Here is a 56731-nt window from a genome sequence, read left to right as displayed (position 1 = left end):
CGATGGAGTCGGCCTGGCCATCGCCGTCGGTGTCGAGGATGGCGTCGGTGGTGCCGTCACCGTCGACATCGGTGAGTGCGGCGTCGACGGCTCCGTCGCCGTCGGTGTCGACGAGAACGGCGTCGGCGGGGATCTCGGTGCTCATGGTGGGTCCTTCCACGTGGATCGCTGAGGGTGGTGGAGCGCTGCTGTTGCAGTGCTTCCGGGCGGTTCGTGTACTTGGAGGCGGCACCCGGGGCGAATGTTCCCGAGATGCCAGGAGTCGTTCGATCGGCTGATCCGAGGACCGACTACCGTTTGTCGTACCACTCGACTTCGGAGGTTCACTGTGCAGCAGATCGGCGTCATCGGCGGAGGCACCATGGGTGCGGGCATCGCGGAGGTGTGTGCCAAGGCGGGCAGCGACGTCGTGATCGTTGAGGTCAAGCAGGAGTTCGCCGACGCCGCGCGATCGCGGGTGGAGAAGTCGTTGGCCAAGGCGGTCAGCCGGAACAAGCTCGCCCAGGACGACGCCGACGCCGCGCTCGGGCGTCTGCGGGTGACGACCGACTACGCCGACCTCGCCGATCGGGAGCTCGTGATCGAGGCGGCCCCCGAGATCGAAGAGCTCAAGCGCGAGATCTTCGCGAACCTCGATCAGGCAACCGGCGCGAACACCATCCTCGCCACGAACACGTCGTCTATCCCGATCATCAAGGTCGCGACGGCGACCAAGACGCCCGAGCGCGTCGTCGGCGTGCACTTCTTCAACCCGGTGCCGGTGATGCCGCTGGTCGAGATCATCTCCACGCTGACGACCGCGCCCGAGACGGCCGACGCCGTGAGCGCATACGTCACCGACACCCTCGGCAAGACCGCGGTCCGCGCGGGCGACCGGTCCGGTTTCATCGTCAACGCCCTGCTCATCCCATACCTGTGTCAGGCGATCCGGATGTTCGATTCGGGTTACGCCTCGGCCGAGGACATCGACCTCGCGATGAAGGGCGGCTGCGGATACCCGATGGGCCCGCTGACCCTGCTCGACACCATCGGCCTCGACGTCACGCTGTCCGCCGCGGAGTCGCTGTACGCGGAGTTCGCCGAACCCCACTATGCGCCGCCGGCCCTGCTGCGCCGCATGGTCGACGCCGGCCGCCTCGGACGGAAGACCGGTCGCGGTTTCTACACCTACTGATCCGGCAGAAGACAGACGCCGAACCCCGGCTCACCTTCGGGTGAGCCGGGGTTCGCTGCATCCGGGGCGGTGTCGCACCGGGCTGTCGACCGATGTGTCGACACGCGCTACGCTGGCCACGACACAATCAGACAACACTTGTTATCAGAATGGGCGGGGCCATGACGCAGGGCGATCAGCGCATGTCGCGGACGGAGATGGACAACATCGACAGCAGCTTCTTCGCGCGCTCGCTGCTGTCGATGGGGCAGACGATGAGCACGACGAACGTGATCATGCAGCTGGCGAACCCCGCGGTCGGATACGGCGTCGCACACAGCAAGGTCGAGAACGGGCGACTCGATCGTCATCCGGTCAAGCGCGCCCGGACCACCGCGTCGTACCTCGCGGTCGCGATGCTCGGCAACGCCGACGATCGGCGCCGGTACCGGCACGCCGTCAACCGGCAGCACGCACAGGTGCGGTCGGACGAGAACAGTCCGGTCGAGTACAACGCGATGAACACCGACCTGCAGCTGTGGGTCGCGGCGTGTCTGTACTACGGCTGGGAGGACATCTACGAACGGGTGCACGGCCCCCTCCACGGCGCGGATCGCGAGAAGTTCTACCAGCAGGGCAAGGTCTGCGGCACGACGCTGCAGATGCCCGCCGAGGCCTGGCCCGCCACGCGCGACGAGTTCACGGCCTACTGGGACGACCAGGTCTCGCGCATCGAGATCAGTGACGAGATCCGCGACTTCCTGCTCGACATCGCGAACTTCGGCTACGCGCCGACCCGCATCCAGGAGAAGTACGGCCCGGTCAAACTCCGCCGGACCATCGGCTATCTGCCCCAGCCGTTCCGCGACGCTCTCCGGGTCGAGTGGACCGACGAGGACCAGGAGTGGTTCGACGGCTACGTCGCCGGGCTGGTGGAGAAGGGGCGTCGCACGCCGCTGTGGCTGTCCCGATTGGGTTTTCGTCTTCTGCTCGCCGATGTTCGGCTTCGGGTCCGGATGGGACGGCCGCTCGTCTAGGGGAGAGCGGCGCCGCTGCGGCGAGCGGCCAGGAAGGCCAGTGCTCCGGCGACCAGACACGCGACGGCTCCGACCGCGAGACCGACACGCGCGTCGAAGGTCTCGATGATCGCGCCGACGATCGGACCCCCGATCGGCGTCGACCCCATGAACGCCACCGACCACAACGCCATCACCCGACCCCGCATCTGCGGTTCGGAGTTGAGTTGCAGCGTGGCATTGCCGGTCGACATGAACGTGACACTCAGCCAGCCGACTCCGACGAGCGCACAGATCGCAGTCGGCAGATTCGGTGCGAGGGCGGTCGCCCCGACCGCGACGCCGAAGCCGAACGCGGCCAACGTGAGTGGGCGCAGGCCGGTCGTTCCGCGGGCCGCGACCACCAGGCCGCCGACGACCGCACCCACACCCATCGCCGACGTCATGAAGCCCAGTGCCTCGGGCCCGCCGTCGAACACGAAGTCCGCGACGGCCGGCAGGGTGACCGGAAAGTTGTACGTCAACGTCCCGACGAGCGCCATCGTGGCCAGCGGAATCCAGAGTGCGGGGCTGCCGCGGACATATCGGAGACCCTCTCGCAGCTGGCCTTTCGCGCGTGGGATCGGGGTCTCCGTCGTGATCTTCGACGAGTCGAGCGCGAGGAGCGAGGCGACCACGGCGACGAAGCTGACCGCGTTGACGGCGAAGCACAAGCCGGATCCGACGAGGCCGAGGACCACGCCGGCGACGGCCGGACCCACCGCTCGGGCGGCGTTGACCATCACCGAGTTCAGGGTGACCGCGTTGCGTATCAGGTCCTTGCCCACGATCTGATGGATGAACGCCTGGCGTGCCGGCTGTTCGAAGGCGTGCCCGAGCCCGAGCATCACCGCCAATACGCCCACGTGCCAGACCTCCACCACCCCGGCGAGCGTGATGACGGCGAGTGCCGCTGCCAGCAGGCCCATCATCGACTGCAGGACGATCAGCAGTCGGCGCCGGTCGACGCGATCGGCGATCACCCCGGCGTACGGACCGATGAGCAGGACGGGCAACGCCTGGAGGGCGACGATGAGCCCCAGCACCGATGCCGACCCGCTCAGCGTCAGGACGAGCCACGCCTGCGCCGTCGCCTGCATCCACGAACCCGTCATCGAGACGGCCATCCCCGCGTAGAACAGCCGGTAATTGGGGATGCGCAACGACGCGAACATGCTCGTCCGGTCCGACTCGACGGGGGGATGACCGCCCGGCTCACGGTCCCGCGAATCGTCTTCGATCTCGGGAACGCGCTCGTCGGTCATCGACGACCATCGTAGGCGCGCGGCGTGAGCCGCCGGGGTGACGCACCTCCAGTAGGGTCGGCAAGATGACTCAGACGGTGATCGTGTCGGGTGGGACTGGCGGCCTCGGGTCGGCGGTCACCGGGAAGTTGCTCGACGACGGCAGGCGCGTGGTGGTTCCCTGGATCGCCGAGTCCGAGTTGTCGAGGCTGCCCGAATCGGACCGGCTGGTCGGTGTTCACGCCGATCTCTTCGACGAGGCGTCGGTGGCCGAGGTCGTGGCGGTCGCGGCCGGTGACGCGTCGGCGCCGGTGACCGCGGTGGTGAATCTGGTGGGCGGTTTCGCGATGGGGGACCGGGTCGACGCCACGCCGGTCGACGAGTTCGAGCGCCTCCTGCGGCTCAACCTGCGGCCGCTGTATCTGCTGTCCGCGGCGGCGATCCCGAAGCTCGTCGAGGCCGGTGGCGGGTCGATCGTCGGGGTGTCGGCGAAGGCGGCGTTCGCACCCTTCTCCGGTGCGGCGGGCTACATCACGTCGAAGGCGGCGGTGTGGGCGTTCATCAGTGCGCTCGCCGCCGAGTACAAGTCCGACGGCGTCCGGGCCAACGCGATCTTGCCGTCGGTGATCGACACCCCGGGCAACCGGGCGAGTCAGCCAGACTCGTCCCGCGCGGGTTGGGTGTCGCCGGAGTCGATCGCGGAAACGATCTCGTTCCTGGTATCCGATGCCTCCAGCGCGATCACCGGAGCGCAGATCCCGGTGCCCGGCGTCGGCTGAGCCCGGCACGATCGGAGATCAGGCGCACAGTCGACGGAATCAGACGCACAGTCGACGGGGCCTCGAAACCGCTGCAGCGCAACCGATCGGGGATCAGTCGCGCGAACGGCCCGGACGGGCGTGCACATAGGCCTCGACGACCGTGCGCATCACGGGTTTGCCCTCGCCGTTGCGCAGCTCCGCCGACGAGGTGACCAGTGCGCGGTCGCGGTCGTCGAATTCGATCGCGTCGATGACGGTCGACCCGGTGAGGGTGTCGCCGGGTCGGACCGGACGCAGGAACTCCACGTCGCCGAGTCGCTTCCCGGCGATCACCCGCCAATTGGTCAGCACGCCGGTGACATTGAGCTTCTGATAGATCGACATCGTGTGCAGCCCACTGGCGATGAGCCCTCGGTAGGGCCCGCGTTCGGCGACTTCCTTGTCCACGTGGAAGTCCTGCGGATCCCATGCGCGAGCGAAGTCGAGGAGTTCCTCTTCGCTGACGACATGCTCGCCGAACTCGAAGATCTGGCCCACGGACAGGTCATCGGCCCACAAGCGGTCCGATGCGTCGCTCACCTCAGGTCTGCCGCGATCTTCGGCCAGGTGGTCTCGAGGTCACGTTCCCAGTAGCCCCACGAGTGCGTGCCGCTCGGCCGGAAGGTGACCTCGTGCGGCACCTTGAGGGCCCGCATGCGCGAGACCATCTGCTTGGTGCACTCGTTGACCGCGGCCTCGATGATGCCGCCGATGACCATCTGGTTGGCCAGCGTCAGCGGATCGCCGGCGACCAGCGGCGCCTCGAGCCGGTCGAACTGACCGGGCATGCCGGTCCCGCTGGTCATGTAGACCTTGGTGCCGCGCAGCTTGTCCGCGTGGATGTACGGGTCGTTGTCCCGCCAGCCCGCCGAGTTGACCGGTCCCCACATGTTGTTCAGGTTGCCCTGCCCGCGGTCGGCGACGACCATCCGGATGTAGGCCTGTCCGACCGGATCGCTGGTGCGGGCGCATCCGCTGTAGGCGGCGGCCGACCGGTACAGCTTCGGTGCGGCGATCGCGAGATTGAGCACCGACGTGCCGGCCATCGAGATCCCGGCGATCGCGTTGACCCCGGTGGTGTCGAATTCCTTGTCCACCAGCGGTGGGAGTTCCTTGGTGAGGAACGTCGTCCACTTGTTGCGGCCGAGCACCGGATCGTCGTGCTGCCAGTCGGTGTAATACGAGAACGCGCCGCCGATCGGCGTGACGACGTTGACCTCTTTGTCGGCGAAGAACTTCGCGTACTGGGTCTTGGCCGCCCAGGTCGCCGAGTCCTCGCCGCCGCCGGCGCCGTTGAGCAGGTAGAGCGTGGGGCGCGACTTGGTCGTGTCCTTGGGGCGCAGCACGTTGACCGGGATGAGTTTGCGCATCGCCGCCGAGTACACGATGAGGGTCGACTGCTGGGCCGAGTCGTGGACCACGGTGTCGACGCGGGCGCGATCGGGGTCGGGTGTGGGTTCGGCCAGCGCGGCCGGAGCCCATCCGGCGGTCGCGACCGCAACGGCACATCCGGCGACGCACAGTCGTCGCAACCAGGAGGATCGCACCTCTAGCCCCTTCTGTTAACAAAATTCTCAGACGTAACAAAGGTAGCCGAGAACGTCGAGGGCACCCAACCCGAGAAGGCCCTCGTCACCCAGTTGTGACGTCACTTTCGAGGGGGGGAGGTGACTACTTGGCGCGATCTTTGAGCAGCAGTCGGACGGTCAGCTCGAGTCGGTTGGTGACGTCGGTGGCCGACGCCCGACGGGTGAGCCACTGCACGAGGTTCGACATCCACACGTCGGAGAGGACACGGGCGATCGCGAGATCTTCTTCGGTCGGCTCCCCGTTGTCGACGATGGCGCCCGCGAGGAGCCGGTCGATGATCCCGGCGACCTGGTCGACCTCGGCGGTGGCGGACGCATCGGCGAACATGAAGGCGCGCGTCATCGCCTCGGTCAGGAGCGGATCGCGCTGCATGGCGAAGGTGATCATGTCCAGGACATGCCGGAGGCGGTCGATGGCGGTGTCGCCGCGCAGCTGCGAGCGGTCGACCTTGGACTCGACGCGCTCGAACTCGCGGGCCAGCGCGGTGACCAGCAGGTGGACCTTCGACGGGAAATAGCGATACAGCGTGCCGACGGCCACATCGGCCTTGTCGGCGACGGTGCGCATCTGCACGGCGTCGTAGCCGCCCTTGGATGCCAGGGCGAGGGTGGCGTCCAGGATGCGGCGGCGACGTTCGCGCTGCGCGGTGGAGCCGGCTTCGGACGAGGCGGCAGGCGCCGCAGCCCCGTTGGGAGCGTCGACCGCGGCGTTGCCGGGTGCAGAACGGGCCATGTGCTCTCGAACATCCTCACGTGTCAAACGGTCTGGCGGGTGGATCGCGGGTGGGTACCCGATCCGAGTACACCCATGGCATATTAGAACAGGTTCTAATTATTCGTCACAACTCGACATACAGGGATTGCCAGTGACAATCGCCACGTCTTCCGAGCAGATCGCGGTGCGCGACAGCATCGCGTCCTGGGCGCGCTCCACCAGTGTGACCGACATCGTCCGTTCCGACATCGACAAGCCCCGCGACCAGTGGACGCAGTTGCTGTCCCAGATCGCCGACCTGGGCGTGTTCGCCGCAGCGGTCCCCGAGACCTCCGACGGCCTCGGGGCGAGCTTCCTCGACGTGGCCGCCATGCTCGAGCAGTGCGGGGTCGACCTCGTCCCCGGCCCGCTGGGTCCGACGGTGTCCGCGGCGATCGCGCTTGCGATCGCCCGCCGCGATGCGCACGAGGGTGGCGCCGACCGGGGGGCCGCGCTGTTACCGGAGGTGCTCGCCGGATCGGTGCCGGTGGTGACGCCTGCGACGAGTTACGCCGGGGTGGCCCGCGAACTGTCCGGCGGCGACCTCGACCTCGGACTCGTCGGCGGGTACGTCGAGGGTTGCGCCGTCCTGGTCGAGTTCGGGACCGCCGACCGCGAACGGTCGTGGTGGATCGTCCCGCCGGGTGTCGGCGTCGCCGATGTCGCGCCGCAGACCCCGTTCGACGGCACCGCATCGGTCAGCCGCGTCCGCGTGTCCGAGATCGAGGTCGACGACCTGATCGAACTCGGGGACCCGACGTTCGTCGCCGGCCTGCTGTCGGCCACCCTCGCCGCGTATCAGAGCGGCGTCACCCGATGGGCACTCGACACCGCCGTCGAGTACGCGAAGGTCCGCACCCAGTTCGGGGTCCCGATCGGATCGTTCCAGGCGATCAAGCACATCTGTGCGGAGATGTTGTGCCGCAGCGAACGGGTCACCGCGGTCGCATGGGACGTCGCCCGCGCAGTCGACGACGTGCTCGCGGCCGCGCCGGGGGACGAGCTCGTCTCCGCCCGCGAGCAACTCGAGATCAGCAGGCTGGCCGCCGACGTCGTCGTGGGCCGCGATCCGGTCGCCAACACCAAGGACTGCGTCCAGGTTCTCGGCGGGATCGGGTTCACCTTCGAGCACGACGCCCATCTCTATCTCCGTGCGGCGCTCGCCGCGCAGGCGACGCTGGCGAACGCATCGGCGCATGCCGCCGCACTCGCCGGGCTCGGACTGTCGGGGACGCGGCGACGTTTCCGTCTCGACCTGTCGCAGGTCGAGGACCGGCGCGAGGAGGTCCGGGCCACCGTCGCGGCGATCGCCGACGCGGCCCCGGACGAGCGCCGCAGACTCCTCGCCGAGACCGGTTATCTGACCCCGCATTGGCCGGCGCCGCACGGCCTGGGTGCGGACGCGGCGCTGCAGTTGCTGATCGACATCGAGCTCGAGTCGGCCGGCATCGAGCGGCCCGATCTGGTGATCGGCGCGTGGGCGATCCCGACGATCCTCGAGCACGGCACCGACGCGCAACGCGACCGCTTCGTCGCGCCGACCCTCGCCGGCGACATCGTGTGGTGTCAGTTGTTCTCCGAGCCCGAGGCGGGCTCGGACCTGGCCGCGTTGCGAACCCGAGCCGAGCGGGTCGACGGCGGCTGGCGACTGGACGGGCAGAAGATCTGGACCTCGCAGGCCCACAACGCCCAGTGGGCGATCTGTCTCGCGCGCACCGATCCCGACGCGCCCAAGAACAAGGGCATCACCTATTTCCTCGTCGACATGAGTTCGCCCGGAATCGACATCCGTCCGTTGCGCGAGCTCTCCGGACGGGCCAACTTCAACGAGGTCTTCCTCGATGGCGTCGTCGTGCCCGATGACTGCGTCGTCGGCGACGTGAACGGCGGCTGGCGGCTGGCCCGCACCACCCTCGCGAACGAGCGGGTGGCAATGGGTGGGACCGGTCTGGGCAAGGAGATGGAGGCGCTGCTGTCGCAGGTGCGGTCGATGGACCGGGAGCTGACCGACGAGGAGCTGTCGGCGCTCGGCACGCAGCTCGCCGACGCGCATGTCGGCCGGGTCCTCGATGCGCGGGCGGCGACGAGGCAACTGGCCGGGCTCGACCCCGGCGCGTTGTCGAGCGTGCGCAAACTGATCGGCGTCGAACATCGCCAATCGGTACCCGATCTCGCGCTGCGGCTCCTGGGGGCCGCCGGCCTGGCGGCGTCCGAGGCGTCCGACGCGGTCCTGCAGAACCGCTGCCTCTCGATCGCGGGCGGCACGACTCAGATCCTGCGCACGGCCGCGGCGGAACGCATTCTCGGTTTGCCGCGGTAGCCGCCTGCGGCGACAGTGCCGAAAGCGCAGATAAACGCCGATTCCGACACCCTTGCGCGCGGACTCTGATACAACTAGAACAGGTTCTAGTTCTTGACGGGTTCATGGTGAGGGAGGCACAGGGTGGACTTTGCCCTGGACGGCACGGCGATCGCGGTTCGCGACGTCGCCGAAGACGTGTTCGCGCGGCGACAGCCCGACTGGGAGTCGAGATTCGGTGGGCACGATCCCGAGACGACCGGAGCGACCCGCGGCGGGTTCGAGGCCGACGGCTGGCAGGCCCTCGTGGACGCCGGACTGCTCGCGCTGCCGCTGCCGGCCGCGCTCGACGGTGACGAGGTCGACGAGTCGGGTCTGCTCCCGCTGTTCCGCCGGATGGGACGCGCCGCGGCCGTGACCCCCGCTCTCGGCTCGCTGACCGCGGCGCTCGTGTTCGCGAAGGCGGACCCCCAGACGGGCGAGGGATCGGTGTGGTCGCGGTTCGGGAGCTCGCTCACCGGCGGCAGCTGGGTCTCGATCGCGATCGGCGAGCACGGCGACGCTCTGACCGCCACCCCACGGACGTCCGTCCGCGACGGACGACTGACCGGGACGAAGGTCGGTGTGCTGCACGCCGACGGTGCCTCGCTGTTCCTCGTCGCCGCCGATGCGGGCGTCGTCGCCGTGTCCCCCGACGCCGAGGGGGTCGCCATCGCGCGCACGCCGACCTCGAGCGGCTGGGGCGAGTACACGGTGACCTTCGACGACGTACCCGTCGACGATGCCGACATCGTGGTCCGCGACCTCGCGGTGCTCCGCGACCGGTATCGCCTGGCCCTGTGCGCCTACGCGGACGGCCTGGTCGCCGGCGCCACCCGCCTGACCGCCGACCACGTCTCGACGCGTGAACAGTTCGGCAAACCGATCGCCCTGTTCCAGGCGGTGGGTCAGCAACTGGCGGACATCTACGTCGTCGGCCGGTCGATGGAACTGGTGACCACCGCGGCGGCCTGGCGACTGTCCGAGGGGCTCGACGCCGCAACCGATCTCGCGATCGCCGCCTACTGGCTGGCCGAGGAGATCCCGCCGACCACGCGGACGATGACCCACCTGCACGGCGGCATCGGAGTCGACATCACCTATCCGCTGCACCGCTACTTCTCGCTCACCAAGGACCTGGCGCGCCTGGTGGGCGGAGCGCACGTGCGGCTCGACGAGCTCGCCGACATCACCGACGTCCCCGCCGACGACACCCGTATCGCAGAGGTGCCCGATGTTCATTGACCTGACCCCCGAACAGCGCGCGCTGCGCGCCGAACTGCGCGAGTACTTCGCCGATCTGGTCACCCCCGACGAGGCGGCGGTGATGCTCACCGAACGCCACGGACCGACCTACCGCAAGGTCATCAAGCGGATGGGCGACGACGGCTGGCTGGGCGTCGGCTGGCCGAAGGAGTTCGGCGGCAAAGGCTTCGGCGAGATCGAACAGCAGATCTTCACCAACGAGGCGGTGCGCGCCGACGTCCCGCTGCCGTCGGTGACGCTGCAGACCGTCGGACCGACTCTGCAGGTCCACGGCACCGACAAGCAGAAGCAGAAGTTCCTGCCCGCGATCCTGGCCGGTGACGTGCACTTCGCGATCGGCTACACCGAGCCCGAGGCAGGCACCGACTTGGCCTCGCTGACCACCACCGCGGTCCGCGACGGCGACCACTACGTGGTCAACGGGCAGAAGATCTTCACCACGGGTGGGCACGACGCCGACTACATCTGGCTCGCTGTTCGCACCGACAAGGACGCGCCGAAGCACAAGGGGATCTCGATCCTCATCGTCGACACGTCCGATCCGGGCTTCACCTGGACGCCGATCATCACCGCCGACGGTGCCCATCACGTCAATGCCACCTACTACCAGGATGTTCGGGTTCCGGTGTCGATGCGCGTCGGCGACGAGGGCGGCGGCTGGAAACTGATCACCACCCAGCTCAATCACGAACGCGTCATGCTGGGCCCGGCCGGCCGGATCGACGGACTCGCCGCGCGGGTGCGTGCCTGGGCGCAGCGGCCCGGTCCGGACGGGACGGTCATCGCGAAGCATCCGGACGTCCGCCGCGCGCTCGCCACCATCGACGCGTACGGCCGTATCAACGAGTTGCTCAACTGGCAGGTGGCCGCGACGGGAGAGGCCATCTCGATGGCCGACGCGGCGGCCACCAAGGTGTTCTCGACCGAACGCATCCAGACCGTCTGCCGGATGGTCGACGAGATCGTCGGACGCTACGGCGATTTCACCGATCCGGAGACCGCGGCGCTGGTGAACTGGCTCGACGTCCAGCAGAAGCGCCACGTGGTCATCACCTTCGGCGGTGGAGTCAACGAGGTCATGCGCGACATGATCGCGACCGCCGGTCTCGGACTACCGCGAGCCAAGCGATGAGCGCGCCCGAACTCGCCCGCGACGGCGTCACCGGCGACGAGGCGATCCGTGCCGCCGCGCAGGAGATCATCGACGCCGGCCCGAGCGCGCCGGTCACCGGTCGGGACCCGATCAACCAGCCCATGATCAACAACTGGGTCGAGGCGATGGGGGACACGAACCCCGTCTACACCGACGCCGACGCCGCCCGGGACGCCGGACATCCCGGCATCGTCGCGCCGCCCGCGATGGCGCAGGTGTGGACGATGCGCGGCCTCCACGGCGTGCGGACGGCGGATGACCCATTGGGCCGCGCGAGCGAACTCTTCGACGAGGCCGGCTTCACCTCGGTGGTGGCGACCAACTGCGACACCGTCTATCACCGCTACACCCGCCCGGGCGAAGAGGTCGCGCTGTCGGCCGAGCTCGTGGAGGTGGTGGGCCCGAAGAACACCGCCCTCGGTGAGGGCTGGTTCTTCACGACCAAGAACGTCTGGTCGGTCGGGGACGGCAGCGGGACGCGGGAGGTCGTCGCCGAGATGCGGTTCCGCATCCTCAAATTCCGGCCCGCGGCCAGGACCACGGCGACCGAGCAGGCGCCGGTTGCCGACGTACCTGCCGACCTGGACCCGGCGCGATTGCTGAAGCCCAGCGCATCCCGGGACACCGCCTTCTTCTGGGAGGGGGTGGCCGCGCATGAGCTGCGGATCCAGCGTGATGGCCACGGCGTGCTGCGTCACCCGCCCGTGCCTGCGACCTGGAAACCGCGGGAGGCCGACGGCACTGTGCCGCCAACCGATTTCGCGGTGGCTGCCGGGACCGGCACCGTCTACAGCTACGTCGTCCACCGCGCGCCGAAGGTCCCCGGACGGCAGCTGCCGTTCGTGGTCGCGCTCGTCGAACTCGACGAAGGGGTTCGCATGCTCGGCGAACTCCGGGGCGTCGAACCGGACGAGGTGTCGATCGGCATGCGCGTGCGGGCAACCTATCTGGACTTCCCGGCCGACGAGGAGACCGGGGCCGACCCGTGGACACTACACGCGTGGGAAGCGGTCACGACGACGGAAGGTGCTCCGGCATGACGAGCGTTGCAGCCTACCCCGCGGCGGTCGGAACGACGCTGCCGCCGTTGACGATCGAGGCGACGCCGACGTTCGTGGTGGCGACTGCGCTGGCCACGCGCGACTTCCAGGACGTGCACCACGATCGCGATCTCGCACAGGCCAAGGGGTCCAAGGACATCTTCGTCAACATCCTCACCGACACCGGACTGGTGGAACGGTTCATCACCGACTGGGCCGGTCCGTCCGCCCGGATCGGCTCGATCGCACTGAAACTCGGCGTCCCCTGGTATGCCTACGACACCGTCACCTTCACCGGCGAGGTCACCGCCGTCGACGACGGGGTGATCACGGTCGCCGTGACCGGCACCAATTCGCTGGGCAAGCACGTCATCTCGACGGTCACACTCACGATCGGCGCGGCCGAGCCCGCCGCCGTGGGTTCGGGGTCGGAGCATCGAGGCCCGGCCGGTCGAGGGGAGGAACTCTGATGGGGTCACTGTCCGGCCAGGCGGTGATCGCCGGAATCGGCGCCACCGAGTTCTCCAAGGATTCCGGTCGCAGCGAGCTGCGGCTCGCCGCGGAGGCGGTGTCGGCGGCGATCGCCGACGCCGGTCTCACACCCGCCGACGTCGACGGTCTCGTCACCTTCACGATGGACACCAACAGCGAGATCTCCGTCGCGCGAGCAGTGGGTATCGGAGACCTGACGTACTTCTCGCGGATCCACTACGGCGGTGGTGCCGCGTGTGCCACGGTCCAGCAGGCCGCGATGGCGGTGGCCACCGGCGTCGCCGACGTCGTGGTGGCCTACCGTGCCTTCAACGAGCGATCCGGTCTGCGCTTCGGACAGGTGAATTCGGCGGTGGCGAACCAGGAGAACTCCTCGGGTACCGAGAACGCCTTCACCTACCCGCACGGTCTGTCCACCCCGGCCGCCTTCGTCGCGATGATCGCGCAGCGCTACATGCACGACTTCGGGGCCACCAGCGAGGATTTCGGGCGTATCGCGGTCGTCGACCGCAAGCATGCGGCGGTCAACCCGGACGCGTTCTTCTACGACAAGCCGATCACCCTGGAGGATCACCAGAACTCGCGCTACATCGCCGAACCCCTGCATCTGCTCGACTGCTGCCAGGAGTCCGACGGTGGCGTCGCACTCGTCATCGTGTCCCCGGAACGGGCGAAAGACCTGCCGCACAAGCCCGCCGTGATCGCCGCCGCCGCCGCCGGTAGCGCGGCCGACCAGTACATCATGACCAGCTACTACCGCGATGAGCTCGCCGGTCTGCCGGAGATGGGGCTCGTCGGCCGCCAGCTCTGGTCGCAGTCGGGGCTGCGTCCCGACGACATGGACATGGCGATCCTCTACGACCACTTCACCCCGTACACGCTCCTCCAACTCGAAGAGCTGGGGTTCTGCGGACGCGGCGAGGCCAAGGACCTCGTCCGCGAACCGGGGGCTCTCGAGGTCGGTGGCCGGTTGCCGTTGAACACGCACGGCGGCCAGCTGGGCGAGGCCTACATCCACGGGATGAACGGGATCGCCGAAGGGGTCCGGCAGATCCGCGGGACCTCGGTCAACCAGGTCGAGAGCGCCGAGCAGGTCGTCGTCACGGCCGGGACCGGCGTTCCCACAAGCGGATTGGTGCTGACCGCATGACGCCGCGACACCCGTTGCTTTTCCACTCCACCAACCCACTCCGTATGACCAAGGAGCGCGCACGATGAAGTTCAACCTCGCCGATGTCTTCGAGACCGTCGCCGACTCGGTGCCCGAGCGGATCGCGCTCAGCTACCAGGGCAGGCAGATCAGCTACGCCGAACTCGACACCCTGTCGAACCAGGTGGCGCATCTGTTCGCCGGGTCGGGGATCGGTGCGTTCGACAACGTCGCCCTGTTCCTGAAGAACAGCATCGAACACGTGACGAGCCTGTTGGGTCTGCTCAAGGTGCGTGCGGTTCCGGTCAACGTGAACTACCGCTACACCAACGCCGAACTGCAGTACATCTTCGACAACTCCGACTCCCGCGCGATCATCGTCGAACTGCCCGAACACCAGCGCAGTGTCGCCGAACTCCTGGCCGAGATCCCCACCGTGCGCACGGTGTTCGTGATCGGCGAGATCGTCGAGGAGCTGGCGACGGCGGCCGCCGCGCTTCCCGACGGACGCACTGTGGAGATCGTGTCCTTCGCCGACGCCGAGTCCAAGCCGGACGGCCGCGACTTCGAGCCGCGCAACGGCGAGGAGCTGTACCTGCTCTACACCGGCGGCACCACCGGGTACCCGAAGGGTGTCATGTGGCAGCACGACGACTTCTTCCGCAAGCCGCTTTCCGGCGGCAATCCGTACGGGGAGGCCCGTAAAGACCTCGACGAGATCGGCACGGCGGTCAAGGATTTCCCGCCCATCGCCTTCCTGCTCGCGGCGCCGCTCATGCACGGCGCGGCGTCGTACTCGCTGTTCACCTTCTTCACCCTCGGCGGGCGACTGGTCATCCAGCGGGACTTCGATCCCGAGGCCATCGTCACCGAGATCGAGAAGGAGAAGGTGAACATCGTCCTCATCGTCGGCGACGCCATGGGCATGCCACTCGTCGAGGAACTCGAGAAGCGCAAGGACGCCGTCGACCTGTCGTCGATGTTCTCGATCACCTCCGGCGGCGCGATCTGGTCCCAGCACGTGCGCGACCGGATGCTCGCGGTGAAGCCGGATCTGGTGCTGCGCGACAACTTCGGCGCGTCGGAGTCCGGCAACGACGGCGAGATCATGATGGACGACAACGGCAACCTGAAGGTGCCGCCGACCGACCGGATGATGGTGGTCGACGAGCGGCACAACAAGATCGAGCCCGGCTCGGGGGAGGTCGGTTACATCGCGCGCATCGGCAACGTCCCGCTCGGCTACTACAAGGACGAGGAGAAGACCAAGAAGACGTTCCCGACCCTGGCCGATGGCACCCGGATCTCCATCCTGGGCGACATGGGCACCGTGGAGGCCGACGGGTCGATCGTGTTCCTCGGACGCGGTTCACAGTGCATCAACACCGGCGGCGAGAAGGTCTACGCCGAGGAGGTCGAGGCGGTTCTGCACGCGCATCCGGCGATCGCCGACGCTCTCGTCGTCCCGGTTCCCGACGAGAAGTACGGGCAGCGTGTCGCCGCCGTGGTGAAGGTCGCCGACGGCGCCGTCGAACCGTCGCTCGAGACGATCCAGGACCACTGCCGCGAGACCCTGGCCCGCTACAAGGTCCCGCGGACCGTCGTCTTCGTCGACGAGGTCAAGCGCACCCCGGCGGGCAAGGCCGATTACCGCTGGGCGAAGGCCGCCGCCGCGGCCCAGGAGACCGCCCCGGTCTGATCAACCCTCAAGTGCGAGACGCACTCCGAGCCCGATCAACGCGACTCCGCCGATCGCTTCGACGCGACGGCGGAGTCGTGCGTTCTGGAGCCAGCCCGCGATGCGGCCGGCGGCGCCCACCAGCACGGTGAAGTACGCCGCGGTCAGCGCGATGTAGATGGCCCCCAGCCCGAGGGTCGTCCATCCCGTCGAGGACCCGTCCGGCACGAAGCCGGGCAGCAGGCTGATGAACAGGATGCCGATCTTCGGGTTGAGGATGTTGGTGAGCAGTCCGGCGACGAAGCCGGAGAACAGCATTCCGAGTTCACGACCCGCGGCCGGTTTGTCACCGTGTGCCGCGGCGAGATCGGGGCCGGCCCGAAGCAATGCGCGGACCGAACTGATGCCCATCCACACGAGGTAGCAGGCTCCGACGATCTTGAGGATCTCGTAGCCGGTCTCGCTGGCCTGCAGCAAGGCCGACAGTCCCAGCACGGCGGCGGTGACCCAGACCATCAGGCCGCACAGGATCCCGGCGGCGGTACGCAGGGCTTCCCCGCGTCCGCCGCGTACCACCGCGCGCAGGACCACCAGGGTGTCCGGACCCGGCAGCAGCACGATCAGTGTCGCGGTGACAACGAAGGACAACAGCGCGGCGAGCATGGGGTCATGGTAAGAACCGGCGCGCGGATGGGTGCGCCGGGGAGTGGTGCCGACCAGATCACGGATGCGCGAGTACACCCGTCCGGGCAGAACGAGTGCGTTCCCCGAAATCCACCCTAATTCGATGTAGTCCGACTACATTGAAATTCGTTGATCGCGAGCTGACCCGTGATGGGGCATGTCGTGTCGGAGAAGTTCGGCGAAGGGTTGAGCAGATGAAAATGTCTCGGGTGGTGGCATCCGGCGGTGTGGCAGTGGTGATCGTGCCGGTCGCGTTTGCGGCCGGCGGTCCGGCTGCTGCCTCATCGACCCCGAGTGGTGAGGTCGCACCGTGGTCGCATCAGCTGAGCGAGCTCACGTCGTCTCTCGGCGTCGGTGAGCCGGTCGCGTATCGGGGCGGGCGCCTGCAGGTGGTCGAGACGTCGCAGTTGCTCGCTGCGGTCGTCGCGCAGGGCGGGAGTCCCGCCGCCGGCGTCGGGTCACGCAGGTTCGCGACCCGGGTGATGCAGGCGGCGGCGCAGCTGGGTCACCCGGCCGTCGTGCCTGTTTCGAGTCCGTCGGCCACGATGGCGGCCTTCACGCCGCCGTCGGTGACGTCGGTGCCCGCGGCCGTCGTCACCGGGGGCGCAGGTCCCGCGCGAATCCAGTTGTTGTTCACGGTGACCCGCGATCCCGTGACGGGACTGCAGGTGATCGGCCCGAACAGCGTTCTGTGGATCGGCGACGGCGCCGACGGAACCGCCGACAACCCGGACGGCGGCAACGGCGGCCTGCTGTGGGGCGACGGGGGTGACGCCTATGCCGGCGGACGAGGCGGTGACGCAGGGATGTTCGGCTCTGGTGGACACGGTGGAGACGGGGTGATCGGCGTCGCCGACGGTGCCGGCGGCGATGGCGGACGAGGGGGGTGGCTGTTCGGCAACGGCGGACGCGGCGGCGACGGCGCTGATGCCGACGGGATCGTCTACCTCGACGGCGGCTCCGGCGGAGCCGGCGGGCGTGCGGGCACCTTCGGCGACGGCGGTGACGGTGGCCAGGGCGGCGCCGGTGCCCACGGCGGCGACACCATCTCGACATCGCTGCACCTTCCTGAGCTCGACGGCATCACCTACATCGATATCGACGGGCAGGACAGCACCGTCCCCGGTGTCGAAGGCGGGCACGGCGGGTTTGCCTTCTACGGTCCGGGCGGTGTCGGGGGAGCAGGTGGCCCTGGCGCCAACGGCGGCAACGGGGGTACCGGCGGGATCCGGTTCGAGCCGCACCCTGAGACCGGAGAAATCCAAGTGATCGGCTTCCCCGGCGGCAGTGGCGGACGCGGTGGTGACGGGTTGCCCGGTGGCGACGGCGGAGCAGGTGGCGCAGGCGGTGCGGGCGGGGCAGGTGGACTGGTGTTCGGCAACGGCGGCACCGGTGGGGCCGGTGGCACCGGCGGCGACGGAGGTCGCGGCGGTAACGGCGGCAACGGGGGCATCGGCGGGCTCGGCAGCACCGACGACGTGCCCGACGGCCCGGACGGCTACGGCGGAGTCGGCGGCTCGGGCGGCGATGGCGGCAGCGGTGGCGCTTCCGGCAGCGGCGGTGCATCTGGATTCTTCGGTGCGGGCGGTCCCAGCGGCGACCCCGGTCTCAGTGGTACCGGCGGCAGGGGCGGCAACGGAGGCACGGGATTCGGAGGCAGCGCCGCGAGCGGATCACCGGGGTCAGATGGTGCCGGCGGCGACGATTCGGGAGATCTCGGCTCGTCGGCGGAGTCCGCGTCCTCGTCCGACGGCGAATGATCGTGGACATCGTCCGCCGACGCCCGGAGAGGTCGCCGTGGTTGGGGAGGGCTGGTGTGCTCGTCGCCGCGGTGGCGGCGGAAGCCTCATCGGAGGTGGTGGCGGTGGGTCGTCACTGTTGCCCGGCGGCGCGACAGCCCTATGTCAGCTGCAGCACGCCCCACAGCGCGACCACCGCGACGACGAGTGTCGCCGGCACGGTGAGTGCGCCGAGGCGTAGGTAGTCGCGGGAGGTCGGGGCACCCGTGCCCTCCCCGGGGCCGTCGCGATGCATGATGTCACGCCACAGCAGGTTGGCGAGTGACCCGAAGTAGGCGAGGTTGGGTCCGAGGTTGACGCCGAGCAGCATCGCCAGGACCAAGCCGGGATCGTGGGCGACGAGCGGGATGAGCAGCAGGGTCGCCGGCAGGTTGTTGACCAGATTCGCCAGGACCGCGGCCAGCGCGGCGACCGCGAGCAGTGCAAGGAGCGAGGACTCGCCGGGGATCAGCCCGCCGATCCAGTCGCCGATCGGGCCGGTCCGCACCGGGAGGATGACGACACCGAGCACGGCGACGAATCCGAGGAACGGGATGTTCACGGCGTGCAGCGTGTCCCGCAGGGTGGGCAGCGGGGCGTCGAGCAGTCGCGGCACCGTGAAGGCGGCCGCGCCCACGCCGGCCACCGCGGCCAGCGGGATGCCCAGCGGTTCGGTCACGACGAAGGCGACCAGCAGCAGACCGAGCATCACCAGCATCAGGGTCGGGCGGGGTGGATCGTCGACCGGAGCCGGATCGCCGACCGTCGAACCGGCTGCGGGCGCGGTGCGCGCGAGCGAGTCGGCGAAGTACATCCGGAAGATCAGGTATTCGACGACGATCGCGGCCACCCACGGGGCCAGCATGACCCCGGTGAAACCGAGGAAGCTCAGTCCGGTCGCGGAGAACGCGAGCAGGTTGGTCAGGTTCGACACGGGCATGAGGGTCGACGCGGTGTTCGCCAGGTGTGCGTTCGCGAACGCGATCGGGGTCACCGGCGCCCCGATCCGCCGTGCGGTGGCGACGGCGACCGGTGTCAGCAAGACGATCGTGGTGTCGAGGCTGAGGACGGCGGTCGTCGTCGCCGCGGCCAGGAAGACGATGCGCAACAGACGATGTGGCGAGGCCCGACTCCAGCGGGCCAGGAGCGAACCGATCCAGGTGAAGACGCCCGCGCGGGCACAGGCGTCGGCGACCACCAGCATCGCGGCCAGGAAACCGATGGTCGGCGCCATCGTGGTGATCTCGTCAGCGGCCTGCCCGAGGTCGGCCAGGCCGAGCGCGATCAGCAGCGCGGCCACCGGCGCGGCCACGACAACGGCCGGAACACGCTGGGCGACAACGGTCGCGACGATCACCACGAGCAGGGCGGCGACTCCGACCAGGGTGCCGGCGACGCTGTCCGCGGTGAGTACCACCGGGACAGGCTACTCAGTCGCGGGCGTAGGTGTCGTCGCGGTCCTGGTCGGGATCGGACGCGGCCTCGGTCGGTGGCACCTCGACGACGCGACGCGGGGTCAACCAGAGCAGCGCCACCGAGCTCGCGAGCATGATCCCGCCGAGCACGAGCGACGCCTGCTCGAACGGACCGTAGAAGGCCTCCCGGCTGCCCTCGGCGATGGTCTCGGCGAGATCGGCGGCCTGCCCGGAGAGTCGGTCGACGACCACCGTCGCCTCGGCGAGTGATCGCTCGATGAGCGTCCCGGCCTGCTCGGCCTCGGCGACCATGGCCTGCCCCCCAGCGGTGTCGCCGGCGGCGATTCGCTGCTGACCGGCCGCCGCCAGCTGCTCGCGCGCCAATTGCGCGGTCTCGCCGATCCGCGACTGGTATCCCGCGGCGACGATGCTGCCGGCGATCGCGATGCCGATCGCCGCGCCGATCTCACGTGCGGTGTCGTTCACCGCCGAGCCCACCCCCTGGTTGTCGAGCGGGGTGTTGGACATGATGGCCGTGGTCGCCGGAGCCGATGCGAGACCGATGCCCACGGCGATCACCGCGACCACCCCGGCCAGCGTCCAATAGGTCTCGTATCGGAACGAGCCGAGGAGGATCAGCCCGACACCCGACAGCAGGGCGCCGCCGGCGATCACGAACTTGAGCGAATCGAGCCGCACGGCAAGCCAGTTCGCGACCAGGGTGGTGAGGCCCACGCCGGCCACAAAGGGCATCAGGGCCAGGGCGGACTGCAGCGGGGTGTAGTCGAACACCAGCTGGAGCAGCTGCAGCAGCAGGAAGAACATGCCGAACGAGGCGAGGAACTGGACCGCGACCGACAGGGCCCCTGATCCGAAGGCACGGTTGCCGAGGAGCCGCACGTCGAACAGCGGCGACGTCGACCGCAGCTCGACGACGACGAAGGCTCCGGCGAGCAGCACGCCGCCCACGATGCAGATGAGGACGAGGGGATCGGCCCAGCCCCGGTGCGGGGCTTCCAGCAGTCCGAGGACGACGCCGGTGATGGCGAGGACCGAACACAGGGTTCCCGGGATGTCGAAGCGACCGGGGTCGCTGTCCTTCGACGTGCCGATGGTCAGGCAGAGGGCGGCAGCCACGGCCGACGACGCGGCGAAGGTGATGAAGATCGAATGCCACGAGAAGAACTCGAGCAGAAGGCCGGTCACCAGGAAGCCGGCGATGGCACCGCCGCCCGCGATCGCCGACCAGATGCTGATCCCGACCGCGCGTTGACCTTCCGGCATCCCGGAGGTGATGAGGGACAGGGTGGTCGGCATGATCAGGGCCGCGGCAGCACCGGCGAAACACCGGGCCAGGATCAGCTGGGTCGGGCCGTCCACCCAGATCGCCACCAGCGAGGCGAGGCCGAACAGGAGAAGGCCGGCGATCAGCACCTCGCGGCGTCCCAGGCGATCGCCGATCGCGCCCGCCGGGAGCAGGAGCGCCGCCAGCGCCAGGGTGTAACCGTCGACGATCCAGGTCATCTGGCCGGCGTCGGCGCCGGTGTCGATGGCGATGTCGGGCAGGGCCGTGTTGAGGGCCGCCATCGCGGCCACGACCATGCTGACCGACAGACAGGCGACGAGGACGAGCCAGGCAGATCGAGCGTCGAGGCGGATGGCGGACGGTAATCTCATTCGGCGTCCTGCGCTTTCGGGGTCTGCATGCGGCGACACGTGGTCGGCCGGCACCGACACTGTGTTGCGATTTCGTTATCGCGACACGCTATGTGGGCGCCGACGCTACACGAGTAACTTGTGACACATTTATCACTGCAGTATCGATACCGGGCGAACGCGAGACCGCGCCGGTCCCCGTTGGCCCCGGACAACCGAAAGTGGTGACAGGTCATGGCCTCACCCCGAATCGCACGAACCCCCGCCGCTGCTACTCCCGCCGTCGCGACCCCGGTCGCATCGCCCGACGTCGCCCCGAACGGGACCGAGATCTCGCCCGCCCGCGTCCATGTGTGGCGTGTGCTGTCGATGCTCGCCGCACTGATCGGCATCGTCGTGGCCCTCGTGGCCATCGCGTCGTCAGCGGTCTGACCCGACTCCGTCGGAGTGGCGTCCCGGCCGCCGACGACGCGCGTGCCGACGCCTAGGCGGCGTGCCGCTCGATGGCGGCACCCAGACGCGGCAGTGCCGCGATCACGTACTTCTTTCCCTTGCCGCGCAGCGAGTTGTACGCCTTCGCGAGTGCGGGCTTGGCCGTCTCCGCCTGCTCGTCGGTGACCGAGAGCAAGGCCTCGGCCGCGGCATCGCTGTTGGCCGAGAGGTGATCGCCGAAGGCGACACCGGCGGGCTTGGAATCCCAGAACGGCGCCAGCGCCTTCAGGAAGTCCTCGGCCATCTGATCGGTGGCGCTGTGCACGACACCGGGCTTCACCTTCTGTACCGCGGAGTAGGCGGTCTTCACAGCAGCGCCGCTCAGACCCGACTGGTCGGCCACCTCGGCGTCGATGACACCGACGAGGTCGGTCACCAATGCACTGCGGTTGTCGGCGAGTAGGGGCGTCAGCGAATCGCTCATGGGCGTCTCCTCGGGGATATGCGACGTGGAACCTGCGGGCCGCCTCGCGGTCCGCGTGTGTAGCGTACTGGCCCCTCGAGACATCGTCTCCGGGCCGCGGCCGAGCCGTCGCGACGGCGGGGCTATCGGCGGCGTTCGCAGACCACATTGCCGAGGGCCTTCGCGCCGTCGCGTTCGACGACGGTCGCGGTGGCCAGCAGCCGGGAATCGTCCTCCCAGACCTCGACCGCGAGGGTCTCGCCCGGGAACACCACGCCCGCGAACGAAGCCGAGTAGTCGGCGACCGCGTCCACGTCGCCGCCGAGGACCTCGTCGACGATCGCTCGACAGACCGTGCCGTAGGTGCACAGGCCGTGCAGGATCGGCCGGGGAAAGCCCGCGCGGGAGGCGAATTCGGGGTCGGAGTGCAGCGGATTGCGGTCTCCGCACAACCGGTAGAGCAGTGCCTGCTGGGGGAGCGTCGCCACGGTCAGCCGATGATCGGGAGCGCGGTCGGGATAGTCGACCTTGGCCGACGACCCGCGCTCGCCCCCGAAACCGCCCTCGCCCTTGGCGAAGATGGACGAGCGAGAGGTCCACAGCGTCTGACCCTCGTCGTCGGCGGTCACCGACTCCTGCACGATGACGGCAGCCGAACCCTTGTCCTGGATCTCGGCGATCCGGGTGCGGGTGGTCGCCTTTCCGGCGGCCGGGAGCGGCCGGTACGCGGTCACCTGCTGGCTGCCGTGGACGACCTTCGCGAGGTCGATGTCGATGCCGGGGAACGAGACCTTCGGGGGTTCGGTGGTGTGGAACCCGGCGGCGACCGTGGCGAAGGTGGGCAGCACCTTCGGCGTGGCGTCGTGGATGTACTCGAGCCCGGTGGTGTCCATCGGGTCCGAGGCGGCACCAACCGCGAGGTTGTAGAGGGCGGCGTCCGACGCCAACCATTCGAAGCTCACCTCGGGCAGTTCGGCACCGAGGGCGACGGAGGGATCGATCGGCATGGGTCAGACTCCTGTGGTCGCGGTCGCCTTGGCGGCGATGTCGGCGGCGGCGAGATAACCGAAGACCATCGCGGGTCCGATGGTCGCTCCCGGGCCGGCGTAGGTGTGTCCCATGACCGGCGCGCTGGTGTTGCCCGCCGCGTACAGACCTTCGATGACCGAACCGTCCGCTCGCAGTGCCCGACCCGAGGCATCCGCGTTGATCCCGCCCTTGGTGCCGAGGTCGCCGGGCACCATCTTGACCGCGTAGAACGGGCCCTTGCTGACCTCGCCGAGGCTCGGGTTGGGCTTGTTGGTGATGTCGCCGTAGTAATGGTCGTAACCGCTTGTGCCCCGGCCGAAGTCCTCGTCGACGCCCTTGCGGGCGAAGCCGTTGAACCGCTCGGTCGTCGCGGTGAGCGCGTCGGCCGGGACGCCGATCTTCTCGGCGAGTTCCGCGATGCTGTCGGCCTTCACGACTACGCCCGACTCGAACCACTTCTTGGGCAACGGCTGTCGCGCGTTGATGCCCGCGAAGAGGTAGCGGTTGCGGCAGCGCTGATCGAAGACGAGCCACGACGGCACGTTCTCGCCGGGCCCCTCGCCCTGGCCGAACTCCCCGCCGTACATCTGGTGCACCGCTTCGACATACGGCAGGGACTCGTTCATGTAGCGCTGTCCGCGCGTGTTCACCATGAAGGTGCCCGGCACCGCTCGCTCCGACAGCGCGAACCACGGACCGCGCGGCAGCGGGATCGTCGGACCCCACCAGGCGTCGTCCATGAGCGACACCGCGGCGCCGATCTTGAGTCCGGCGTTGATGCCGTCGCCGGTGTTGCTGGGGGCGCCGGTGGTCCACTCGGAACCGATGGGGTCGCGCTGGTACTTCTTGCGCATCTCGTCGTTGTGCTCGAACCCGCCGCAGGCGAGGATCACGCCGTGACGGGCCCGGATCTCGACCCGCTTGCCCTCGGATTCGGCGATCACGCCGACAACGCGGCCGTCTTCGGTGATGAGGTCGGCCAGGCCGGTGTTCAACCGCACCGGGACGCCCGCCTCGCGGACGCCGAGGAGGAGTTCGGCTGCGAGAGCTGCGCCCATGGCGATCAGCTTCTTGCCGCGGCTGCGCGCCCAGAAGAACCGGCTGCCGACCTTTGCCATCCGCAGCGGACCGCGCCAATGCCGCAGGCCGGTGTTCAGCCAGCGGTAGTCCGACTGCAGGACCACCATGTTCAGCGGCGCCTTGGTGTACTGCGGGTGCAGGGTCTTCAGGTCGTCCCCGAGCCGGCGCGCGTCGAACGGGCGCGGCTCGATCGACCGTCCGGCGAGCCGGCCGCCGGGTGCCTCCGGGTAGTAGTCGGAGTAGTTCTTCACCCACTCGAGATCGAGCGGCGAGTGCGCCATCAGGAAGTCCAGCGCCTCGGGACCGCGGTCGATGTAGGCGTCGATGCGATCGGCGGGCGCGTGTTCGCCGATGATCGCGTGCACGTACTCGCGCGCCTTGTCGGGAGTGTCGACCACGCCGTCGCGGCGCAGCACCGAGTTGTTCGGGATCCAGACGCCGCCGCCGGACCGCGACGTCGAGCCGCCCCAGTACGGCGATTTCTCGATCAGGACCGTCGACAAGCCCTTCTGAGCTGCGGTGATCGCCGCGCTCAGGCCAGCACCGCCGGCTCCCACGACGACGACGTCGAAGGTCTCGGGTTCGGTGCTGGTCTGTTCTGGTTCGGTCGAGCCGGCCATGGTGTCCCCTTCGTGCGGGCAGCTGGAACGTGTTCTACCTGAATTAGAACACGTTACAGAAATGCCACGCCAGGGGTGCTCCCGATCTGTCGGCTGTGCGTTCGTTTGCATCGACCGTGCGCCGTAGATCATCCAGTGTGCATTGGGAGGGCCGGCGGTGATGTCCCGCCCAGCGGACGACGGTATGTCGTCGAGCCGCACCCGCTGATTCGATGAGGTGAGCCCTTCCATGGGGTTGCGCAGAAACCGTGGTGGATGCGCGAGACTATTCGACAGGAGTTTCATGTCTCCCTCAACCAGCCAGATCCGTGATGCTGTTGCCGGGTACATAGCAACAGTGAGCACCGGTACGTCTGCCGAGATCGCCGCGCTGTACGCCGAGGATGCGACGCTCGAGGATCCGGTCGGTTCCGAGATCAAAGTCGGTCGAGCGCAGATCGAGAAGTTCTACAGCGCGCTGGACTCCATCGATTCGACTGCGGAGTTGCTGACCGTCCGGTCCGGCGGGTCGACCGCGGCCTTCCACTTCCGCGTCACCTCGCACCTGCCCGACCAGACGGTCGTCGTGGAGCCCATCGATGTCATGACGTTCGATGACGATCTCAAGATCACGAGCATGCGCGCGGTCTGGGCGCCGGAGGATGTCATCGCCAGTCAGCGGTGACGATCCCCGCCGGTCCGTTGCCGTGCATCGCCAGTGCCGGCGTCAAGTCATGAGAAAGGCAGTTTCGAATGTCCAGTCCTGTTGAAACGCAGGCCAGGCCATGAACACGGAAAGTATTCTCGCCGAGCGCGAAATCACCCGGCAGGTGGTTCGCTTCGCGCGAGCCATGGACGACCGGGACTGGGATGCGCTCAGATCGATCATGTTGTCCGATGTGACCGCCGAGCTCGGGACCGGAAACCTCGACGGGCCGGATGCGGTGGTCGACCTGATCCGTTCCTTTCTCGATCACTGCGGGGCGACTCAACACCTCCTCGGGAACATACTCGTCGACGTCGACCTCGAGGCAGGGACGGCCACGAGCGCCGCCTACGTCTCCGACCTCCATCTCGGCACGGGTTCGCTGGAGGGGCAACCTTTCTACACTCTCGGGGACTACCACGACCAATGGACTCTCACCGAGCGTGGCTGGCGGATGTCGCACCGAACCAAGATGATGAGCGGTTTCCAGGGCAACATCGATGTCCTGCGGCCACCGTCCGCGCGCGGGCGATCGTTGACCGCCGAACAGGAGTCCACTGCGATCGCCGAGATCGGTCAACTCAAGGCCAAGTACTTCAGGTTGATGGACACCAAAGACTGGGCGTCGCTGGCCGAGCTGTTCACCGACAACGTCGTCGTGGACATGACCCAGGCCGGCGGCGCCGTCACCACCTCCCGGGGAGCCTACGTCGATCTCTTGCGGTCGACGCTGGACGGCGTGGCGACCGTACATCACGGTCACACCCCGGAAGTCGTGGTCGAGTCGGAATCATCGGCGTCGGGAGTGTGGGCCATGGAGGACATGCTGTGGTGGCCCGAGGGCTCGGCGATGAAGAGTCTGCACGGTTTCGGCCACTATCACGACGAGTATCGGAAGATCCACGGCGCGTGGCGGATCGACGCGATGCGCCTGACGCGCATACGCCAAGAGACCAGATAGGGTCGCAGGGTATGGGGGCGGCGGGCCACATCGCGACTGCTCCATGCGCGGAGCCCGCGTCAACATCTTTTCGCTCGGTTCACGCGCGGTCGCCGGGGGCTCGGCGGCATTTTCGGGGTGGAAGAAGGTGCCCATCCTGAGCTTCCTGCCGGTTATCGTGGTGGGTATCCTGTTCGGTCTGGCGATGGACTGTCAGGTGTTCTTCCTCGGCTCCAGGATCCACGAGGCGCGCTCCCGTGGTCTGGACCCCAGGGGAGCAATCATCGAGGGGTTCTTCCGGTCGGGTCCGGTCGTCATGGGCCGGGCCGGCGATTCTCATCGCCGGCCCAGCCGTCCGGTCAGCGCCCGAAGGTGGCGACCGCGTTGTCGATGACGACTCCCTGGGGTCCGGCCACGACGAATCCGTCTGTCGGGGAGTCGGTGACGTCGATGCGAAGCTCGTCGCCCGGGAGGACCACCGACCGGAACCGTCCCGAGAGCGAGGCCAGATCGGCGGGATGAGCGCCACGGTGCCGCGCCAGTGCCACAACCGAGGCGGAGAGGGTGGCCAGGCCGTGCAGGATGGGACGGTTCTGGCCGATCGCACGTGCGGCCGCCGGGTCGATGTGTATTGCGTGACGATCCCCGCACAGACGGTAGAGCGCCGCTGCGTTCTCGGCGGTGCGCACCGAGGTTGCGGGCGAGAGTGCCTCGGCGACAGCCACACCTGGTCCGCGGTCGCCGCCGAAACCGCCGCAACCCGGGGCGAAGATGGACCACACGGCGGAGAAGTGGTCACAGCTCACGCTGACGTCGAAGATCGCCGCCGAACCCTTGTCCCAGACGTTGTCGACCCGTCCGGAGAGCGTCGTCCGACCCGCTGGTGGCAGCTCGTCGTGGACGATGAGCTGCTGGGAGCCGTGAAGCGACGTCCCCACGGGAAATGCCCCCTGTGAGCCGAGCTCGTCCGGGGCCCACTGACCGAGGGTGAGTCCGAAGGTCGGGAGCACGCGGAGCTCCCGCTCGTACACGAGGTCGAGATCATCGGCGCGCGCACCGACAGCCAATGCGAACAAGATCGCGTCGCGTTCGTCCCAGTCCACTGTGCGCGAGCCCAGATCGCAACCTATCCAGTCGGCCGCCGAGCGTGTCGAAGTTGTCATCACGGTCCCTTTTCGTTGTCCTGGAGCGGTATTCGCCCACGGTGTCGCCGATTCCCTCAGAAGATCAGGAGCCGCAGATTCTGGGCTACACAGGCCGGTTTGGTCTCACCCTCGATCTCAACCGTGTTGGTGATGATCAGTCGGATGCCATTCGGTGTTTCCTCGACCGAGGTGAACACCGCGTTCGCGCGGACACGAGCACCCACTCTGACCGTGTTCGGAAACCGAAGGCTGTTGATTCCGTAATTCAGTGTCAGCCTCGGACCTTCGATCGCGAAGATGCCTCCGGTCAGCGACGACAGCAACGACATGGTCAGATTGTTGTGTGCGACGGTAGTCCCGAATGGGCCCGCCGCCTCCCTGTCCGGATCGACATGATTCCACTGGTGATCGCCGGTCGCGTTCGCGAACGCATCGATGCGTTCCCGCGAGATCTCCAGCCAGGCACTGCAACCGAGTTCTTCGCCGACGGCCGATCTCATCTCGTCGAGGCTGGTGAAGGTTCGCATGGGCGGGTCAGCCCCCGTACCCCGGTGCTGCCGGTCAGCCGTCACGGTGGTTCGAGGAGGGATCAGGGTGGGTCGCGCCTACCGGTTTCGGCAATGTCAGCGCCATCAGCAGCCCGACCACCGCGACGGCGGCGATGATCAGATAGACCGTGGTGAATCCGGAGGAGCCGTAGAAACTCGCACCCTGGGCTACCACGGCGATGTGAGAGTTGTTCAGTACCGCGAATACCACCACGGTGATGACGGCAGTGAACACTCCTTGGTTCACCGACATCACGCTTGCCGTTGTCGCCTGGTGTCTGGGTTCGACGAATTCGATGAGGAGATTGGGGACGGATGCGTATCCCATGCCCTGGCCGAATCCGCATAGTCCGGCGCCGATCACGATGGTCAGCAACGAGTGATGGTCGACGGCCAACAATCCGAATCCGCACGCGCTGAGCACAAGCCCGACAACGACGGTGAGGCGCGGACGAAGGCCGCGCGTCACCAGCCAGCCGACCAGTAGACCGCCCACCACGATCGCGATGACCACAGGGAGCTTGTAGATGCCGTAGGTCGTGGTGTCGTAACCCCAGCCATAACCCAGTTGCAGGGATGGGGGCGTCATGATCAACAGTGGTAGCAAGACGCCGGTGAGTCCGGAGACTCCGTAGACCACTCCGGCGATGAGCGTAGTGAGCAGGACAGGACGGCGCGCGAGCACGTATGTGTCGATCAGCGGCTCGGGTGTCACGCGCGAGGAGATGAACCAACCCACCAGAAGTGTGATTCCACCGAGCAGGAACGTGAGGGTCGAGCCCGCGGCCCAACCCCAGGACGGGCCGAAACTCACTGCGACGAGGACACCGGCGATACCGGCGCCGAGTAGCGCGGCGCCTGTCGTATCGATCCGAGCGCGCACGCGCACCGTGGATTCCGGGACCAGGAGGCGCACCAGGGCTGCGGACGGCACCATCGCGAACAACATGAACCAGAAGATGCTGCGAAAACCGAAGGTGTCTATCAGCCAACCGGTCAGGAACGGTGCGGGGATCGCTACGAGTCCCAAGCCGCTGGTGACGATACTGATGGCCAGCGGAACGGTGCGGGACGGGAACACATCGCGGATGAGTAGATAGCTCAGGAACATGCACGGGATGAAGAAGCCGAAGAGGGTTCGTCCGGCGACCATCATCGCGTAGTTTGTCGCCATCGCCGAAACCAGCGCGCCCACCGCGGCGATCGCCACACACACAAGCAACATCAACCGTTTGCCATGGAGGTCCGCGAGCTTGGCCACGATGGGCGAGACAACTGCGCCGGCCAGCATGAACGCCGTCACCATCCACGCGGTCTGCGTGGTCTGGAAGCTGCCACTGATGGCAGGTAGCGCCGTCGACACCATCATGTAGGAGATCGAGCAGACCTCGAGGAGTGCCACGATCGCGGCGAGTCCGAAGCAGACTCGAGGCGACCATCCCGGGGATCGCCAGGCATCAACGACTGCGGGTTGAATCTGACTGTCGTTGTCTGAGTGGGGAAGTGACGACACGGATCGGCTCTCTGTTTTGTCGGATGAGGAGAATGACAACGTGCTGGTATCCAGTGAATTCGATCGCGGGGGACGGTCGGCGTCGAGCCATACTTCCGCTGACCGGGACAGGACCCGATGTCGAAGTCTGCGCTGCGCGAACATCGTTCGATCTTGTCCCGGTGACCGGACACAGGGGACGCGGCGAGCGAACCCCGGGGAATAGCGTCCGACGTATGGCAAACACATGGACACGACAGGAACTCGAAGAGGCGTATCAGACGTGGTTCGCCACCATCAATCGCGCGGGTTCGGGGGAGGGGAGCTGGCGGGACTTCGTCGAACTCTTCACCGACGATGTCGTCTATCACGAACAGATGGCGGGGGAACTGAAGGGCAAAGAGGGAATCTGGGCGTGGGCCGAACCGAGCCTTGCGACATTCCCGGGCTCACACACCGAGAGCTTCCCCGAGTACTGGCACGTCATCGACGAGACCAACGGGACGATCGTGGCGCGGCTCGACAACGTGATGAGCGATCCCGGTGACGGGAGTCGATTCGGGGCCCCTCACATCAGCGTCCTCACCTACGCAGGCGATGGGAAGTTCTCGCAACAGCAGGATGTCTACGACGTCACGAATTTTCTCGACCTGATCAAGGCCTGGGGCCGGCGGGCGATGGAGCTCGGCACCTTCGACGACGAGCAGCGAGCGTGGTTCGCGCGGGTGTACCCCGAGACCGTCCCTGACTGAAACGGTGCCACGCGACGCGGGGCGGCGGTCGGTGTCCACTGAATGGGACGCGCCCGACCGCCCCGCCGATGAGCACCTAGTGTTCGTCCCGTGCGCATCCCTGTGACCCAGTTCACGGTCTCCTGCGACGAGCCGGGCGGGGTATGGGCGACGCGAATCCAACGTCGAGAGCAGTCGGGGCGGCGGAAGCGGATTACGCCGTAGCGGCCTGCGACGCCCACCGCCGGGAAGCTCGCAGTGACTCTCGCACAACATTTCTCAACAGCCAGACCCACGGAAGGTTCACCGATGACCAGTCCCGTCGATACCGTCGCAGCGGCCGTTGCCGCCGCGGACGCGCCCACCTTCGCGGCCCGCAAGATCTCGACCGGGTACTCCTGGCCGGAGTGCCCGCGCTGGCACGACGGTGCCTTCTGGTTCGCGGACATGTACACGGGGACGCTCAAGACCCTCGACGCCGAGGGCAACGCGACCGTGGTCGTCGACGCCACCGGGCGGGCCGCGAACACCGACGTCCCCATCGTTCTGGGCGGATTCGGATGGCTGCCGGACGGACGCCTCATCGTGAACTCGATGCACGAGCAGAAGGTCCTCGTCCACGGCGGCAACGGGCCGGACGATCTCACCGAGTACGCCGATGTCAGCGAGTTCGCGATCAAGGCCGTCAACGACATGGTCGTCGACGCCGAGGGTCGGGCCTACATCACCCAACTCGGCTTCGACATCTTCCAGGGGGAGACCCCGATCACCTCGCCCCTGATCGTCGTCGACCCCGACGGCACCGTCTCGAAACCCGAGGGTGTCCCGGAGATGAACTGCGGCAACGGTATCGCCATCAGTGCCGACGGCACCAAACTCTTCGTGGCCGAGGTGACGGCGCAGAAGATCACCGTCATCGACCGCGCCGCGGACGGAATGCTGTCCAATGCCCGCGACTTCGTCACCTGCCCGTTCATGCCGGACGGTATCGGGCTCGACGAGGAGGGCGGGGTCTGGGCGGCCTTGCCCGGTGGCGGATACGTCGCCCGGTTCACCGAGGAGGGTCTGACGGACGCGGTTCCCATGCCGCTCGAAGGGGGGATCGCTTCGGCCTGTCTGCTCGGCGGACCCGATCGCTCCACGCTTTACATGACGGTCGGCTACGAGGTCTTCGACTTCGAGAAGTCCGCGCGCGAGGCGCTCGGCGCGATCTTCGTCGCCGACGTCAAGAACCACGGCGGCCAGACGCGCCCCTGACCCGGCCGTAACCGGGAACTCATCCCCTCGAATCGCACATCTCATCGTTTCGACTCAAGTCAAGGACGACAAATGACAGCACAACTCGACTTCACCGATCGCGTCGTGATCGTGACTGGCGCGGGCCGCGGTATCGGCCGCGCACATGCGCTCCTGCTGGCCTCGCGCGGCGCCTCGGTCGTGGTCGGCGACCTCGGCTCGACCACCGACGGCTCCGGGGTGGAATCGGGTGACCCGGCCGCCGACGTCGTCGCGGAGATCGCCGCTGCCGGCGGCAAGGCGGTCGCGGTGAACTCCGACATCACGACCGACGAGGGTGCCACCGCGCTCGTCGACGCCGCGATCTCGAACTTCGGCCGGCTCGACGCCGTCATCAACAACGCGGGAATCGTGCGGGCGGCACCCTTTCGAGACGTGCCCGACGAGGAGTACCAGCGCCACCTCGACGTGCACTACCTCGGGCCGATGCGACTGCTGCGCGCCGCGTGGCCGCATCTGCTCGAGTCGCCGGCCCCGCGCGTGGTCAACACGATCTCCCAGGCGATGCTGGGCAACCCCGGCATGTCGCATTACGGCGGGTCGAAGGGCGCGTTGTTCGGACTCACCCGCAATCTCGCGCTCGAGGGCCTCGAAGCGGGCGTCAAGGTGAACGCGATTGCCCCCGGTGCAGGTACCCGGATGGCCGACGCTGCCGCCGACACGCTCTCGCCGGAAATCATGGAGTACATGCGAACTCAGCTGCTCCCGGAGCATGTCGCCCCGGTGGCCGCGTTCCTGGTGCACCCGTCGTGCGAGGTGACCGGTGAGGTGTTCAACGTCGCCGGCGGAATCGTGAACCGGCTGGCCCTCGTGAACACCGTGGGGATTCACGACCCCTCGCTCACGATCGAGACGGTCGCCGAGCAGTGGGAACAGATCATGGCCGTCACTCCCGACGCGATTCCGCAGGTCGTCGCACCTGCCCAGATGCCGGTCTCCTGACCGCCCGAACAGCCCCGATTTCTGGAGTATCGACATGAGCACAACCGAAACCACCTCGACGACGAGTACCGAGTACCCGTTCGCCGCAGTCCCGCCGAACGAGGCCGCCGCACGGTATCGGGCGATCGCCGCCGAGCGTCCGATGACGAAGATGACGATGCCCTACGGCGGGGACGTCTGGGTCATCCACCGCAACGCAGCTGCCCGCGCGATGCTCGGTGACGGGCGATTCGTCCGCAAGCCGTTCCGTACCGGCGAGCGGGTGGTCCCGTACTTCGTCGAGTTCCCTGACTTCCTGAAGTCGACCCTGCAGTTCGAGGACCCGCCCCACCACACCAAGCTGCGAAAACTGGTGCAGCGCTCCATCTCCCCGAAGCGTGTCAAGGCCATGCGGGATTCGGCGGTGGAGTATGCCAATCAGCTGATCGACGCGATGATCGACAAGCGGGGCGAGAGCGTCGACCCCGTCAATCTCGTCTCCGAGTACGCCGTGGCGCTCCCGATCCAGATGATCTCCAACCTCCTCGGGGTGCCCCCAGAGGACCGGGCGAAGTTTCAGAAGTGGAGTTCGGCGAGTCTGTCCACCTCGAACATGTCCGAGGACGAGGTCACCGCGAACATGACCGAGCTCTTCGGGTACATCTTCGAGCTGATCGAGAAACGACGGCAGGACCCGCGCGAGGATCTGATCAGCGACCTCGCGAACGCCCGCGACAAGGACGACAGCCTCACCGACGCCGAGATCCTACCCATCGCAATGCTTCTCGTGATCGCCGGATTCGACAACACCGCGAACTTCATCTGCCTGGGCGTACTGACGTTGTTGCGTAACCCCGATCAGCTCGAGGTCTTCCTGGGTGACCCGGACGGTCTGGCACCGACGACAGTCGAAGAGGTGCTTCGTTTCGGTCGCTTCGCCATCGACGACAAGATCGCTGGGGGAAGCGGTTTGGTACCGTTCGTCGCCACCGAGGATGTGGAGATCGACGGGCACCTCATCGCCGAAGGTGAGGCCGTCCTGGTCGACCCGGCATCCACCAATCACGATGGGATCGTGATCGAGAGTGATGCCGAACCCTTCGACGTCACCCGTTCCAACAATCCGCATCTGACCCTGAGTTACGGACTGCACCACTGCCTCGGCGCGCCGCTGGCACGTATGGAGATGCAGGTGGGTCTCGCCGAACTGTTCAAGCGCTTCCCAGAGTTGCGGCTTGCCGGCGAGGTCGTTGTCGACGACACCAACCTCACGCAGCCGGTCACCAACCTCCCTGTCACCTGGTAGGAGGACCTCGTGCCCAAGGTGTTCTACACACAACCAGATGGCACCGAGAAGGTCATCGACGCATCGGTTGGTGACTCGGTGATGGCGACAGCAGTCCGTCACGGCGTGACCGGAATCGTCGGCCAGTGCGGCGGGACTCTGTCGTGTGCGACCTGTCACGTCTATCTCGACCCGGCCGAGATGGACAACTTCGCCGCACCGGGTGAGGACGAGGACGACATGCTCGAGTGCACGGCCTCCGACCGGGAGGACAACTCGCGACTCTCTTGTCAGCTCGTCCTGTCCGAGGGCGTCGATGTCCATGTCACCGTTCCGGACGAGCAGGTCTGAGATGACCGTCGGACCCGACCGCCGCACCGGTTCGCAGGCGCCGACCCCGCGCAGCGTGGCGGTGGTCGGCGCCTCGCACGCCGCGGTCCACTTCGCCGATCGGTTGCGCGCTGTCGGGTATACCGGTGACCTCACGCTGATCTCGCACGAGACCCACCTCCCGTACCAGCGTCCGCCGCTGTCCAAGACCATGCTCAAGGGGGAGGCCTCTGCGGATTCGGTGCTGCTGCGCGACCCCTCGTACTACGGCGACAACGGCATCGAGCTCCGCATCGGGACCCATGTCGCCGGGGTCACGCGCACCGATGGGCGGTACGCGCTCGAGATGATTCGCGAGAACTGTACGGAGACACTCTCGGTTGACCGACTGGTCCTGGCGACGGGGGCACGCGCGCGAACCCTCGACCTGCCGGGGGCGGACCATCCCGACGTCCTGGTACTCCGCGAGATGGACGACGCGCACCGTCTCCTGTCGCGGGTGGCTCAGGGCCCGGTCGCGGTGATCGGCGGAGGTTTCATCGGGCTCGAGGTCGCCGCCACCGCACGGGGTCTCGGTGCCGACGTCACGGTGATCGAGGCAGGCGATCGCCTCCTCGCGCGGGCGGTCGGGCCGTCGACGGCCGAGACCCTGCTGTCCGCCCATCGGGCGATGGCGACCGACGTCGAACTGGGCGCCGTGCCGGTCGAGATCGTCGCCGATGGTGGAGGCCTCGTCGGGGTTCGCCTCGACGACGGGCGGGTGATCCCGGCCGCAACGGTCCTGGTCGGCGTAGGGGCGAGTGCGCGTACCGAGCTCGCCGAAGAGCTGGGTCTCGACACCGACGGGGGAGTCGTCGTCGACGGCAACTGCCTCGCGTCGGACGGAGAGACACTCGCCATCGGCGACTGCACCGTTCACGTCGCCGAGAGCGGTCGGCGATTCCGACTGGAATCGGTGGACAACGCCACAGAGCAGGCGACCATCGCGGCGAACGTGATCGCCGGCACGGAGGTCCCGCCGCGCGGAACGCCGTGGTTCTGGTCGGATCAGGGCGATCAGAAGCTGCAGATCGTAGGGCTCATCGGCGGGCACTCGTCGGTGCTCATCCGGGTCGATCCCGAACGTCCCCGTCGCCGCGTCGCGCTGTACTTCGCCGACGACGCACTCGTCGCGGCCGAGTGTCTGAACGCGCCCGCCGACTTCGTCGCACTCCGGTCGGCCCTGGCCCGCGGGTTCCGTCCGTCCGCAGCGATGCTCAGCGACATGTCGATACCCCTCAAGAAGCTGCTGGCGCCGGTTCGGGCCTGACCTTCCTCGCTGCCGACCCTGCACGGCACCGATTCGCCTCCTGACGTCAGTGCGTCTGAGAGGCGAATCGCGCAGCGACCAGTGCGCCGACCTCGGCCATCGCCAGGCGCGCCCGCGCCACCGACGCGGTCTGCATCGCAAACCCATGTCCGACACCGGGATACCGCAGTTGCGCGACCTGGACTCCCGCATCGCGCAGCCGGTCACCGTACAGCTCGACGCTGTCGCGGATCGGGTCGCCGTGTCCGACGGCGATGATCGCCGCCGGGAGACCGGCCAGACTCTCGGCGATCGCCGGCGTACCGTACTCGTCGTCCTGCGACGGGTCCTCGCCCAGGTACATGTTCTTCATCCAGTCGATGTCCTCGGCGGTCAGGAACACGCTGTCGCCGAAGTCGCGCATCGACGCGGTGTCGTCGCGGCGTGCGACACCGGGATAGAACATGACCTGCTGGGCGATTGGCGGGCCACCGGTGTTCCGACTGCGCAGCGCGGTGGACGCGGCGAGCCCGCCACCGGCGCTGTCGCCGCCGACCCCGATGCGCGACGTGTCCAGGCCGAGGTCTCCTGCGCGGTGGTGGGCCCACTCGAGTGCGGCGTAAGCGTCGTCATTGCCTGCGGGATAACGATGTTCGGGAGCGAGGCGATAGTCCACGTTGATCAACACCGCACCGGTGGCATGGGCCACATCGCGCGCGAGTCGGTCGAACGAGTCGAGCGAACCCATGATCATGCCGCCGCCGTGATACCAGACGAGTGCGGGCGCACCGACGGCCGGCGCGATGTGGGGGCGGTAGATCCGCAACGGGATCGGCCCGTGTGGCCCGTCGGCGGACGCATCTTCCACCGAAGCCATGTCCGGGCCCGGTGGCCGCACTATCGATTCGAGCATCTCCCGGGTCTTCTCGACGCCGCGCTGCCATGAGGCGGGCGCACCTGCCGCGATCATCCGGTCGACGATCACGGCGACGTCCGGATCCCAGGGCGGGCCGGCGTCGTGCGGTGTACTTGCGGTCATCTCTGGTGTCACCTCGGTCATGTCGTAGAGCACGGTGTCCGGCTATTCCGCGGGCTCGGATGGGGCCGTCACGGTTCCGGTAGCTCGCCCGTCGATGTCGGTGATACGGCGCCCAGCATCACACCCGTGCTCGTCTCGCCGCCCTGACGGTGGACATTCATCAGCTCGATCAAGCGGTTGTTGTCTCCGGCGACGAGTGCGTCGACCATGTCGTCGTGCTCGGCGCACACCTTGCGGCGTACGTCGGCGTCGTACAGATAGGCCGCGTGATAGGGCATTGCCAGGTTCCAGAGCCGCCGCAACTCCGCGACCACGAGAAGTAGCGGCGACCGCTCGAAGACAGCGAAGTGGAAGGTCTGGTTGCGCAGCCGCATCTCGAGGATGTCGGCGGCCTCGGCCGCTTCCGCAACGAGGTCGCGGAGTTCGCTGATCTCGTCGAGCGCGGCGTCGTCGAGTCTGGGCAGCACGGCGAGGACCTCGCGCTCGAGCGCGGCTCGCATGAGGTAGATCTGGTCGAACTCCGATTGGTTCAGCCGCGCGACGGTGTAACCGACGTTGTGCTCGTGTTGGACAAGTCCTTCGGAGGTGAGCTGGCGGAGTCCTTCCCGGACGGGCAACCGGCTGACACCGAGGCGCTCGGCCATCAGCTCCTGCCGGATCGGTTGTCCGGGCAGCAGTTCGCCGGTGACGATCATCCGCTCGAGTTCGGCGACGACGCGAGTGGCCGCACGTGACACCGCGGGCTTGCCTGAGCCGTCGCTCATCGCGACTCGGGTCATAAGTCGCCGAACACCCCGGCGGCGCGGAGGGACGCCAACCGCTCGGCGTCGTATCCCATCGCTTCGAGGACCTCACCGGTGTGCGCGCCTCTCGCCGCTGCCGGACGTGGTGACCGGTGCCCCGCGTCGCTCAGCGAGATCGGCACGCCGACACCACGGTAGGTATCGGTCTCGAGGAACAAACCACGGTGCCGGACCTGTGCCGAGGTGAGGGCTTCGTCGATGGTGTTCACCGAGCTGGCGGGTACCCCGGCGGCTTCGAGGCGGGCGGCGAGGTCGGCGCGATCGTACTCGGCGATGCGCTCTCCCAGTGTGGCAGCGAGGATCTCGCGGTGGGCGTAGCGGTCCTTGTTCGAGGCGAAGCGGGGATCGTCGGCGAGGTGCGAGATGCCGAGTGTGTCGACCAGAGAACGGAACTGGCGGTCGTTGGCGGCGCTGACGAAGAAGTCGCCGTCGCGGGCGGGAAAGACCTGGTAGGGCGCGACAGTGGGGTGGAAGTCCCCGGTGCGTTGTGGAATCCGGCCGCTGGCGACCCAGTTGGCGGCGTGGGGATGGAGGATGGAGATGACCGAGTCGAGGAGCGTCATGTCGACCAGTTGTCCGCGTCCGCTGCGTTCGCGCGCGAGGAGCGCCAGCAGGATGCCGCTCACCGCCATGTTCGCCGCGACGATGTCCACGATGGGGACTCCGACGCGCAGCGGGGTGCCGTCGGGGTAGCCGTTGATGCTCATCAAACCCCCGAACGACTGGAGTACCGCATCATAGCCGGGTAGCCCGCCCATCGGTCCGTCGACACCGAAGCCGGTGATGCGGCAATACACCAGCCCGGGATGCCGCTCGGCGAGGACCGTCTCGTAATCGAAACCCCAGCGGGCCATGGTGCCCGCCTTGAAGTTCTCGATCACCACGTCGGCACCCGCGAGAAGGTCGGCGAGGACCGCGCGTCCCTCGTCGGTCCGCAGATCCAGGCAGATGTTCTCTTTGCTGTGGTTCAGGCTGTTGTAATACGCGCTGCTGGTGTCGTCGTCGACGAACGGCGGCCCCCAGCCACGGGTCTCGTCCCCGCTCGGGGCCTCGACCTTGATCACCTCGGCACCGTGGTCGGCGAGGGTCTGCGCGCAGAAGGGCCCGGCGAGCACCCGGCTCAGATCGAGGACGCGGACGCCGGTCAGTACGCCGTTGCCCTCGGCAGTGTCGGCGGCCCGCCATGCGGCCCGCGGGTTCACCGCGGGCGTCGGCTCGGGTGCGGTGTCGTCGCCGACCGAAATCATCGTGCTCACTGCGAAGTCCGTTCTGTCGATGGTTGCTCGATACCCGAAGTCGTTGCGGTGGCGGTGATCAGGTCCCATGGGTCGGAACCGTCGTCGAGGATTTGTGCGGCGATCACGTCCGCCCATTCCCGCTCGGTGCCGTAGCGGTCGCGCCATGCCCACAACGCCGTGGTCGAACGTCCCAGCGGATGCTCCGAGGTGAAGCCGATGGCACCGTGGATCTGATGCCCCGCCGCAGCGACCTCGTGGCTGTAGAGCGACGTGACGACTTTCGCAGCCGCAGTGGCACTTCGCGCGGAACGCCGGTCACTCGACGCCCCCGCGGCGGCCCGACGGCACGCGATCTCCATCATGGTCGTCGATGCGGCCATCGAAGCGAGTCGTTGCTGGATCGCCTGGAACTTGGTCAGCGGTCTGCCGAACTGGACTCGCTCGGAGGCGTATTGCACGGTCCGGTCACGGACGGTGCCGGCAGCGGCCGCCAACGCGGCGGCATAGACGAGCGCACCGCGCTGTCGCAGATCGGCGGTGGTGACCGGGCACTCCGCAATCGTCGCCGGGACAGAGTCCAGGGTGACAGTGCCGATCGAGGCGCCCAGGAGATCGCTGCCCGCGGTGATCGACACGCCGTCGTCGGCCAGCGAGATGGTCGCCACGCGGCCAGCAGAGTTCTCGGTCTCGGGGAGAAGGATGACGAGCGATGACGCCGCGGACACGTGCACGACGTCGCGGACGGTGCCGGTCACGCACGGTTGCTCGCCGGATTCATCGACGACGAAGCCGGCGTCGGATGTGCCGATCGTCGCGGTGCCCTGACCGAGGTCGTGTCCGGTCGTTCCGGACAGCCACGCGGCGAGCATCGCGTGTTCGATGAACGGGACGAGTGCGCCGCTCCCGATCACCGTGGACAGCACCGCGATCGCGTCGGAGGTGTCGCAACCGTGGCCGCCGGCCTCGGTCGGGACGTCCACCGAGGTGAAGCCTGCCTCGACGAGCGCAGCCCAGAGCGCGTCCGACACCCCCTGAGCGGGGGTCTCGGTGTCGGTGTCGATGCGGTCGAGCATCGAGCGGGTCGCGGCGATCAACTCATCGGCCAGGTCGCTCATCGGATCCCCAATCCGCGCGCGACGATTCCGCGCAAGATCTCGTTCGTTCCACCACGCAGGGTGAAAGCCGGTGTGTGTAGGACGCTTTGCGCGAGCAGGCGCTCGGTGGGGGTGCCTCCGTCGCGGCGGGCAATGGTTCCGGAGGAGCTGCGGATCGCGTTGACAAGATCGCCCTCGAAGGTGGAGCCGAGGTCCTTGACCATCGCTGCGAGGACATCCGGCTTGCCCCCCGCCGACAGCTCGTCGGCGACCTGCAGCGACATTCCGCGCAGTGCCCACGCTACGGCCGTGAGCGTTCCGAGTGTCGTGCGTTGCTCGGGTGTGGCGCCATGTGCACGCAGTTGGCCGGCCCAGGCACGGAGCAGGGGCATCGTGCTCAGGTACCGCTCCGGTCCGGAACGCTCGAAGGCGAGTTCGCCCATGACCTGGGCCCAACCGCGGCCGCGTGCGCCGAGCAGCGCCGACTTGTCGACGATTGCGTCGTGGAAAATGACCTCGTTGAAATGCGCCTGTCCGTCGATGCTCCGGATGGGCCGGATCTCGATGTCCGGGTGCGGGAGGTCCACCAGGAGCTGGGACAGCCCCTGGTGGCGATCCCCAGGGACGCCGTCGGTTCGTGCCAGGAGCACCATGGCGTGCGCGAGGTGGGCGCCGGTGGTCCAGACCTTGGTGCCGCTGATCGTCCAGGTGTCACCATTGTCGACGGCGCGCGTGCGAACGGCAGCCAGGTCGGAGCCGGCATCGGGCTCACTCATGCCGATGGCGAAAAAGGTGGTGCCGGCTGCTATCCCGGGCAGGTACCGCCGCTTCTGCTCCTCGGTCCCGTTCGCGAGGATGCCCGGTGCCATCTGGCGGTCGGCGATCCAATGGGCGGCCACCGGGGCCCCGTGCGCGAGCAGCTCCTCGGTGACGACGAAACGTTCGACTGGCGTGCCGCCGTGGCCACCGTATTCGGACGGAACGGTCATGCCGACCCACCCGCGCTCGCCCAGACGGCTGCTGAAGCCAGGATCGAATCCGGTCATCCAGCTGTCGACATCGGGGACGAAACCGCCACTCTCGATCTCGTCGCGGAGGAATGCGCGGACCTCGGACCGGAGTGGCTCGAGGTCGTCGCCGGTCACCGAGCGCCGCGGCGCGGAGGTTGTCGTCACCGGTTCGGGCCCCGCGAGGACCAGGCCTGCTGTCCTTTTCGGGACATCGACCACATCTGCACGCCGCGTTCGATCTCCAGGGCCGACGACCAGCTGACCGCCGGTGGACCGAGCTCGAGCCGGGCACTGGTCATGATCCGACGGGTGAGCTCGGGATCGCGCGCAGCCGGGCCGGTCAGCCCGTCGACGAGTGCGGGCAGTTCCTCGGCGGGGACGGCGGCGTGTGCGAGACCTTTCGCGACCGCCTCGGCGCCGGTGAGGCTCTGTCCGCAGGCGGCCATGGCGATCGTCGTCGACCAGCCCACCGCCCGCCCGAGCAGGGACAGGTGACCGCCGCCGGGATGGATGCTGCGCGCGAGGAACCCGCTGTCGAGGATTGCGTCCGGTGTGGTGACGAGGACGTCGGTGGCCATGGCCAAGTTCAGTCCGGCACCGACTGCGCCGCCGACCACCACGGAGATGGTCGGCACGGGTAGCGACCCGACTCGCACGAACGCGCCGTAGACGGCCGACGTCCGTGAGACCGCCTCCGGCGAGGCCGGATCGGACGACGAGGTCGCCAGGTCGCGGGTGTCGGCGCCGCTGCAGAAGTACGGACCCGCGGCGTCGACGATCACGGCTCCGATCGTCGGATCGTCGGTCACCCGGTCGCAGAACTCATCGATCGCCGCCGCCATGGTGAGGCTGATCGCGTTCTTGCGTCGCGGGTTGTCGAGCGTCAGACGCGCCACCCCGTCCGTGAAAGTGGTTATGACAGAGGGCTGTTCAGGATCGCCAACGGCCTCGGAGGTGGCTGGTGCGGAAGTCATGGCGCCGACTCTACAATATTGGATACAAAAAGACATCCAATCTGTCGGGACTGTCTCCTGCCCGTCCGCTGAATGGGACGACCTCGAGCAGATGTTGCCTGCGTCACTAGTGTCTCGGTTCGAGCGCGACGCGCGTGGGCCGTTCGCCGCACGCGTCCGAGGCCACGACGATGGGAATTGGAATGACGTGTAGATCTCTGCCCGGTGCTGCGACCTGTTCTGGAAACGTCTGCGAAAAGCTCTGTCGGGCATGACGTATTCCGATCCTTCGCTCGTGGCGCCGGCTATCGCCGCTGCCGGAGCTCGAGTCATCGAACCCCGTCGGGTCGCCACCGGATTCTCGTGGCCGGAGTGTCCCCGCTGGCACGACGACACCTTGTGGTTTTCCGACATGTACACCGCCACGCTGAAGACCGTCGACAGTTCCGGGAACGTGCGAACTGCGGTCGATGCGACGGGGCGCCGGACTCCTGACGGTGTCCCCGTCGTCCTCGGAGGCTTCGGGTGGCTTCCGGATGGCAGGCTGATCGTCGTCTCCATGCACGAGCGACTGGTCCTGGTGCACGGCGGACGCGACCCGGATGACCTGGAGGTGTACGCCGACATCGCGCCGTTCTGCCCGTCGGCGGCAAACGACATGGTCGTCGACGCCGACGGCCGTGCGTATGTCACGCAGCTCGGATTCGACATCTTCACCGAGAACCCTCAGGTGGCCTCGTCGCCGTTGGTTGTCGTCGAGCCGGACGGTTCGTCACACGCCGCCGACGCCGTCGGACCTCTCCAGTGCGCCAACGGGATCGGGATCAGCTCGGATGGTTCGCAGGTGTATGCGGCCGAGGTGCTGCGTTCGCGGATCATCATGATGGACCGGTCGTCCGACGGCAGTCTCAGCGCACCGGAGGAGTTCGCGGGGTGTCCGTTCCTACCGGACGGAATCGCGCTGGACGAGGAAGGCGGCGTGTGGGCGGCGCTACCCGGCGGAGGCCACGTCGTGCGGGTGACCCGAGACGGCATGACCGACGCCGTACCGATCCCGCTCTCGGTCGGGTCGACCGCCGCATGCGTTCTGGGTGGCCCCGAACGATCGACGCTCTACGTCATGGTGGGCGTCGAGGTCTACGACTTCGAGAAGTCGGCCCGCGAGAAGTTGGGGTCCATCTGGACGGCCGAGGTCCCGTATCGCGGCGGCGCCACACGCCCATGACGTCGCCTCGACGCCACAACCGAACGACCATCGAAGAGAGGATCACGATGAAGAGACTCGAAGGAAAAGTTGCCATCGTCACGGGTGCGGGACGAGTGGGCAACATCGGACTCGCGGTGTGCGAAGCGTTTTTACGCGAGGGGTGCACGGGGGTCGTCGGAACCGACTTCCGTACCGACGAAGCCGACCAGATCAACGAGCGGATCAGCGCAGAGTTCGGCGAGGGACGATTCCTGCTGCTGCAGCACGACGTCACCTCAGCGGAGGGTTGGGCGACGGTCGTCGATGCGACGGTCCGAGAGTTCGGAGTCATCGACGTTCTCGTCAACAATGCGGGGATCTCGGTCCACGGCGGGGTCGCCAGCAGCAGCCTCGAGGACATCCGCAAGGTGATGGCGGTCAACCACGACGCGCTGCTGCTCGGTATGCAGGCGTGCCTCGAGCAGCTGCTCACCGCGCACGAGCGCTTCGCCGGCGGCGGCGTGGTCATCAACAACCTGTCGATGTCGTCGTACATGTCCAATCCGAACAATCTCGCCTATTCGGTGTCGAAAGCGGCTGGACGAATGCTCACGATCTGTGCCGCAGATGAGTTGGGCCCGCAGCGGGTTCGCGTCAACTCGGTCCATCCGGGTCTGACGATGACGCCGTTGATCGAAGAAGCGCTCGTCGAGTATGTGGACAGCGGTCTGTGGTCAGATCGGGACGCAGCCGAGGCCGCGATCTCGAGCGCCGCACCTCTGAACACGAGCAGCCGGCCCGAGGACACTGCACACGCATTCGTCTATCTGGCTTCCGAGGAAGCTCGCTTCGTCACCGGAGCCTCGCTCTACCACGACGGTGGGATCGGTCGCCGTTATTGATCGGTGGTCACTCTCGCGAGCATCGTCGGTGTGCGAGGGCAGGCCGCATCACACTCATATCGGTCGCAGGACAGTGGCCGGCAAGGATGGAAACCACATGTTTGATCTCACCGGACGGGTCGCGTTCGTCAGCGGCGCGGGACAGAGCGTTGGCGAAGGAATCGCAAGAGTTCTCGCCAGGCAGGGCGCGTCCGTCATCGTCAACGATCTGTTCGAAGATCGTGCCGAGAAGGTCGCGGCGGCGATCGTCGAGGAGGGCAACCGGGCGGTCGCCGCGGCGTTCGACGTGACCGACTTCGACGCCACGCGCGACAGCATCCACGCCGCCGAGACCGAACTCGGCGGTCAGGTGAACATCGTGGTGAACAATGCCGGCGTCGCCGAGGGGCGGATCATCAAACCGTTCCGCGATCTGTCGCCGGAGGACTGGCGGGCGCCCATCGACCTCAACATCTTCGGCGCGATGAACTGCATCAAGGTTGTGCTGGACGGTATGTGTGACACCGGCTGGGGGCGAATCGTGCAGATCTCGTCCGGCTCGGCGCGCACCGGTCAGAACATCAACCAGACCATGTATGCGACAGGCAAGAGTGGAATCGAGGGTTTCATCCGCCACCTCGCGGCCGAGACGGGACAGTACGGGATCACCGCGAACATCGTCGCGCTCGGCCATCAGAAGAACCTCGAATCAAAGATGTCGCCGGAGGCGATCAAGCGAATCCTGGAGACCATCCCGATCGGCAGACTCGGTGACCCGGACGAGGTCGGAGCGTTCTGTGCGTACCTCGCCTCCGACGAGGCCGGCGGCATCACCGGCCAGACCCTCGACTTCAACGGCGGGTCGCAGACGCGATGAGCGACGGCGCGGTCACTCTCTCGCTCACCGCGATCCGGGTCGGCGACCTGGCGCGGTCGGTCGAGTTCTACACCAGGGGACTGGGCTTCGAGCTGGTCCAAGAATTCAGCACGAGCTCGTTCACCGCGGTCATCGTCCGCGCCGGCTCCGCGGGCCTCGAACTCATCCTGCCCGCCGACGCCACGGCGTCCTCGGCCACCGATCACGGTGACATGCTGCGCAAGTTCGTCCTGAACACCGACGACCCGGCGGCGATCATGCGCCAGGCCTGCGGAATCGGCGGCAGGGTGATCGCCGAGGCCACCGAGTACCCCGAGTACGGGATGACGATCGGGGTGATCGCCGACCCGGACGGATACGAACTGGAGTTCGTCGGGCCAGTACAACCCGCCGCGTGATACGGACCGCTGAGCGGGAACGGAACGGAATGGGTCACCACCCGGCCATTAGCGTGGCCGCTGCCGGTGGCGACCAGGAGCGCCGGCGCGAGATCGACATCCGCGCACGCCGGGACGGCCGGCGCGGCGCCAGAACACGGAGTGCGCAATGACTTGGAACAGCAGTTACGACGTGGTCGTCATCGGTTCGGGCGGGGCCGCACTGGCCGGCGCGCTCGCGGCGACGTCGCGCGGACTGACGGTGTGTGTGGTGGAGAAGTCGGACCGGTTCGGCGGAACCTCGGCCTACTCGGGCGGGAGCGTGTGGTTGCCCGGCAACCATGTCCTCGCCCGCGACGGCGTTGACGACTCGGTGGACAACGGGCTCACCTACTTCCGTAACACCGTCGGCGACCGGACCGATCCCGACGTGCAGCGCACGTTCATCGAGACCGGACCGGTGGTTGCCGAGTTCCTCGAGAACGAGATCGGGATCCCGCTCGAACACCGGCCGTTTCCCGACTACTACGCGGCGCCGGGCCGAAAGGACTACGGGCGGAGCATCTTCGCCAAACCGATCACGGCCGACGAGGTGGGGGCTCGACTCCACGACATCCGCCCGATGGTCCCCGCCGATCAGTTCGGCATCGAGATGGACCGAACCGTACTCGACGGTGGGCAGGCCTGGATCGCACGGATGTTGCTGGCCCTCGACGGATCCGGACGCGCCGAGCTCCACAAGGAGACCGCCGCCGAGTCACTGGTCTCCGACGAGTCCGGACGGGTCACCGGCGTTGTGGTTCGCGGTGCGAACGGCGAACGGAGGATCCAGGCGCGGGGCGGGGTCCTCCTCGCGGCCGGTGGCTTCGAACGCAACGCCGAGCTGCGACACGACCTCCAGCAGATGCCCTCGTCGGAGTGGACGTCCTCGCACCCGGACACGGGATCGGGCGACGCCCTCGCGATGCTCCGGACCGTCGACGCGGCACTGGATCTGCTCGACCAGTCGTGGTGGTGCCCGGCAACTCTCTTCCCGAACGGCCACGCGGTGTTCACGCTCGGCTTGCGCGCGGGGATCGTCGTCGACGAGACGGGCAGCCGTTTTGCGAACGAACTGCTCCCGTACGACCAGATGGGCCGTGCGATGCGCGACCGGATGCTGGCCGGAAAGGGCGACGGGTTCTGGTACATCTTCGACGACCGGTCCGGCGACGACCTCCCGGCGATCTGTGCGCCGTCCCCGGACCGAGCGGAGATGACCGAGGCCGGCCTGTGGCACACCGCATCATCGATCGACGACCTGGCGTCCGCGATCGGGATCGACGCCGCGGCGCTCACCGCAACGGTGGAGCGCTTCAACGAGCTGGCGGCGCGGGGCAGCGACGACGACTTCCAGCGTGGCGAGGACCCATACGGCCGGTTCTTCCTCGGCGCACAGACGGCGGACCAATGCCTGGTCGCCCTGGACGGATCTCGCTTCCACGCGGTTCGGATGGTGCTCGGTGATCTCGGTACGAAGGGCGGGGCGGTGATCACCGGGGACGGTGCGGTGCTCCGGTCCGACCACGACGGCGTGGTACCCGGACTGTATGCGGCCGGCAACTCCACGGCGTCGATCTCGGGAGAGGTCTATCCGGGTCCGGGGACGCCACTCGGCTCCGGGATGGTCATGGCCTACCGTGCCGTCGCGGACATGGCGGCGCAACTCGCCGGCGCGAAACCGCGGCCGGACCAGCCTGACGTCGGAGGGGCGAGAGAGTCGGGGACCCTGGTCTGATGAGAACTCCGGGCCGTGGTGCAGGCAGCGAACGCGCACCACGGCCCGGAGTCGTGTCCAGGGGCTTCGCAACTCACATGTGAGCGCCGCCGTCGACGCGGATCTCGGTTCCGCTGATGTACGCCCCGTCATCGGAAGCGACCATTGCGATGACGCCGGCGACCCGGTCAGGGCCTGCCATTCCGGGGATGCGTACCGGGTCGGAGTCCGACGGGGCCACCGCGACCACCGGCTGGAGCTTCGCGAACAACGACGGGTCGGAGTCCTCCGGAAGGCCGGGCGCCGCCGTCATACTCGTCGAGATGCCGCCGGGAGTGATCGAGACAGCACGGACGCCCTGCTTGGCGAACTCGAGCGCGATGGTGTGCGTCATCGACTGGATGCCGCCCTTGCTGGCCGCATACGCGGCCATGTACGGGTGCGCAAAGCCGGCGGAGGTCGAGCTGAAGTTGACGATCACGCCGCGGCCGGATTCGATCAGCGCCGGCAGCGACTCCCGGATCATCAGAAAGGTTCCGGTCAGGTTGATGCGGATGATCTGATCCCACTCCTCCAGCGTGACCTGCTCGGTGTGTCCACTGCGGAGGATTCCGGCGGCGTTCACCAACACGTCGAGTCCGCCGAGGTGTTCGACGGCGAAAGCGACGCCGCCCCGTACCGAATCCTCGTCGCCGATGTCGATGGCATGCGCGACGAATTGGTCGGGTTTCGCGACGTCGGCTGCGGCCCGCGCGGTTGCGGCGAGTCCGTCGCTGGAGACGTCGGCCCCGATCACGGTGGCTCCCTCGGACAGCAGCCGCAGAGCGGTGGCCCTGCCTATCCCCGAACCCGCGCCCGTGACAAGGGTCCGTCGGCCGTCGAATCGATTCATCCGTTCCTCCTTCTCGTCGCCCTGTCCGGTGCACGAGGGCTCTGGGCCTCGATCGTGCCGCGAGGGGAAGGGTGAGTCGCCCACGTCTCCCACTCGGTGGGCGGTGACGGCGGTGGGAACCCGTGTCGGATCAATGATCGGCGAGATCGGCGGCGACGCAGCGGTCCCAGATCTCGCGCGCTGCGATCCGGACCGGGCCCAGAAGTTTGCGATGATCTATCGCTCCCACCGGACCGCAGATGGACAGGCCCGCCATGTTGCCGTAGATGTGGTCGGGCGGGCCGATCGACACACCGACGCAAGCGATCCCCGGGAAAGCCTCGCCCCGATCGAACGCGCCACCACGGTCACGGATCTGTGCCAGCTCGCTGTCGAATCGCGATGCCGTTGTGATGCTGAGCGCGGTGCGGCGGACGAGCCCACCGTCCTCGTCCGTGTGTAGACCTCTCGGTGAGATGCGTCGCGGCGAGATGTCCGCGTAGGCGAGGACCACCTTGCCGAGCGCGGTCAGGTGCGCTGGGATGCGTTGGCCCACGGCGGTGGGGGTAGGGCCCGACAGTCGTCCGTTGACTTTTGCGAGGTAGACCGTGTCGCCGCCGTCGACGACGCCGAGTTGCATGGTGTAACCGGTTCGACGGGCGAACGCGGCCATCACGGGGCGGGCACCCTGGAGGAGCCGGTTCTGATTCAGCGCCGCCTGACCGAGCTCGTACGCTTTGACGCCGAGTTCGTAGGTCTGATCCGGCGAACGTGCCAACCATCCGGCGCCGGCGAGTTGCTCGAGCAGACGATGCACCGACGATCGGGGCAACTTGGTCCGAGCGGTGACCTGCGCAAGGGTCAAGGGCCCGGTCCCGTTGAAGGCTTCGAGCACCGTCGACACCCTGTCCACCACGGAAATGGGGGCGTCGCCCGTCTGTGTCGTTCTCACCTGACCTCCTCGTGTGACACCGATCACGATACCCTCGCGCCGTCGGCCGCCGTGCCACCGTCGGCCGCCGTCAGGCCCCGCAGAACTGCGACACCAACCGTTCCAGGCGACGCGACCTCCTGTCGCCTCGTGCTCCCGGCCAGCGGAACGAGCCCCCCGCCGGAGCCTGTCCACCTGCTTATCCTTCGCGGAATGTCCGTGCGGTCGCGGCACGGTCACGCCCGACACTGCGGCCGCGATCCCGCTCGAGAACCCATGAGGAGGTCCATGTCCAGCGATGCGATCGCCGACGCCGAGGTGGTGACGCTGCCGGCAACCGGAGCGACCACCGAAGGAGGTCGTGGTCGACGTGTCCGCGTGGTCGAGGTCATCGACGAGACCGCCGACGCCCGGTCGATCGTGGTGCGCCCCCGGCCCGAGAACGCAGACGAGTTCGATTATGCCCCTGGTCAATTCCTGACGGTTCGGGTACCCGACGTCGGTACGGGCAGCGCGCGGTGTTACTCGCTGGCGAGTTCGCCGCACGCCGACACCGACGCGAAATTCACGGTGAAGCGGGTCCTCGGCGGGCACGGCTCCAATTGGATCTTTGACACCGTCGGAGTGGGAGACGAGCTCGAGGTCCTCCCGCCCGCAGGCACCTTCGGTCCGCGCTCCCTGACGGGACCGGTGGTGCTGGTCGCCGGCGGCAGTGGCATCACGCCGGTCATCTCCATCGCCAAGTCGTTGCTCTCGAGCGGATCCGGTCACGTCTTCCTCGTCTACGCGAATCGCGACGAGCAGTCGGTGATCTTCGCTGCCGAACTCCGCTCGCTGACCGAGCGGTTCGCCACGCGACTGACCGTGGTCCACATGCTGGAGTCGGTCCAGGGATATCCGACCCGGGAGGGGCTGTCGGCGTTGTTGCGGCCGATGACCGATCGCAACGTCTACATCTGTGGACCCACTCCGCTGATGGATCTCGCCGTGGAGGTGTGTGCGGAGGTCGGCTTCCCGCACGACCACGTCCACACCGAACGATTCGTGTCGTTGCACGGCAACCCGTTCGACAACGTCGAGTCGCCGGACACCACTGCCGCCGACGCCGGTGATGTTGTCTGCACGGTCGAGGTGGAACTCGACGGCGAACGGCGCACCGTCGAATGGAAGGCACGGCAGAAGCTGCTCGATGCGCTGCTCGAGGCCGGCCTCGACGCTCCCTACTCCTGCCGGGAGGGCGCCTGCAGCGCCTGTGTCTGCGTCCTGAAAACGGGCGAGGTGACCATGGCGCACAACGAGATACTGGCCCAGGAAGACGTGGCGGACGGGTATGTCCTCGCGTGTCAGGCCGAGCCGGTCAGCGAGGTCATCGAGATCGAGTACTGAAGCCTGCCGCCTGGGTTCGGAATCCCCTTCCCATTCGATGGGAGACGCACGTCACAAGTGGACCTCGGGTTGCCAAGCTGAGCACACCGCGATGCAGCGACGGACGTCGCCAGAATCCGATCAGGAGGCCCAGTGAGTTCCACCACCGAAATCAACGACGAGGTAAGGGTCATCGATGCCGGAGTGCCGCCGGAGCGTTTCGCGCGCGGCTGGCACTGCCTCGGGTTGGTGCGTGACTTCGCCGACGGCCGGCCTCACCAGGTCTCCGCCTTCGGTACCGAACTCGTCGTGTTCGCAGGCGAAGACGGCACCATCAACGTCCTCGATGCGTTCTGCCGGCACATGGGTGGAAACCTGGCGCAGGGAACCGTCAAGGGCAACACCATCGCCTGCCCGTTCCACGACTGGCGGTGGCGCGGCGACGGCAAGTGCGCGGCCATCCCGTACGCCAAGCGGGTTCCGCCGATCGCCCGCACCCGGTCGTGGCACACCTCGGAGGTCAGCGGACAGCTGTTCGTCTGGCACGATCCGCAGAACAGCAAGCCGCCGGCCGAGCTCGCGATTCCCGAGATCCCGACGTACGGCGATCCGGGATGGACGGACTGGGTCTGGAACTCGATCGAGGTCACCGGGTCGCACTGTCGGGAGATCGTCGACAACGTCGTCGACATGGCCCACTTCTTCTATGTCCACTACGGAATGCCGACGTACTTCCGGAACGTGTTCGAGGGACACACGGCGACGCAGTCGATGCGGACGCGGCCCCGTCCGGATGCGGCGGGGGTCAGTCAGAGCACGAACTACAGCACCGAAAGCCAGTCGGACGCCACCTATTACGGGCCGTCCTACATGATCGACAAGCTGTGGAGCGGTGGTCGGGACCACGAGGACGGGCCGAACATCTACCTCATCAACTGTCACTACCCGATCTCGGCGACCTCGTTCCGGCTCCAGTACGGCGTCATCGTCGAGAAGCCCGCCGGACTCCCCGATGAGCAGGCGGAGCAGATCGCCCAGGCGGTGGCCAAGGGTGTCGCCATCGGCTTCGAGCAGGACGTGCACATCTGGAAGAACAAGTCTCGGATCGACAATCCGCTCCTCTGCGAGGAGGACGGACCGGTCTACCAGCTCCGCCGCTGGTACGAGCAGTTCTATGTCGACGTCGACGACGTGGCCCCGGAGATGGTCAACCGCTTCGAATACGAGATCGACACCGAGCGCGCTTTGCAGTCGTGGCAGGCAGAGGTCGACGACAATCTCGCAGCCGGGCGCAGCGCGTTCGCGCCGAACCTGACGTCCGCCACAGCGGACTCGACATCCTGACCGCCTCGCGCGGTTGACCTGACACCCACCAGGAGAACAACATGAGCTACGAAGTCCTCGACAAGATCGTCGACGCGGCTGACGAATTGCGTGCCGGCGCGGCTGAATCGGAGAACCTCGGTCGGCTGTCCGACGATGTCGCCAAAGGTCTCAAGCGGTCCGGGATCATCCGACTGCTGCAGCGCCAGAAGTACGACGGGTACGAAGCCCACCCGAGAGAATTCGCTGAGACCGTGATGAAGACGGGGAGCATCTACGGCTCGGCCGGCTGGGTCGGCGGCATCGTCGGTGTGCACCCCTGGCAGTTGGCCTTCGCCGACCCCAAGGTTCAGGACGAGGTCCTCGGCGGAGACTCCGACACATGGCAGGCGTCGCCGTACATGCCCGGCGGCGTCGCCATCCCGGTCGAGGGCGGGTATCGCATGACCGGGCGGTGGCAGTTCTCGTCGGGAACCGACCACTGTGACTGGATCTTTCTGGGCGCCATGGTAGGTGGCGACGACGGCAAGCCCCTGATGCCCCCGACCGGGCTGCACGTCATCCTGCCGCGGTCGGACTACCAGATCATCGACGACTCGTGGGACGTCGTCGGCCTGCGCGGGACCGGAAGCAAGGACATCGTGGTGACCGATGCGTTCATCCCGGACTACCGGGTGATGAAGTCGCAGGAAGTCATCGACGGCACCGCGGCCAAGGAGTACGGCGTCACCGAGACCCTGTACAAGATGCCGTGGTCGACGATGTTCCCACTCGGTATCACCTCGGCGACCATCGGTATCTGCGAGGGTGTGCTCGCCGCCGGAATCGACTACCAGCGCGAGCGAGTGAACGCGAACGGCACCAAGATCAAAGACGACCCCTACGTACTGCACGCACTGGGTGAAGCCGCTGCGGAGATCGATGCAGCCCGGCAACAGCTGTTGAGCAACGTCGATCGGGTCTGGGACCTCGTCGACTCCGGGCGGGACGTCGACTTCGAGACCCGGGCAGCCGTGCGACGCAACCAGGTTCGCTCGGCATGGCGTGCCGTGCGGGCCGCCGATGACGTGTTCGATCGTTCCGGCGGAAACGCTCTTCGGATGGACAATCCGCTACAGCGTTTCTGGCGCGACGCCCATGCTGGTCTGCACCATGCGATCCATGTGACCAGCACGACGTATCACGCATCGGCGTTGTCGTCACTCGGAGTCGAGGTCCCTGCCGGGCCGCTTCGAGTTCTGATCTGAGCCGGACGAGTCGAGGACAGGACGTTATGACTGAGATCAAAGGCCTTGGGTACGTGCGGGTGTTGGCCACCGACATCGATCGCTGGCGGGAATTGGGGTACGAAGTACTGGGTTTCGCCCCCGGCTCGGGTCCTGAGAAGGACGCGTTGCACTTCCGGATGGACGAGCGGCCGTCGCGGATCACCGTCGAGCACGCTGATGTCAACCGTGTCAGTGCGGTGGGTTGGGAGGTCCGTGACCACCTCTCCCTGCAGCGGTTGATGTCCACGCTGGACACCGAGGGCATCGAGTACGCGCCGATGTCGCCGGACCTCTGTGATGCCCGCAAGATCGAAGCCGGCATCTCGTTGAAGGACCCGGGCGGCACGCCGCTGGAGATGTTCCACGGGCCGGCTCTCGATCACAGCCCGGTGATCACGAAATACGGCCAGAAGTTCGTGACGGGCCAACAGGGTCTGGGGCACGTGGTCATGCCGACCACGAACTTCGACGAGTCCTATCTCTTCTACACCGAGACGCTGGGTTTCCTTCCGCGCGGTGCTTTCCGGATGCCGTCGCCTCCCGGCGCCGGCCCGTTGCGCATTCGCTTCCTCGGCATCAATCAGCGCCATCACAGCCTGGCGATCATGCCGAGTCTCGAGGGCCGTGATCCCGGTCTGATCCACGTCATGGTGGAGGTGGACGAACTCGACGCCGTCGGGCGCGCCTACGACCAGGTGATGTCGCGCGACTTCCCGGTGTCCTCGACGCTCGGGCGGCACACCAACGACAAGATGGTGTCCTTCTACGTCCGCGTTCCGGGTGGTTGGGACATCGAGTACGGCACCGGCGGGAAGCTCGTCGACGAGAGTTACTACACCGCAGAAGAGATCACGGCAGACAGCTACTGGGGTCATGAGTGGATGTGGGCGCGCGAGGCGAAGGCGGCGGCACGCAGAGCGGCCCAGAAAGAGGAAGCGGCCCAGGAAGAGGAAGTGGCATCGTGACGATCAGGCACTTCGATCACGATGTGGTGGTCATCGGCGCAGGGCTCTCCGGTCTCTACGCGGTGTACAAGCTCCGCGCTCAGGGCCTGACCGTCCACGGGTTCGAGTCCGCCGAGGGCGTGGGCGGAACGTGGTATCACAATCGCTATCCGGGCGCGCGGTGTGACGTCGAGAGCATCGACTATTCGTACTCGTTCGACGACGATCTGCAGCAGGAGTGGACCTGGTCGGAACGATTCGCCACGCAGTCCGAGATCCTGGCGTACCTCGAGCATGTCGCCGACCGGTTCGATCTGCGCAAGCACTACGACTTCTTGACCCGGGTCACCTCGACCGTCTACGACGAGGACACCGCCCGGTGGACGATCTCCACCGACACCGGGGTGACCACGAGCGCGCGCTTCGTCGTCATGGCGACGGGGGTCTTGTCGGCGACCAACCGGCCCGACATCCCCGGACGAGACCTCTTCGAGGGGGAGAACTACCACACCGGCGAATGGCCGCACCATGAAGTCGTTTTCAGCGGCAAACGTGTCGGTGTCATCGGCACCGGGTCCTCGGGCATCCAGTCGATCCCGGTGATCGCGGAGACGGCCGAGCAGGTGGTGGTCTTCCAGCGTAGCCCGAACTATTCGATTCCAGCCGGCAACCGGCCACTCACCGACGACATGATCGCCGAGGTCAAGGCGAATTACGCCGAGCGCAGGCGGTTGTCCCGGGAGAGTGGCGGCGGTACCCCGAACGCCCCGTACCCGAAGGGCGCGATGGAGGTCGACGAGGCCGAACGCAAACGCGTCTACGACGAGTGGTGGCACCGCGGCGGCTATCTGTTCGCCAAGGCATTCCCCGATCAGACGATCAGCCGGGAGGCCAATGACACCGCCCGTGAGTACGTCGAGGCGAAGATCCGGGAGATCGTGAAGGACCCGGCGGTCGCCGACCTGCTCATCCCCACCGACCACCCCATCGGAACCAAGCGGATCGTCACCGACAGCGGCTACTTCGAGACCTTCAACCGCGACAACGTGACCCTGGTGAACCTGCGTGCCACCCCGATCGAGGAGATCACTCCCGGTGGGGTCCGCACCACCGAGCAGGAGTACCCGCTCGACATGCTCGTCTACGCCACCGGTTTCGATGCGATGACCGGTTCGCTGTCCCGCATCGACATCCGTGGTCGGGCCGGAAGGACCATGGTCGAAGAGTGGGCGGCCGGGCCGCGCACCTACCTCGGGCTCGCCGTCAACGGGTTCCCGAACATGTTCTTCGTGACCGGTGCCGGAAGCCCGAGTGTGCTGGCGAACATGGTGCTCGGCGCCGAGCAACACATCGACTGGATCGCAGCGTGTATCGCCCACGTCGATGGACACAACGCGGCGACGATCGAGGCGGAGAAGGAAGCCGTCGACAGTTGGGTCGCGGAGTGCAACGCCAAGGCTGCCGGGACACTCTTCCCCACCGCGAACTCGTGGTACATGGGCGCGAACATCGAGGGCAAGCCCCGCGTGTTCATGCCCTACATCGGTGGATTCGGCAACTACGGGAAGATCTGCGCCGAAGTCGCGGATGCCGGTTACAAGGGCTTCGCGATCTCGTGAGAAGGGAAGTGCTGCAGCATGTCTGAACGCAGGACCGATCTACATCCCGATGTCGAGGCGATGCTGTCGGCGCTGGAGGCCGGGTTCCCGGACGTGACCGAACACGATCCCGCCGAACTGCGTGACATCATCGTGTCCCGGCGGGCGCCGTTGTCACGACTACCCGACATGGCGGTCGCCCGTGACGTCGCGATCGACGGACCCGATGGCGACCGTCTCGGAGTGCGAATCTACGTCCCGCACGGTCGTTCCGACGATCGTCGAGGTGATGTCCGGCCGGTCGTGGTGTTCGCGCATGGCGGTGGCTTCGTGTTCTGCGATCTCGACAGCCACGACGAGTTCTGCCGGGTGATGGCGGCCGAGGTCGACGCCGTCGTGGTGTCGGTCGATTACCGTCTGGCGCCGGAGAACCCGGCGCCGGCGGCGATGGAGGACATGTACCGGGCGATCTGCTGGACGGCCGAGAACATCGCCGGCTATGGAGGAGACCCCGCTCGGATCGCGGTCGCAGGCGACAGCGCCGGCGGCAACCTGGCCGCTACCGCGAGCATCGCTGCGCGCGACCGGGGCGGCCCTGCGATCATTGCCCAGGTCCTGCTCTACCCGGTCGTCGACGACGACTCCGAGACCGAGTCGTATCGGCGCTACGGAGTCGGTTACTACAACAGCACGAAAGCCATGCGATGGTACTGGGATCAGTACGCGCCGAATGGGCGTGACAGCGCCCGGATCATTCCCACGCGCGCGGCGTCGCTCGCCGGTCTACCGGCGGCGGTGGTGGCGACGGCCGAACTCGATCCGCCGTGCTCGGCTGGAGAGGACTATGCGCACCGCCTGCGCGAGGCCGGTGTCCCGGTCGTCGAGCACCGGTTCGACGGATTGTTCCACGGATTCTTGACCTTTCCGCAGCTGTCGCTGACACCTCCTGCGCGGGAGAAGGTCTGGCAGATGATGCGCGACGTCCTCGCGCCGGCGGGGTGAATCCACCCTCCCATTGAATGGACTGGGACGGCCCGTAGTCGCGGCAGCGGACCGAGCATGAGACGACATGTGAAGTCGAACACAGAAGGTGCGTAGAGGTGGTCATGACACAAGGGGTGGCGGGCCGGCGGTTGAGGGGCAAGGTTGCCCTGGTGACCGGCAGCAGTCGCGGTATCGGCCGCGGGATCGCGCGCCGGCTGGCGTCGGAAGGCGCGACGGTGGTCGTCACAGCTCGGTCGGTCAAACCGTCACCGTCGGTGCGTAACGGTGAGAACCACCTGCTCGCCGGGTCGCTGGCCGAAACCGTCCAGGCGATCGAGGAAGCGGGCGGCACCGTCATCGCGATCCCGGCGGACCTGGAGAACCCGGTGGACCGTGACGGCCTCGTCGATGCTGTGTCAGAGGCTGCCGGCGGCATCGACATCCTGGTCAACAATGCCGGGTTCGCCGACTACAGCAGCATCGAGAACATGAGCGAGGAGACCTTCGACCGCACCGTCGAGCACTACCTGAAGGTTCCTTTCCTACTGTCGCAGAGAGCGATTCCGCACATGCGGAAGAGTGGCGCCGGCTGGATCGTCAACATCGGGTCGTCTACCGGCATGAGCCCGATCCGACCCTTCCGTGAGTACAACAAGACCTCCGGCGACGTCATCTACGCCGCCACCAAGGCTGCGCAGCACCG

General features: G+C 67.4%; 55 protein-coding genes (2 of these 55 running past the window's edge). 33 read left to right on the top strand and 22 right to left on the bottom strand.

Translation table 11 applies throughout. The features are described from left to right. On the bottom strand, positions 1–145 hold the 5' portion of the coding sequence (locus tag MHN80_RS06140) for a hypothetical protein (protein WP_239400275.1). Its footprint begins 182 nt before the window's first position; only the first 145 of its 327 coding nucleotides appear in the window; its start codon is at positions 143–145; its stop codon lies off the left edge, out of view. A 183-nt stretch (positions 146–328) separates the two neighbouring features. Here MHN80_RS06140 and MHN80_RS06135 point away from each other — a divergent pair, with 183 nt between their 5' ends. Both MHN80_RS06135 and MHN80_RS06130 read left to right on the top strand, forming a co-directional pair. Next, positions 329–1174, top strand: a complete 846-nt coding sequence (locus MHN80_RS06135; RefSeq protein WP_004020720.1) for a 3-hydroxybutyryl-CoA dehydrogenase — start codon at positions 329–331, stop codon at positions 1172–1174. A 149-nt stretch (positions 1175–1323) separates the two neighbouring features. Beyond that, a complete protein-coding gene (locus MHN80_RS06130) occupies positions 1324–2190 on the top strand; it encodes an oxygenase MpaB family protein (RefSeq protein ID WP_374206310.1) in 867 nt (288 codons plus the stop codon). On the opposite strand, the gene MHN80_RS06125 is transcribed toward MHN80_RS06130, so the two are convergent. Beyond that, positions 2187–3473, bottom strand: coding sequence for an MFS transporter (locus tag MHN80_RS06125; protein ID WP_239400272.1), 1287 nt, complete (start codon positions 3471–3473; stop codon positions 2187–2189). The genes MHN80_RS06130 and MHN80_RS06125 overlap by 4 nt on opposite strands. 65 nt (positions 3474–3538) lie before the next feature. Between MHN80_RS06125 and MHN80_RS06120 the strand changes: the two genes are divergently transcribed. Continuing rightward, positions 3539–4231 (top strand): SDR family NAD(P)-dependent oxidoreductase, encoded by a 693-nt coding sequence (locus MHN80_RS06120; protein ID WP_239400270.1) that lies wholly within the window; start codon positions 3539–3541, stop codon positions 4229–4231. A 93-nt stretch (positions 4232–4324) separates the two neighbouring features. Here MHN80_RS06120 and MHN80_RS06115 read toward each other — a convergent pair whose 3' ends face one another. The 3 genes from MHN80_RS06115 to kstR form a co-directional block, all read right to left on the bottom strand. Continuing rightward, on the bottom strand, positions 4325–4792 hold the full coding sequence (locus MHN80_RS06115; RefSeq protein ID WP_239400268.1) for a MaoC/PaaZ C-terminal domain-containing protein: 468 nt from the start codon (positions 4790–4792) through the stop codon (positions 4325–4327). Beyond that, the gene (locus tag MHN80_RS06110) at positions 4789–5799 is read right to left on the bottom strand and encodes an alpha/beta hydrolase family protein (protein WP_004020715.1); all 1011 of its coding nucleotides are present in this window, start codon (positions 5797–5799) and stop codon (positions 4789–4791) included. Before MHN80_RS06110 ends, MHN80_RS06115 begins: the two co-directional genes overlap by 4 nt. Before the next feature lie 124 nt (positions 5800–5923). Next, positions 5924–6574: a cholesterol catabolism transcriptional regulator KstR gene (gene kstR, locus MHN80_RS06105; RefSeq protein ID WP_004020714.1), complete on the bottom strand. Its 651-nt coding sequence runs from the start codon at positions 6572–6574 to the stop codon at positions 5924–5926. Between the two features lie 133 nt (positions 6575–6707). On the opposite strand from kstR, the gene MHN80_RS06100 reads away from it, so the two are divergent. From MHN80_RS06100 to MHN80_RS06070, 7 genes are all read left to right on the top strand, one after another. Beyond that, positions 6708–8915 carry an acyl-CoA dehydrogenase gene (locus MHN80_RS06100; protein ID WP_239400266.1) on the top strand — a complete coding sequence of 736 codons (2208 nt, stop codon included), beginning with the start codon at positions 6708–6710 and terminating at the stop codon, positions 8913–8915. Between the two features lie 123 nt (positions 8916–9038). After that, positions 9039–10178 carry an acyl-CoA dehydrogenase family protein gene (locus tag MHN80_RS06095; protein WP_239400264.1) on the top strand — a complete coding sequence of 380 codons (1140 nt, stop codon included), beginning with the start codon at positions 9039–9041 and terminating at the stop codon, positions 10176–10178. Then, positions 10168–11331 carry an acyl-CoA dehydrogenase family protein gene (locus MHN80_RS06090; protein WP_239400262.1) on the top strand — a complete coding sequence of 388 codons (1164 nt, stop codon included), beginning with the start codon at positions 10168–10170 and terminating at the stop codon, positions 11329–11331. The genes MHN80_RS06095 and MHN80_RS06090 overlap by 11 nt, the downstream gene beginning before the upstream one ends. Further along, a complete protein-coding gene (locus tag MHN80_RS06085) occupies positions 11328–12392 on the top strand; it encodes a bifunctional MaoC family dehydratase N-terminal/OB-fold nucleic acid binding domain-containing protein (protein ID WP_239400260.1) in 1065 nt (354 codons plus the stop codon). The genes MHN80_RS06090 and MHN80_RS06085 overlap by 4 nt, the downstream gene beginning before the upstream one ends. Then, entirely contained in the window at positions 12389–12862 is a 474-nt protein-coding gene (locus MHN80_RS06080) for a MaoC family dehydratase (protein WP_004020709.1), read from the top strand. Before MHN80_RS06085 ends, MHN80_RS06080 begins: the two co-directional genes overlap by 4 nt. Further along, a complete protein-coding gene (locus MHN80_RS06075; RefSeq protein WP_239400258.1) occupies positions 12862–14034 on the top strand; it encodes a lipid-transfer protein in 1173 nt (390 codons plus the stop codon). Before MHN80_RS06080 ends, MHN80_RS06075 begins: the two co-directional genes overlap by 1 nt. Positions 14035–14098: 64 nt before the next feature. After that, positions 14099–15733 (top strand): acyl-CoA synthetase, encoded by a 1635-nt coding sequence (locus MHN80_RS06070; RefSeq protein WP_239400256.1) that lies wholly within the window; start codon positions 14099–14101, stop codon positions 15731–15733. Here MHN80_RS06070 and MHN80_RS06065 read toward each other — a convergent pair whose 3' ends face one another. Next, entirely contained in the window at positions 15734–16375 is a 642-nt protein-coding gene (locus tag MHN80_RS06065) for a LysE family translocator (protein ID WP_239400254.1), read from the bottom strand. Positions 16376–16590: 215 nt separating this feature from the next. Here MHN80_RS06065 and MHN80_RS25675 point away from each other — a divergent pair, with 215 nt between their 5' ends. Continuing rightward, positions 16591–18156, top strand: coding sequence for a PE family protein (locus MHN80_RS25675; RefSeq protein WP_275447413.1), 1566 nt, complete (start codon positions 16591–16593; stop codon positions 18154–18156). A 139-nt stretch (positions 18157–18295) separates the two neighbouring features. On the opposite strand, the gene MHN80_RS06055 is transcribed toward MHN80_RS25675, so the two are convergent. Beyond that, the gene (locus MHN80_RS06055) at positions 18296–19591 is read right to left on the bottom strand and encodes an SLC13 family permease (RefSeq protein ID WP_239400252.1); all 1296 of its coding nucleotides are present in this window, start codon (positions 19589–19591) and stop codon (positions 18296–18298) included. A gap of 13 nt (positions 19592–19604) precedes the next feature. Next, positions 19605–21266, bottom strand: a complete 1662-nt coding sequence (locus MHN80_RS06050; protein ID WP_239400250.1) for an MFS transporter — start codon at positions 21264–21266, stop codon at positions 19605–19607. Between the two features lie 213 nt (positions 21267–21479). Between MHN80_RS06050 and MHN80_RS06045 the strand changes: the two genes are divergently transcribed. Then, the gene (locus MHN80_RS06045; RefSeq protein ID WP_004020703.1) at positions 21480–21677 is read left to right on the top strand and encodes a hypothetical protein; all 198 of its coding nucleotides are present in this window, start codon (positions 21480–21482) and stop codon (positions 21675–21677) included. Positions 21678–21729: 52 nt separating this feature from the next. Here MHN80_RS06045 and MHN80_RS06040 read toward each other — a convergent pair whose 3' ends face one another. From MHN80_RS06040 to kstD, 3 genes are all read right to left on the bottom strand, one after another. Further along, positions 21730–22161, bottom strand: a complete 432-nt coding sequence (locus MHN80_RS06040; protein ID WP_004020702.1) for a hypothetical protein — start codon at positions 22159–22161, stop codon at positions 21730–21732. Between the two features lie 122 nt (positions 22162–22283). Next, positions 22284–23147, bottom strand: coding sequence for a MaoC/PaaZ C-terminal domain-containing protein (locus tag MHN80_RS06035; protein ID WP_239400248.1), 864 nt, complete (start codon positions 23145–23147; stop codon positions 22284–22286). Between the two features lie 3 nt (positions 23148–23150). Continuing rightward, a complete protein-coding gene (gene kstD, locus MHN80_RS06030) occupies positions 23151–24869 on the bottom strand; it encodes a 3-oxosteroid 1-dehydrogenase (protein WP_239400246.1) in 1719 nt (572 codons plus the stop codon). A 283-nt stretch (positions 24870–25152) separates the two neighbouring features. Here kstD and MHN80_RS06025 point away from each other — a divergent pair, with 283 nt between their 5' ends. From MHN80_RS06025 to MHN80_RS25875, 3 genes are all read left to right on the top strand, one after another. Next, a complete protein-coding gene (locus MHN80_RS06025; protein ID WP_239400244.1) occupies positions 25153–25533 on the top strand; it encodes a nuclear transport factor 2 family protein in 381 nt (126 codons plus the stop codon). 100 nt (positions 25534–25633) lie between these two features. Then, entirely contained in the window at positions 25634–26515 is an 882-nt protein-coding gene (locus tag MHN80_RS06020) for a nuclear transport factor 2 family protein (protein WP_239400242.1), read from the top strand. A 43-nt stretch (positions 26516–26558) separates the two neighbouring features. Next, positions 26559–26888 carry an MMPL family transporter gene (locus MHN80_RS25875; RefSeq protein ID WP_374206309.1) on the top strand — a complete coding sequence of 110 codons (330 nt, stop codon included), beginning with the start codon at positions 26559–26561 and terminating at the stop codon, positions 26886–26888. Here the strand turns inward: MHN80_RS25875 and MHN80_RS06015 are convergent. From MHN80_RS06015 to MHN80_RS06005, 3 genes are all read right to left on the bottom strand, one after another. Continuing rightward, positions 26854–27657: a MaoC/PaaZ C-terminal domain-containing protein gene (locus tag MHN80_RS06015; RefSeq protein WP_239400240.1), complete on the bottom strand. Its 804-nt coding sequence runs from the start codon at positions 27655–27657 to the stop codon at positions 26854–26856. The genes MHN80_RS25875 and MHN80_RS06015 overlap by 35 nt on opposite strands. 56 nt (positions 27658–27713) lie before the next feature. Beyond that, positions 27714–28139, bottom strand: coding sequence for a MaoC family dehydratase (locus MHN80_RS06010; RefSeq protein WP_239400238.1), 426 nt, complete (start codon positions 28137–28139; stop codon positions 27714–27716). 61 nt (positions 28140–28200) lie between these two features. After that, on the bottom strand, positions 28201–29589 hold the full coding sequence (locus MHN80_RS06005; RefSeq protein WP_239400236.1) for an MFS transporter: 1389 nt from the start codon (positions 29587–29589) through the stop codon (positions 28201–28203). 326 nt (positions 29590–29915) lie between these two features. Here MHN80_RS06005 and MHN80_RS06000 point away from each other — a divergent pair, with 326 nt between their 5' ends. The 6 genes from MHN80_RS06000 (at position 29916) to MHN80_RS05975 (ending at position 35551) form a co-directional block, all read left to right on the top strand. Continuing rightward, the gene (locus MHN80_RS06000) at positions 29916–30431 is read left to right on the top strand and encodes a nuclear transport factor 2 family protein (RefSeq protein WP_239400234.1); all 516 of its coding nucleotides are present in this window, start codon (positions 29916–29918) and stop codon (positions 30429–30431) included. A 288-nt stretch (positions 30432–30719) separates the two neighbouring features. Continuing rightward, positions 30720–31667, top strand: coding sequence for an SMP-30/gluconolactonase/LRE family protein (locus MHN80_RS05995; RefSeq protein ID WP_239400232.1), 948 nt, complete (start codon positions 30720–30722; stop codon positions 31665–31667). 72 nt (positions 31668–31739) lie between these two features. Beyond that, on the top strand, positions 31740–32648 hold the full coding sequence (locus MHN80_RS05990) for an SDR family NAD(P)-dependent oxidoreductase (RefSeq protein ID WP_239400230.1): 909 nt from the start codon (positions 31740–31742) through the stop codon (positions 32646–32648). Positions 32649–32682: 34 nt separating this feature from the next. After that, a complete protein-coding gene (locus MHN80_RS05985) occupies positions 32683–33933 on the top strand; it encodes a cytochrome P450 (protein WP_239400228.1) in 1251 nt (416 codons plus the stop codon). A 9-nt stretch (positions 33934–33942) separates the two neighbouring features. Beyond that, positions 33943–34263 carry a 2Fe-2S iron-sulfur cluster-binding protein gene (locus MHN80_RS05980; RefSeq protein ID WP_239400226.1) on the top strand — a complete coding sequence of 107 codons (321 nt, stop codon included), beginning with the start codon at positions 33943–33945 and terminating at the stop codon, positions 34261–34263. Position 34264: 1 nt separating this feature from the next. After that, positions 34265–35551: an NAD(P)/FAD-dependent oxidoreductase gene (locus tag MHN80_RS05975; protein WP_239400224.1), complete on the top strand. Its 1287-nt coding sequence runs from the start codon at positions 34265–34267 to the stop codon at positions 35549–35551. A 46-nt stretch (positions 35552–35597) separates the two neighbouring features. Here the strand turns inward: MHN80_RS05975 and MHN80_RS05970 are convergent, their stop codons facing one another. The 6 genes from MHN80_RS05970 to MHN80_RS05945 form a co-directional block, all read right to left on the bottom strand. Continuing rightward, positions 35598–36569, bottom strand: a complete 972-nt coding sequence (locus MHN80_RS05970; RefSeq protein ID WP_239400222.1) for an alpha/beta hydrolase — start codon at positions 36567–36569, stop codon at positions 35598–35600. A gap of 68 nt (positions 36570–36637) precedes the next feature. Further along, a complete protein-coding gene (locus tag MHN80_RS05965; protein ID WP_239400220.1) occupies positions 36638–37333 on the bottom strand; it encodes a GntR family transcriptional regulator in 696 nt (231 codons plus the stop codon). An 11-nt stretch (positions 37334–37344) separates the two neighbouring features. After that, positions 37345–38619 carry a CaiB/BaiF CoA-transferase family protein gene (locus MHN80_RS05960; RefSeq protein WP_239400346.1) on the bottom strand — a complete coding sequence of 425 codons (1275 nt, stop codon included), beginning with the start codon at positions 38617–38619 and terminating at the stop codon, positions 37345–37347. 5 nt (positions 38620–38624) lie between these two features. Further along, positions 38625–39725, bottom strand: coding sequence for an acyl-CoA dehydrogenase family protein (locus MHN80_RS05955; RefSeq protein WP_239400218.1), 1101 nt, complete (start codon positions 39723–39725; stop codon positions 38625–38627). After that, entirely contained in the window at positions 39722–40879 is a 1158-nt protein-coding gene (locus MHN80_RS05950) for an acyl-CoA dehydrogenase family protein (RefSeq protein WP_239400216.1), read from the bottom strand. The genes MHN80_RS05955 and MHN80_RS05950 overlap by 4 nt, the downstream gene beginning before the upstream one ends. After that, positions 40876–41688 carry an enoyl-CoA hydratase-related protein gene (locus MHN80_RS05945; protein ID WP_239400214.1) on the bottom strand — a complete coding sequence of 271 codons (813 nt, stop codon included), beginning with the start codon at positions 41686–41688 and terminating at the stop codon, positions 40876–40878. Before MHN80_RS05945 ends, MHN80_RS05950 begins: the two co-directional genes overlap by 4 nt. A 250-nt stretch (positions 41689–41938) precedes the next feature. Here MHN80_RS05945 and MHN80_RS05940 point away from each other — a divergent pair, with 250 nt between their 5' ends. The 5 genes from MHN80_RS05940 to MHN80_RS05920 all read left to right on the top strand — a co-directional run bounded on the left by MHN80_RS05940 (position 41939) and on the right by MHN80_RS05920 (position 46765). Further along, a complete protein-coding gene (locus MHN80_RS05940) occupies positions 41939–42892 on the top strand; it encodes an SMP-30/gluconolactonase/LRE family protein (RefSeq protein ID WP_275447412.1) in 954 nt (317 codons plus the stop codon). Between the two features lie 47 nt (positions 42893–42939). Next, positions 42940–43755 (top strand): SDR family NAD(P)-dependent oxidoreductase, encoded by an 816-nt coding sequence (locus tag MHN80_RS05935; RefSeq protein ID WP_239400210.1) that lies wholly within the window; start codon positions 42940–42942, stop codon positions 43753–43755. Between the two features lie 97 nt (positions 43756–43852). Further along, entirely contained in the window at positions 43853–44611 is a 759-nt protein-coding gene (locus MHN80_RS05930) for an SDR family NAD(P)-dependent oxidoreductase (protein ID WP_239400208.1), read from the top strand. Continuing rightward, positions 44608–45009 carry a VOC family protein gene (locus MHN80_RS05925; RefSeq protein WP_239400206.1) on the top strand — a complete coding sequence of 134 codons (402 nt, stop codon included), beginning with the start codon at positions 44608–44610 and terminating at the stop codon, positions 45007–45009. The genes MHN80_RS05930 and MHN80_RS05925 overlap by 4 nt, the downstream gene beginning before the upstream one ends. A 148-nt stretch (positions 45010–45157) precedes the next feature. Continuing rightward, the gene (locus MHN80_RS05920) at positions 45158–46765 is read left to right on the top strand and encodes an FAD-dependent oxidoreductase (protein WP_239400204.1); all 1608 of its coding nucleotides are present in this window, start codon (positions 45158–45160) and stop codon (positions 46763–46765) included. 73 nt (positions 46766–46838) lie between these two features. Here MHN80_RS05920 and MHN80_RS05915 read toward each other — a convergent pair whose 3' ends face one another. Further along, complete coding sequence (locus MHN80_RS05915; protein ID WP_239400202.1) at positions 46839–47636, bottom strand: SDR family NAD(P)-dependent oxidoreductase; 798 nt, start codon at positions 47634–47636, stop codon at positions 46839–46841. Positions 47637–47766: 130 nt separating this feature from the next. Continuing rightward, positions 47767–48567 carry an IclR family transcriptional regulator gene (locus tag MHN80_RS05910; protein WP_239400200.1) on the bottom strand — a complete coding sequence of 267 codons (801 nt, stop codon included), beginning with the start codon at positions 48565–48567 and terminating at the stop codon, positions 47767–47769. Positions 48568–48834: 267 nt separating this feature from the next. Between MHN80_RS05910 and MHN80_RS05905 the strand changes: the two genes are divergently transcribed. The 7 genes from MHN80_RS05905 to MHN80_RS05875 form a co-directional block, all read left to right on the top strand. Further along, complete coding sequence (locus MHN80_RS05905; RefSeq protein ID WP_239400198.1) at positions 48835–49932, top strand: ferredoxin--NADP reductase; 1098 nt, start codon at positions 48835–48837, stop codon at positions 49930–49932. Positions 49933–50064: 132 nt separating this feature from the next. Beyond that, complete coding sequence (locus tag MHN80_RS05900; protein WP_239400196.1) at positions 50065–51255, top strand: Rieske 2Fe-2S domain-containing protein; 1191 nt, start codon at positions 50065–50067, stop codon at positions 51253–51255. A 41-nt stretch (positions 51256–51296) separates the two neighbouring features. Then, positions 51297–52481: an acyl-CoA dehydrogenase family protein gene (locus tag MHN80_RS05895; RefSeq protein ID WP_239400194.1), complete on the top strand. Its 1185-nt coding sequence runs from the start codon at positions 51297–51299 to the stop codon at positions 52479–52481. Between the two features lie 26 nt (positions 52482–52507). Further along, the gene (locus MHN80_RS05890; RefSeq protein WP_239400192.1) at positions 52508–53467 is read left to right on the top strand and encodes a VOC family protein; all 960 of its coding nucleotides are present in this window, start codon (positions 52508–52510) and stop codon (positions 53465–53467) included. Continuing rightward, positions 53464–55065, top strand: coding sequence for an NAD(P)/FAD-dependent oxidoreductase (locus tag MHN80_RS05885; RefSeq protein ID WP_239400190.1), 1602 nt, complete (start codon positions 53464–53466; stop codon positions 55063–55065). Before MHN80_RS05890 ends, MHN80_RS05885 begins: the two co-directional genes overlap by 4 nt. Positions 55066–55083: 18 nt before the next feature. Then, on the top strand, positions 55084–56046 hold the full coding sequence (locus MHN80_RS05880; RefSeq protein WP_239400188.1) for an alpha/beta hydrolase: 963 nt from the start codon (positions 55084–55086) through the stop codon (positions 56044–56046). Between the two features lie 104 nt (positions 56047–56150). Beyond that, a protein-coding gene (locus tag MHN80_RS05875; protein ID WP_239400186.1) for an SDR family NAD(P)-dependent oxidoreductase crosses the window boundary here: on the top strand, positions 56151–56731 show its 5' portion. 322 nt of this gene lie beyond the right edge of the window; only the first 581 of its 903 coding nucleotides appear in the window; its start codon is at positions 56151–56153; the stop codon falls past the right edge of the window.

The sequence above is a fragment of the Gordonia sp. McavH-238-E genome (assembly GCF_022348225.1).
Classification (GTDB): domain Bacteria; phylum Actinomycetota; class Actinomycetes; order Mycobacteriales; family Mycobacteriaceae; genus Gordonia; species Gordonia terrae.
Note: the sequence above shows the minus strand (reverse complement) of the source record. Positions and strands in the feature narration are given on the sequence as shown.

Excerpts from the sequence above, each read along its gene's own strand:
- MHN80_RS06130 (WP_374206310.1), top strand. The coding sequence starts at position 1,324 with ATGGGCGGGGCCATGACGCAGGGCGATCAGCGCATGTCGCGGACGGAG.
- MHN80_RS06125 (WP_239400272.1), bottom strand. The coding sequence starts at position 3,473 with ATGACCGACGAGCGCGTTCCCGAGATCGAAGACGATTCGCGGGACCGT.
- MHN80_RS06120 (WP_239400270.1), top strand. The coding sequence starts at position 3,539 with ATGACTCAGACGGTGATCGTGTCGGGTGGGACTGGCGGCCTCGGGTCG.
- kstR (WP_004020714.1), bottom strand. The coding sequence starts at position 6,574 with ATGGCCCGTTCTGCACCCGGCAACGCCGCGGTCGACGCTCCCAACGGG.
- MHN80_RS06090 (WP_239400262.1), top strand. The coding sequence starts at position 10,168 with ATGTTCATTGACCTGACCCCCGAACAGCGCGCGCTGCGCGCCGAACTG.
- MHN80_RS06085 (WP_239400260.1), top strand. The coding sequence starts at position 11,328 with ATGAGCGCGCCCGAACTCGCCCGCGACGGCGTCACCGGCGACGAGGCG.
- MHN80_RS06080 (WP_004020709.1), top strand. The coding sequence starts at position 12,389 with ATGACGAGCGTTGCAGCCTACCCCGCGGCGGTCGGAACGACGCTGCCG.
- MHN80_RS06075 (WP_239400258.1), top strand. The coding sequence starts at position 12,862 with ATGGGGTCACTGTCCGGCCAGGCGGTGATCGCCGGAATCGGCGCCACC.
- MHN80_RS06070 (WP_239400256.1), top strand. The coding sequence starts at position 14,099 with ATGAAGTTCAACCTCGCCGATGTCTTCGAGACCGTCGCCGACTCGGTG.
- MHN80_RS06065 (WP_239400254.1), bottom strand. The coding sequence starts at position 16,375 with ATGCTCGCCGCGCTGTTGTCCTTCGTTGTCACCGCGACACTGATCGTG.
- MHN80_RS25675 (WP_275447413.1), top strand. The coding sequence starts at position 16,591 with ATGAAAATGTCTCGGGTGGTGGCATCCGGCGGTGTGGCAGTGGTGATC.
- MHN80_RS06050 (WP_239400250.1), bottom strand. The coding sequence starts at position 21,266 with ATGAGATTACCGTCCGCCATCCGCCTCGACGCTCGATCTGCCTGGCTC.
- MHN80_RS06045 (WP_004020703.1), top strand. The coding sequence starts at position 21,480 with ATGGCCTCACCCCGAATCGCACGAACCCCCGCCGCTGCTACTCCCGCC.
- MHN80_RS06040 (WP_004020702.1), bottom strand. The coding sequence starts at position 22,161 with ATGAGCGATTCGCTGACGCCCCTACTCGCCGACAACCGCAGTGCATTG.
- MHN80_RS06035 (WP_239400248.1), bottom strand. The coding sequence starts at position 23,147 with ATGCCGATCGATCCCTCCGTCGCCCTCGGTGCCGAACTGCCCGAGGTG.
- kstD (WP_239400246.1), bottom strand. The coding sequence starts at position 24,869 with ATGGCCGGCTCGACCGAACCAGAACAGACCAGCACCGAACCCGAGACC.
- MHN80_RS06025 (WP_239400244.1), top strand. The coding sequence starts at position 25,153 with ATGTCTCCCTCAACCAGCCAGATCCGTGATGCTGTTGCCGGGTACATA.
- MHN80_RS06020 (WP_239400242.1), top strand. The coding sequence starts at position 25,634 with ATGAACACGGAAAGTATTCTCGCCGAGCGCGAAATCACCCGGCAGGTG.
- MHN80_RS25875 (WP_374206309.1), top strand. The coding sequence starts at position 26,559 with ATGCGCGGAGCCCGCGTCAACATCTTTTCGCTCGGTTCACGCGCGGTC.
- MHN80_RS06015 (WP_239400240.1), bottom strand. The coding sequence starts at position 27,657 with ATGACAACTTCGACACGCTCGGCGGCCGACTGGATAGGTTGCGATCTG.
- MHN80_RS06010 (WP_239400238.1), bottom strand. The coding sequence starts at position 28,139 with ATGAGATCGGCCGTCGGCGAAGAACTCGGTTGCAGTGCCTGGCTGGAG.
- MHN80_RS06000 (WP_239400234.1), top strand. The coding sequence starts at position 29,916 with ATGGCAAACACATGGACACGACAGGAACTCGAAGAGGCGTATCAGACG.
- MHN80_RS05995 (WP_239400232.1), top strand. The coding sequence starts at position 30,720 with ATGACCAGTCCCGTCGATACCGTCGCAGCGGCCGTTGCCGCCGCGGAC.
- MHN80_RS05990 (WP_239400230.1), top strand. The coding sequence starts at position 31,740 with ATGACAGCACAACTCGACTTCACCGATCGCGTCGTGATCGTGACTGGC.
- MHN80_RS05985 (WP_239400228.1), top strand. The coding sequence starts at position 32,683 with ATGAGCACAACCGAAACCACCTCGACGACGAGTACCGAGTACCCGTTC.
- MHN80_RS05975 (WP_239400224.1), top strand. The coding sequence starts at position 34,265 with ATGACCGTCGGACCCGACCGCCGCACCGGTTCGCAGGCGCCGACCCCG.
- MHN80_RS05970 (WP_239400222.1), bottom strand. The coding sequence starts at position 36,569 with ATGACCGCAAGTACACCGCACGACGCCGGCCCGCCCTGGGATCCGGAC.
- MHN80_RS05965 (WP_239400220.1), bottom strand. The coding sequence starts at position 37,333 with ATGAGCGACGGCTCAGGCAAGCCCGCGGTGTCACGTGCGGCCACTCGC.
- MHN80_RS05960 (WP_239400346.1), bottom strand. The coding sequence starts at position 38,619 with ATGATTTCGGTCGGCGACGACACCGCACCCGAGCCGACGCCCGCGGTG.
- MHN80_RS05955 (WP_239400218.1), bottom strand. The coding sequence starts at position 39,725 with ATGAGCGACCTGGCCGATGAGTTGATCGCCGCGACCCGCTCGATGCTC.
- MHN80_RS05945 (WP_239400214.1), bottom strand. The coding sequence starts at position 41,688 with ATGACTTCCGCACCAGCCACCTCCGAGGCCGTTGGCGATCCTGAACAG.
- MHN80_RS05940 (WP_275447412.1), top strand. The coding sequence starts at position 41,939 with ATGACGTATTCCGATCCTTCGCTCGTGGCGCCGGCTATCGCCGCTGCC.
- MHN80_RS05935 (WP_239400210.1), top strand. The coding sequence starts at position 42,940 with ATGAAGAGACTCGAAGGAAAAGTTGCCATCGTCACGGGTGCGGGACGA.
- MHN80_RS05930 (WP_239400208.1), top strand. The coding sequence starts at position 43,853 with ATGTTTGATCTCACCGGACGGGTCGCGTTCGTCAGCGGCGCGGGACAG.
- MHN80_RS05925 (WP_239400206.1), top strand. The coding sequence starts at position 44,608 with ATGAGCGACGGCGCGGTCACTCTCTCGCTCACCGCGATCCGGGTCGGC.
- MHN80_RS05920 (WP_239400204.1), top strand. The coding sequence starts at position 45,158 with ATGACTTGGAACAGCAGTTACGACGTGGTCGTCATCGGTTCGGGCGGG.
- MHN80_RS05915 (WP_239400202.1), bottom strand. The coding sequence starts at position 47,636 with ATGAATCGATTCGACGGCCGACGGACCCTTGTCACGGGCGCGGGTTCG.
- MHN80_RS05905 (WP_239400198.1), top strand. The coding sequence starts at position 48,835 with ATGTCCAGCGATGCGATCGCCGACGCCGAGGTGGTGACGCTGCCGGCA.
- MHN80_RS05895 (WP_239400194.1), top strand. The coding sequence starts at position 51,297 with ATGAGCTACGAAGTCCTCGACAAGATCGTCGACGCGGCTGACGAATTG.
- MHN80_RS05890 (WP_239400192.1), top strand. The coding sequence starts at position 52,508 with ATGACTGAGATCAAAGGCCTTGGGTACGTGCGGGTGTTGGCCACCGAC.
- MHN80_RS05880 (WP_239400188.1), top strand. The coding sequence starts at position 55,084 with ATGTCTGAACGCAGGACCGATCTACATCCCGATGTCGAGGCGATGCTG.